We start from the raw sequence: 54,905 nt of genomic DNA on the forward strand, positions 1-54,905 counted from the left end.
ACTTCGAACAGCGAGTCGTAGAGCTGGGTGACGTTCTCCTCTGGCACACCGTCACCGTCGGTGTCTGCCGCGGTGAACGACTGGTTGAAGCTCTCGTTCGTCGCTGCGGTCCGTTCCATGACGGTCAGCACCGACCGGACGTTCACCTCGCCGGTCGCTCCGGCGAACGGGGTGTCGTACTCCCCATCGTCGATGTTCTGCTTCGCCGCGGCGATGGCGTGTAACGTCTCCGGGTCGGTCGCATCACTTCTGAGTAGTATCTGTGCCTGCGAGTCCTCGCGCTGGAAGTTGTCGTTGACGTAGTCCAGATTCTGCTTCGCGCTGTACTCGCCCGGGCGAAGCTGCTCGGGCAGGTCGTACATCCACGCGGGCGGTTCGTCCGCGATGAAGTCCTCCTGTGCGAAGGAGGTGGACACCTGCGTTGCACCGTACGCGCCACCCGCGGAGAGCAGCAGCGCGATGACGATGACCGCGATTGGGGCCTTCTTCGCCAGCGTCGAGCCGACTTTCAGTACTTGGCTGAAGTAGCCGCCGCCAGTCCCGAAGGCGCGCTTCTTGCGGTCGAAGCCGAAGCCTTCCAGAATCTCGTCGGCCTCCACCTTGAGCGCGGGGATGAACGCGCCGAAGATGACGAGCGCGGCGACGATACCCCACGAAGAGACGATACCGAAGTCGGCGATGGCCGACAGCGGACTCGTCAGGTTCGACATGAAGCCGATGACCGTCGTCGCCGTCACCCAGACGAGGGCGATGCCGACGCCAGCCAGTGCGTACTGCATGGAGCCCCGAACGTCGCTCGGGGTGTTGTCGTCCAGGCGCTCTTCGCGGTGGCGCATGAAGATGTGTATCGCGTAGTCGATGGACAGGCCGATGAGTAACACCGGCACCGCGATCATGATCTGGTTGAACGAGATGTCCAGATAGCCCATCGCGCCGAACGTCCACGCCAGCGCGGCACCGATGCCGACTAGCCCGAGCACGATGTCGAGCAGGTCGCGGTAGGCGACGAGGAGCGTGACGAGGACGAACAGGAGCGCGAGCGGGCCGACGATGGCCAGCGAGTCCTCCATCGACTGGTTGATCTCCTGTGAGATGACGCCGAAGCCGAAGACGATGTACTCGTCACCGTCCGAGGAGGCTTCCTGCGCGAGGTCTTGCATCTCCAGTTGCGCTTCGATGCTCCCGTCCGAGACCGATTCCGGCGACTGCATGTCGCTGCTGGTCTCGACCTTCTGCTGGACGACCATCATCCGGGCGTCGGCGGTCGTCGAGCCGGTTTCGTAGCTCGTCGGCATCAGCTGGAGGGCCTGCCCGGCGAAGGGCGACCCACCGTTCTCGCCGTCGCTATCGGAGAGGACGACGGTGAGGACATCTTCTACCTCCGAGGCGTTCATCGACTGGAGCTGTTCTTTCTGCTCGGCGAGCGTCGGCGCGCCACTGGACTGGAGCGACGCACGTTGCTGCTGGAACGCTTCGGAGTCGGCCTGTAGCTGTTCGCCGCGTTCTTGCAGTTCCTGACCCTGCTGCTTTAGTTCCTCTCCCTGCTGTTGGAGGGCCTGGAACTCGGACTGCAAGACACCCTGCGTGCCGAGCTGGTACGCCTGCTCGACCTGGTCCTCGTTCTCGGCGTTGCGAAGCTGCGACGCTGCCTGATTGAACGTATCGAACTTACCCTCCAGCGAGACGGGTGCCTGTCCGGCGACTTCGTCGAACTCGGCACGGACGCTCCGGTTCGGGTTCTCGCGAAGGTCAGTGAGCCCACCGCGGAGGAGTTCGACCGTCTGGTTCAGGTCGGCACTGCGGTTCTCCAATTCAGCCTGTTGCTGCTGGAGTGCCTGCTGGTCCTGTTCGAGTTGCTGCTGTCGCTGCTGGAGTTCCGCGCCGGTCTGTTGCAACTCGGCCGCAGTCTCCTGTTGCATCGCCGTCAGCGCGACGATGTTCGAGACGCCGAAGATGGCGTTCTCCTCGATGAGCGTATCGTTGAGCGTCGAGTTCGCCCGTACCGATTGCTGGTACTCTATCGAGTGAATCAGCGACTGCTTCGTGAGGACGTTGCCGTTCTCGTCCTCGCTTCTGACGATGACTTGAACGAACTGTGTGTCGTTTCCGGTCGTGAAGTTTTCGCCGATGTAGTCCTGCGCCGCCGCTTCAGGCGAATCGCTCTCGAACTGGCTGAGTCCCGAGTCCGAACTGACCTGCGTCGCCCCGGCCCCCAGCGCGGCCGTCAGAATCAGCATGACGACGATGATTACCTTGCTGTGCTCCGTGATGCCGTCCGTGATGCGGTCGAGTGTACTCACGAGGGGACCACCCACTGAGAATCGACCGCGATATTGTGTTCATCTCTCATACGACAGTTGTGTTGTTATGTTTCTACTAACAGAGCAACTTCTCATAAGTCTATTGCAAACGAGAACGCAGAAACGGCGAGAAACGGTGTAAGCGTGTGTCTACTCGGTTGCTCGTTCGGCGATGGTGAGAAAGGCTGTCGGCCGGGTGTAGACGACGCGTGACCGAGATATTTCGACTGGTGCTACTCGATGGTCAGCGACAGCATGTCGTCGGCGAAGCGAACGTCGCCGTCGTAGTGCTCGCCGATGCTCGCCAACATCGACTCGTGTTGGCCCTCGGTATGCGGGTAGAGGTGTGTGAGGTAGACGCGCCCGTATTCGTGACCGGCGAGTGCCTCGCCCAGTTCGCTGGGCGTCGGGTGGTTGTCCACGTCGACGCTGTCAGGGAACGAACAGTCGTGGGCGAAGACGGCCGATTCGTCGGCGAACGACGCCAGTCCGGCGAACGCCTCGCTGTCACCGGAGAAGACGAATCGGTCGTCGAACCGGTATGCGAGACAGGGTTTCGAGTGGCGCGTCTCGTACCCAGTTACGTCGAACCCAGCGACAGTGAACTCGTGCGGGCCGACCTCGCGGACCGTGAGGTCGACGCGTCCGTCGAGGTAGTCGTGCACGTCGAGCAGGCCGTCGACCAGCGCTTTCGTCCCGACGGGCCCGACGACCTCCAGATGGTCCTCGCCCGCCAACCAGCGCGCTTTGAGAAGGGCCATGAGGTCTGAGACGTGGTCGAGGTGATGATGCGTCAGTAACACCGACGAAACGCCCTCGTAGCCCACGTTCGTCTCCGCGAGGCGGTGTAACACGCCGGCCCCGCAGTCGACGAGGAGCGGCCGCTCGTCTTCGAGCAAGATACCGGCCTGATGACGGTTCGCCGTCGGCATCGCGCTCCCGGTCCCGAGGAACGTAACTCGCATATCTGGACTGGCGCGTGCCTGCCGGAAAGCACTGACGCCTCGGCGACGAACCGACGCCCGGCGACAGTCGATTTCGGTCAGCGTGCGACCGTTTCGAGCACTCGTCCGGCGACCGTGTCCACGCGCTGGCGGAGTGGTTCCGGTGCCAGTCCACCGTGGACCGCAGCGGTGTCGACCGCGTCGAGGACGACCCCGAGGTCGGCTTGCAGGTCGTCGAAGCCGGCGAGTTCGTCGAGTACCTCGTCGAGTTCGGCACCCTCCGCGGCGGACTCGACGAGTTGGTCGGACGTTATCGAGCGCTGGAGCCGCCCGGCGAGTGCGCCCGCGTACGACGACAGCACCGCATCTACGTCCGCGTCGAGGTCGACTGGGAACGCCCGTGCGAGTACGATTCGCCCCAGGGCGATAGCGGCGGCATCTCGGACCACTTCGTCCTCGTCGTCGAGACGTGGGACGAGTGCGTCTGCGACCTGCCTGACCGCGTACGGACTCTCGCGCGCGACGTGTGCGAGGACCGACGCAGCGCGACGACGGGACGGTAAGTCGGGCGTGTTGGCCAGACAGACGCCGAGGTCGTCGACCGCGCAGACCACGTCGGTCGGGTACGACTCGGCCAACCGGGCCAGCGCCAGCGTCGCTTGCTGACGCACGTTCGTGGCTTCCGCAGTCACGAACATCGCGATGTCGTCCGCGGTCTGGACGACTGCTTCCGGGTCCTCCGCGGCGACCGTGGCCACGGCTCTGAGAATCGCTTCGGTGCGTTCGAGGTCGGTCCCGAGCATCGCCACACAACTGTCCCAGTCGGCGACGACTGCCCGAACCGGAATCGTCGTCGACGATTCGGCGAACTCGTCCCACTCTGGACTCGGTGACCGGTCCCCCCGATACGGGTCGTCCTGCCCCATACCAGATATGACGGGCTCCGAAAATAAAGCGGTTCGCAAGTCGTTGTCCGATGAAACGCACGCGACCACTCGGACACGACCACTTTCACTCCGCGGGGCAAAGGCACTTCCCGCCGCGGCCCTGAGACCCGCCTGATGAACGGGAGAGAACTGCTCGCCGCGTCCGACGGCTTCACCGGTGACCCCGAATCGGTGCAGTTGGACGACGAAGACGTCCTCGGCCTGCTCGACCCGGCAGTACGGGCGTGGTGGGTCGAGCAGTTCGGCTCCTACGTCGCAGAGAACGAGGGCTTCTTCACCCCGCCACAGAAGGGTGCGATTCCGCACATCCACGCGGACCGAAACGCCCTCATCTGCTCGCCGACCGGGTCCGGCAAGACCCTGGCGAGCTTCACGGCTATCCTCAACGAACTGTTCGCCATCGAGCGCGAGGCCGACGACGGCCTCGACAACGCGGTCTACTGTCTCTACGTCTCTCCCCTCAAGTCGCTCGCGAACGACATCCACCGGAACCTGACCGAACCGCTGGAAGGAATTCGCGACATCGCCGAGGACCGAGGCGAACCGGTCGGCGAGGTCCGTCACGCGATTCGCCACGGCGACACGAACTCCTACCAGCGCCAGAAGATGCTGGAGGAGACGCCACACATCCTCAACACGACGCCCGAGACGCTGGCTATCCTGCTCGACTCGCCGAAGTTCCGCGAGAAGTTGCGAAACGTCCAGTACGTCGTCGTCGACGAAATCCACTCGCTCGCGGCGTCGAAGCGCGGGACGCATCTCTCGGTATCGCTTGAGCGCCTCGAACGACTGGCCGACGGGTCGCCGACGCGAATCGGCTGTTCGGCGACCATCGAACCGCTCTCGGAGGTCGCGGAGTTCCTCGTCGGCTTCGACGCCGAGCGTGAACCGCGGGACTACGAAATCGTCGACACCCGCTTCGCCCGCGAGTTCGACATGCAACTGCGGTGTCCCACGGACGACCTCGTGAACACGCCGAGCCACGTCGTTTCCGACCGTTTCTACGAGGAACTGCACGACCTCGTGCAGGACCACACGAACACCATCGTGTTCACGAACACGCGCTCCGGGGCAGAGCGAGTGCTCCAGCGACTCCGCGACGACTACGACGATTACGACGAGGAGAACTCCGGCTGCCACCACGGGAGCATGTCGAAGGACGTGCGTGAGGGCATCGAGGCGAAACTGAAAGACGGCGACCTCGACGTGGTGACGACCTCGACCAGTCTCGAACTCGGCATCGACATGCCCCACGTCGACCTCGTGGTGCAGGTCGGTTCGCCCAAATCGGTCGCCTCGTTGCTTCAGCGCGTCGGCCGCGCTGGCCACCGCGTCGGCCAGACTGTGACGGGGAGAGTGTTCGCACTCGACCGCGACGAACTGGTCGAGTGCGCGGTGATGCTCAAGAAAGCACAGGAGGGCTTCGTCGACTCGGTCAACATCCCGGTGAACTGCCAAGACGTGGCGGCCCAGCAGGTGTACGGGATGGCCATCGCGGAGGTGCGCCCCGAGGAAGAAATCCTCTCCATCCTCCGCTCGGCGTGGCCCTACCGGAACTACGACGACGGCGACTGGGACGAACTCCTTCGCTACCTCACGGCCGACTACGAGGGGCTCGAAGACCGGAACGTCTACGCGAAGGTCTGGCGCGACGAGAACGACCCGCCCGACGGCGAGTACCACTACGAGGAGTACGACGTGGGCGAGTCGCTGATGGGCAAACGTGGCCGCCTCGCCCGCGTCATCTACATGACCAACATCGGGACCATCCCCGACTCGTTCACCTGCGAGGTGTTCACCCGCGCCGACAACGAGTGGGTCGGCCAACTCGACGAGGGCTACCTCGACACGCTGGAAGCCGGCGATGTGTTCGTCCTCGGCGGGCGAAACTTCGAGTTCCGCTACCGCCGCGGGTCGAAGGTGTACGTCGACCCGACCAGCGCCTCGCCGACGGTCCCGTCGTGGTACTCGGAGCGATTGCCGCTCTCGTACGACCTCGGCCGGGAAATCGCCGAGTTCCAGGGCGAACTCTTGGACCGACACGAGCGAGGCGGCGCGGCCGCGATTCGCCACTGGCTCCGCGAGTTCCCGCTGGACGACGACACCGTTCGGGCAATCGCCCGGATGTACGACGAGCAGGTCCGGTATGCCGGGCCGGAGAGCCTGAGCACGCCGAGCCGACTCGCCATCGAGGAGGAGGTCGACCGTGACGAGTATCGCCGCCAGTACTACGTCCACTCGACGTACGGTCGACGGTTCAACGACGGCTTCTCACGCCTGCTCGCCTACCGGCTCGCACAGGAGACGAACGCGAACGTCACGCTCAGCGTCGCCGACAACGGCTTCGCCCTGTCGATGCCACTGAACCGGAAGGTGAACGTCGTCGGCCTCGTGGAATCGCTCGAACCGGGCGACGTGCGCGACCTCCTTCGAGCGAGTCTGGACGAGACCGAACTCCTCCAACGGTACTTCCGCATCAACGCGACGCGCTCGTTGATGATTCTGAAGAACTACAAGGGCTACGAGAAATCGGCCAAGCAACAGCAGGTTTCCAGCGAGATGTTGCTCGGCTTCGCCCAGGACTTGGACGAGTTCGCGGTCATCGAAGAGACCTACCGTGAGATTCTGGAGGACAAACTCGCGGTCGACGCCATCGTCGACGTGGTTCGCGCCATCGATGCCGGACAAATCGAGATTACGACGAACCGTGTGGAGTCGCCGACGCCGCGGGCGTTCGGCCTGGCGACGCTGATGGCCAGCGACGTGGTGCTGGCCGAAGACGAGAGCGCGGCGCTCCAGACGTTCCACGAGCGCGTCGTCGAGGAGATCGGCGACGACAGTTTGCCGGGGGCCGGGGCGTTAGCAGGGTCCGGAAAAGAAGACTGAACAGTCCCCGAAAGCATTTACTGACGGTTCTGAAAGCGGTTAGAAATGGTTCTTCAAACGGCATTTTCACTCCCGCTCTCCGGTGGTGGCAGCGGCAGCGGTGGCATCACGTTCCTTCCTTTCATCGTCCTCCCGCTCGTGTATCTCGGCCTCCTCGCCTTTCTCGTCGGGTCCGGTTCCTACGTCGAACGACGTGTCGGTTCGCTCACGCCACCACGGGCCGCCGGAATCGCCGCCGTCGCGGCAGGCGTCGTCAGTATGGTACTCGGACTGGAACTGTCCATGCCGTGGGTAGAAGCTGTCGTCGGCTCGCTCGGCCTGTTGTCGTTCTATCCGTTGGGTGTCGCCATTCGTCGTCGAGAGCGATTCTGGACCTGCGTTTCGCTCGTCGCCGTCGCGTCGATTGCCGTCGCGATGACGGTCGTCTTCACGAACACCGCCGACGAGGTGATTCCGGTGGCGTTCGTCGCGGGACTCGCCTGTTTCGCCGTCGGGTTTCGCGTGCCAGTTCTGGCCACCAGCCAACACCCGTCGCAAGAAGTGTAGCGAGGGCAGACAACCAGCCGCGTGGTAGAGCTTCCTCCTACGCTGTACGCTGTCCGGTGTGTTTCCGAATCTCTTCGTCGGTGATGACGTGAATCAACACCTGTTCGTTCGCGTCCTCGGCCTCCCACGTCGTTTCGGCGTCGAGTCCGGTATCGGTCGTGAGGGTGACAGTCGTCTCTTTGCCACTGGGAACGATGTCGCCAGAAGTCCAGAATTCGTCCGCAGGAACCGAGACTTCTGTGCTCGTCTCCCCAGTCTCGAGCGTGAAAGAGAGTGCTGCGTCTGTGACGTTCTGAACGACGATATCTGTGTCACTGTCTGCCCGCAACCAGGGCGGTTTCCCGCCTCCAGATTCGGTCGGTTCGACCGTGTCTCTCTCACTGGTCGTCGATACTGCCGACGAGTTCGTTTGGCAACCACTGACCATGGTTGCGAGTGAAGCGATTAGCGCAGAAAGGGCGGTTCGGCGAGTAGGGGGGCACATCGGTCGGGAGTACCCGTAGCTGTAGTGCCAGATACTTAGCAGTTACTTCGGGGCCGAGGAGTCCGTCGAACCAGTCTCGCGTCGTCGTCACTACATCTGCGTGAGGGTCACCTTGATGACGTCCGAGACTTCGGGGTACTGGTACACGTCGTCGACCTCGGAAATCTTCTTCACCGTGCCCATCTCGTCCTCACCGGTGTTCGGGCCAGACTGTCGCGGTGCCTGGTCGGGACCAGCGCCGGGTTCCTGATTATTCTCGGTACCAGCGTCCCACAATGCGAGCTGGTCGGTCACGTCGCCCGAGATGGGCGTCTCGTCCTCGAACAGCGGCAGGCCGGTCGGCTCGAAGGCGTAGAACAGGTCGTTCGACTGGACGAACATCGTCGCCAGCGAGAGCCGCTCGCCCGCGTGGGCCTCGAACTCGAACGTGTAGCTCTCGCCGGGGAGCAGCGGGGCTGGACCGCTCGCCCCCTCCGGCGTGTCGAACGCACCAGCCTTGTGGACGTGTTCGTTGCTGGTCCACTCGTCTGCGAGCGTGCCGGGTGCGCCGTCCTCTGCGAGCGATTCCAGTCCGGCACTGGCGGCCGATTCGGGAGCGAATGCGGTCGCCATGTCGCCGTGGACGGCGTAGGCACCGGGCGAGAGCGGCACGGCGAGTTCGTCGCCGTCGCCGGTCGTGATGGTCCCTTCGGAGGAGACGTTCTCGATGGTGACGACGAAGGGCGTCGCCATCATGTCGCCGTCTTCGGTCGTCATCTCGTCGCCCTCCGTCATCTCGTCACCCTCGGTCATGTCGCCTTCCGAGGTCATGCCGTCGTCGGTCATCCCGTCTTCGGCGGTCATCTCGTCGTCCATCTCGGTGTCTGCACCGCCCGAGGAGTCGCCGCCGAGACAGCCAGCGAGGCCGACGGCGGCCGAGCCGGCGGTGATGGTCAGAAAGCGACGCCGCGTCGTGGTAGTGGGGTGGTCGGTCATCGGTCGTCACTCGACGGGAGGACGAGGGTATAAAAAGGGATTTTTCAAGGTCAGACTCGACTCTGTTCGGAGAGGGTCGAAACTGCATCTAGAATTGGACTGGGTTTCGCCGCCGATGCTGTCAGAAAATCACCGACCGGGCCGAAGAAATCGACCGGGTTAGACCGCTAATTCTGGTGCCTCGTACTGCCCAGTCAGCCGGGCCGTCACGAACCCGAGCAGGTAGCCGTAGACGAGGTGCGTGACGATGGAGAACCCGAGGAACACGAGCAGGTCGGTGCCGGCGTAGCGCGTGGCGAACGCGGCCACGAACCCGACCCAAAGGATGCACGCGAACACGACGCCCTGCATCGGGAGCGTCTTTCCTGGGAGGTACGCGCCGAGGGTCGTGAACATGAGTGGCCACGCCACCGCCCCCGCGCCGAAGAACAGCGCGAAGCCGAGGAACACACTCGAGCCGCCACCGGCCAGTTCGGCGACCGTGCCGAACACGTCGAGCGTCGACCCGTACACCGCGTTGACGACGAACAGAACGAGCGTCATCGTGGCGGTGCCGACGATACCCCCGGCGATACTGGCCAGCGCAGCACGGAGTTCGTCCTCCGGTTCCCGTCGATTCACGACGTCTTCGGCCATCGTCTCGTCGTCCGCGTCGGAGATGGTGCTAACCATATGGTAAGAGAAGGCATGCCACAGATATTAAACCCCGCCCTCCGACACCCCCACCATCTGGCCGCCCAGATAGCACGACAACGATGCTTGTCGAGTTGGTCGATTTCGTACTTACTGTCCGAAGACGGCCGGTTGCGCGCGCTCGTCGTCCCAGACCCTGGCGAACAGCGCTGGGAGCAAGAGGACACCAGCGACGAGAATCGCGTCGGCGAGCGCACCAGTCACCAGTGTCGCGTCTGCGACGTCGGTGAGCGCCTGCATGCCCACGACGAACGCGACGCCGACAGCGCCGAGGACACCGGCTTCGATGCGACTCGCCGCGAGCGATGTCCCGATGGCCCGGGCACCGACGATGCCACCGAGGGCGTAGCCGAGGACACCCATGGCGTCGGCATGCATACCACTCACGAAGATTGCGGGGACCGCGACGAGGCCAGCGAGCGCGAATCCGACTTCGGGCCGGTCGCGCCAGTAGGTGTGACCGGTCCAAACGACGAAACCACCCACGGCGAACCCAACCAGCACGTCACCCAGATAGTGGACACCAAGTGCGACCCGCGAGAGTCCGACCGCGGCGACGAGGACGCTGACCCCGAGTGCGCGGAGTCTGTCACGGTGCCAGCCGACCTCGACCGCGAGGCCGCCGTAGACGACGGTCGCACTTATCGCGTGTCCGCTCGGGAAGCCGTACCCCTCCGGGTGGAGTAGTTGGTCGGCCGTTGCCGGTCGCGGCAGCGCGAGGCCGTACTTCAGCAGCAGTGTCAGTGCGAACGCGACGAACGCGTAGCCGACCACCGTCGCCGCTGCTTCTCGTCGCCAGAGCCAGTACGACAATGCGAGGACGAGCGTGGCGACCGCCGGGTCACCGAGCGCCGTCACCAGTCCGTACAGGTCCACGTACTCGGGGGGAAACAGCCCCCGAACCACCGCCGTGGCACCCTCCAATCGAATCATACGGTTCCTAACGGAGAGAAAATATATTAATCGTTTCGACCTGTTAGCGTGCTGGATTTCGCTACTGGCGTCGCCCTACCGCTGCGCCCAGTCGACCATCCGGCCGTACACGTCGTCGGTCGCGAGCGTGTCGGCGTCACCGACGAGGACGAGTGCGCGTTTCGCCCGCGTCAGCGCGACGTTCACGCGCCGGTAATCCTCGAAGATGGGGCTGTCGAGGTCGCCCGAGGCGACGAACGAGACGATGATGACTTCCTTCGCAGAACCCTGAAACCGGTCCACGGTGTCGACGGCGACGCCCGAAGGCACGCGTTTGCCGATTTCTGCGACCTGTGCGCGGAACGGCGCGATGACACCGATGTCTGCTGGGTTGAGGCCGGCGTCGAGGTAGCGTTCGATGGTTCCACAGACCTGCTGGGCCTCCACCGCGTCCGTGTGTCGGTTCCCGTCGCCTGGCGTGTCGACCATCACGACCCCATCGCGCAGGTGTTCGGGGAGCGCGTCGGCAGAGAATCCGTCGAGGTCGGTCAGCGAGCGGCCGGCGACCGCTCCCGTCGCGGGCCGGAGCCGGCCATCGTAGAACTCCTGCGAGGAGAACGCCTGAATCCGCTGGGACATCCGGTACTGGCGGTCGAGAAGGACGCCCGCGTCAGGGTATTCCTCGACCAGTCGCTGGAACAGCGACTCGTGGAGGACCGGTTCGTCTGCGCGGACGACCGGCGGCAGTTGCTGGTGGTCGCCGACGAGGACGAACCGCTCGGCGAGGTTGACCGCCGCGAGCGTCCCCGGTTCGGTGAGTTGCCCGGCTTCGTCGACGAGCGCCACGTCGAACGACTGTTCGCGCATCACCGTGCCGCCACAGGTCGCGGTCGTCGCGGCGACGACCGACGCGGACTCGATTTGCTCGACACACTCGTCCGGGTCACCCGACTGCTCCAGTCGCAGGTCGAGCATGTCCTCACGAACGCCCGTTTCGGTCCCGACGCGACAGATGTCTTCGAAGCCCTGGTCGCGAAGTGCTTCGAGCAGGTTGTCGACCGCCCGGTTCGTGAACGAGGAGAGCAGGACACGCTCGCCGCGGTCGACCATGGCCCTGACCGCTTGCGCGATGGTGTACGTCTTGCCGGTCCCCGGCGGGCCGTGGATGAGGGCGCAGTCCTTCGCAGTGACGGCTTTCCGAACCGCTTCGTCCTGTGCCTCGTTGTTGTCGATGAACACATCGTCCGAGTCCTCGAACTCGGGTTCCTGCCGTCCGAACAGCACGTCCTTGCGACGAGTGTCGCCCTTCAGGAGGCAATCGTGGACTGCGGTCAGCATTCGACTGATGCCCATCTCCGACGGGTAGGTGTCCAGTCGGTGCACGTCGACCGGTTCGTCGGCCGTGAGGACCACTTCCTCGTCGCCGAGGTGTTCGACGCGGGCGAGTTCTGCGTGCCCGCGGATAGGGTCGCCGTCGCTCGCCAGCACGTAGTCGCCTTCGCGTATCTTCGAGACGGCAGACGAGTTCCGCGTGGCGTGCAGTTCCCAGCGACCGGCCGGCAGTTCGCGGTTCTCCGCCGGTTCGAGGTCGATGAGTGCTCGGTCTTCGTCTGCGCGCTCTGCTGCCGTCTGCTTGTACAACTTTGCGAACGATTCGTGCGACTTGCGCCGTTCCGCCTCGATTGCTGTGTACAGTTCGTCGAAGTACTCGCGCTCGTCGTCGGGGATGGCGCGGCCGATTTGGCCCGCTTTCGAGGTCTGGTCGAGTCGCCCCGAGACGACCATACAGGTGTCGCTCTCGAAGCAGTACTCACAGTTCGCGTCGGCCTCGTAGCCGGTCGGTACGTCGACACCGAACTCGAGCGCTGCGAGTTCGTTGCGAGTCCTGACGACGAATTTGAGAAAGCCAGCACCGATGGAGAAATCCTTCGCCGGGGAGAAGTCACCCGTGAACTCGTCACGGTCGAGCGCTTTGTTCTTCGTGTACAGCAGGGTGCCGGTGTTGACCGGCACGCCGCGCTCTTGCAAGAGCAGCGCGTACGCGGCAGCCTGAATCTTGTCCTGGAATCGGGGCGAACTCTTCAGATTCTTCCCGGTCTTTAGCTCGACCGGTTGCCCGCGTCGAATCGCGTCGGCACGCCCCTTGAGGCCGAAGGTCTCCGAGATGAGTAACTGTTCGGACCGCCACTCGTCTTCGTCGTCGAGTCGACCCTGTGCCAGCCAGCCCTCGATGGCACGGGCGTTCTGTTCGACTTCACGCTCCACGTCGTCGGCCGAGCGGTCGAGCAGGCCCAGTTCCAGCCCACTCTCGCGGACGCGTTCTGGCACCGACTCGTCGAGCGGGACGCCGCGCAAGAGGTCACCGAACACCTCGTGGACGATGGTCCCTTTGACCACTGGATACGCCAGTGGCACCGGCGAGAGTTTGTTCAGGTAGTACATCCGCGGGCACTGGACCCACTGGCGTACGTCGGTCACGTTGACGAGGAAATCGGGTTCGACGACGACGTAGGAGTCGCCCGTCGTCGAGTAGCGCATCTCACCACGGTACTCGTCTTCCTCTGCGTCGGTGACGAGGAGTTCCATGCCCGGTTCGAGTACCTCCGCGGTCTCGATCCACTTCCCCCACAACGTCACAGTCGTCGGTTCGGCCGTCTCACGGTCGATATCGACCTCGACGAGTTCCGAAGTGCCGTAGCTCGTGTTGACGGTCCGCGCTTCCCCCACATCGGTCACGACGCCGCGAATTGTCACTGTCGGTGCTGGGTCGGCATGGCGTATAAACGCTCGCCATCCCCTGCTGGCGGCCCGAGCGATTCGTGTAGGTGGTTGTACGACCGGCTACTACATTCGGGGGGACTCTCACTGGAAACGAAGTACCTATTTAAGCGCGGGCAGGGAACACACCTATAGGATTACATGAATGTTATCGCGGACTTCGAATTGCAGGCCTCGGAGTTCCCGTTAGCGACGGCACTCGCGTCCCTCGGGAAGTTCGAGGCGATGCTCGACCGGGTTCTCTCGGTCGACACCTCCCTCCTCGCGTACGTGTGGGTGGAGAGTGAGTCCCCGAAACGCGTTCGTTCGGCCCTCGAACAGGTCGAAGATGTGCAGGCGATTCGTGTGCTGGACGAACTCGAACGGGACGTTCTCTGCCGAATGGAAGTACCGAAAGACAGCGACGGCCTGCTCGCCATCGTTCACGATACCGGTGGTGAGTTACTCGAATCGACTGGAAACGAGCAGCAGTGGAAGCTCAGACTCCGTTTTCCGTCGTACACGTCCCTCTCATCCTTCCACGCGAATTGTCTCGCCGCCGACCTCGACCCGCAACTCGTCCGTGTCCACAGCCCCGGAGTTCCGGACGACATCGGGTACGAAATCAGCATCACCGACGCCCAACGAGAGACACTGGTGACCGCACTCGAAGCGGGCTATTTCGACGTGCCCCGTACTATCACGATGGTCGAACTCGCCAGCGAACTCGGCATCTCCGACACAGCAGCCTCACAACGACTCCGCCGTGGGCTCGCGACGCTCGTCGCAGCGACGCTCGCCGAGCGGGCACAGTAACGAAGTCGGCAAATTCGAAGGTAGAGTGACGCTGGTGACGGTCGCCCTCTCACAGGTGACAGTCTGTCTTACTCCGGTGGATTTCGCCCGTCGTCCGTCGCGTCCGGGTTGGAGAGACACTCGTCGATTACCACGAGCAGTACGCGTCTGAACCGTTCGCTGGCGACCGCTGTAGAGACGTCGGCCGCCGCGGCGATTTCGGAGAACGTCACGGTCGACGGGACGTCGAAGTAGCCGACGTCGAGGGCCTGTTCGAGGAGACGGCGCTGTTCCGGTGACAGCGTGTCGAGGTCGACACAACAGCCCCCGGCCGACTCCGGTGACGGGAGCGACGACGGGACGTCGTCGAGTGAGAGTGTCTCCTGGAACCGCTGGACAGTCTCGAGGTCGTCGACACGAACACTGACGACCCACGACTCCGGGCCGGCCTCGGCATCGAGGACGGTCATACCGTGGTCGGACAGCACCGAGAACACCGACTCGAACTCGTCCGTCCACTCGACCCGAACTAGCGTGCGGTCGCTGAGTTCGTCGAGCACAGTGATGGACACCACGTACGGAAGGGCCTCGATGTCGTCGATAATCTCACGGCCTGGTGCTTCGATGACCCAGAGGTAGTCTACTGGAGCGTCAGACGTACCGTGCGGTTGGGCCTCGAAGAGTACGTCGTGCGTTTCGAGTATCTCTCCGAGGAGTACCATGGGCGGGAGTCGGAACGTGAAGATTGTCGTCATCGGTGGGTTACCGACCGTTCGAGTGGACTGACTCGGCGATACGATACGACGAGTGCAGTCGCGTGATGGACGCGAGTCGGTGTTGTGTGAACGATGATGTGGAGTGGACTTCTGTCATCGAATTTGAAAGGTGGAATCTGTGAAGATGGGCCGGCATCGACTGTTGTCCCGGTATTGATATCGAAGGTGTTTATATCTACCTAGGTTTTCTTAAAAAGAATAAATTTTGATATGTTGTCTTTGGATGGTTTCTCAACGATACGTTCATCCCGTATCGTCCGTAATCCACAATCGACAATGCGTATCCGAGATTGGGAGGACATCGTCACCGACGTCGTGGAGTCGAGCGCCGACCCCGAGGGCTGGCGGGCCGTGGCCGGTGACCGAGCGAACGGTCTCGGTGAAGACCTCTATCTCGGCCACCCGAACAGTGGTGTCTACCACCTCAAGACGTACGCACGGAACCCGTACGAGGTCCGCGGCGTCGGCTCTCGAGTCGCCAGACGACTCGACGACGAAATCGGTCGACTGTTCCCGGAACAGCGAGAGGCGAGCCGGTTCGCCGTCCAGTCCCCGCCCGAAGACGAGGACCACGCGACGGACATGGCGAAGCGACTCGAAGAAGTCGTGAAAGCCCACGCCGACGCGCCGACGACGCCGGGCGACCTGTTCGACGACATGATGGACGCACTCGAAAGTCCCGCCTTTGGGCCGATGGAGTACGACCAGTACGACCGTCCCGACCGACTCGACGACCTCGCGACGACGTTCGAGGAGGCCGAGGAACTGCTCGACGCGGAACTCGACGACCTCGTCAGTGAGGACGGGGTCGACCGCGGGTTCATGTGAGACGAGTGGTTCGGTACCGACCACTTGCTCGACGAGAGAGGTGGTTTCAAGCCACCAGGTCTCTTGCGTTCTGGTATGAGTGCTGAGGATACGGTCCGCGATTACTACGAGGCGCTACGCCGGGGTGAACCACTCTATCCGTACTTCTACGAGGACGAGGTGACGTGGAAAGCCGCGATAAGTACCCAGTACGACAGCTACGACACGGTTGCAGAAGCACTCCGTCGACAGACGAAGACGACCGACGAGTGGACCGTCGAGAGCGATGCCCTCTCCGTCACCGAGCGCGGTGACGGCACCTACGCCCTCTTTCACGACGCAGTCCACATGGCGTGGACGGACGTGACCACGGGGCAGCGATGGGGCTTCGATACACGCTGGAGCGGCACGCTCGAATGCATCGACGAGGCCGACCAGGAGTGGCAGTTCGTCCAGTTGCACGTCAGCGCCCCACACGACATCTGAGATGGTTGGATCGTCGATGAGCGACGACGACCGTCGCATCGGAATGAGCAGACTACGATACGGGTTCATCGGGACGGTCGGGCTCTCGGGGGCACTCGTCGCCCTGCAGGCGAAGGCGTCGCTAGCGTACATCGCGGCCGGGTTCGTCGGCGGCGCGCTGGCCGGACTCGTCCTCTGGGTCTACCTCGCTCGGATGTTCAAGCAGGGGAGTTCACGTGGGGACCGAGGCGGTGGCGGTGGAAAACGCGGCGGTCGATTCTAGTCTTCGACTGGGCGGCCGTATTCGTCGACGGGCACCAGCGTCGGTCGGCCGTCGTCGACTACGATGGCGAACTCGGTCACTCGTTGACAGAGCGATTGCGTCGTGGTCTCGTGGTCGTCCCCGACCCGAACGTCGGTCTCGTATACGCCACCCGGTGGAAGCGCCACCTGAAGCGTCTCGTTCTCGCCAGGCGGGACAGTGACGGCCCCCGTGTTACTCACGCCACGGTCGTTCGAGAGGGTGACCTCGACGGTTCGTGCTGCGTCGTCTCGGTTGGTCACGTCGGTAAAGAACGACGACGCCAGTGGGACACACTCGATGTGGATTCGGTGCTGGTCGTCGATACTCGCCCGAATCGTGCCACCCTGTTCGGAGACGTCCCACTCGTCTCGGGCCGCATTCTCGCTCGTCTGGACACGCACCTCGTAGTTCCCGGGACGAGAGAGCAACTCTGAGAGGACCACGCCCTGTGACGAGTTGAGATCGAAGTCGGCGTCGAACACGGTTCCCTCGCCGTCTTCGACGGTGAAGCTGACCCATTTGGGGCCGGACGCGTCGTTCCGCACGATGGCCCGAGACCGCTGGGGTGTCGGGCCGCCTTCCGCCTGCTGTCTGCGGGTTACCTCGCCGTCGCTGACCCGACAGCGCGGGGAACACCGCAGTAGCTCACGGGCACGGACCGAGTCGTCGGGACGGAGTTCGAACTGCACCGAGTGTGTCTCCGGCGTGACCGTCACTGGTAGTGCATGGAACGGCCCATCTCGCACTGCCACCGTCGCGGTGTATTCCCCGGTGGACCGAATCGCCGGACTGGTGAACGTCTCGTACTGCCCGACCGTCTCGGTGCGCCAGGCGATGCTGGTGTCGCCAGTCACCGCTTTGAGTGAGACCACCTCGTCGCGGGCCGTGAAGTTCTCGAACGTGAGTGGGACGTGGACCGACCGGGTTACGTTCCCTCGCCGGGTCGTGGTTTCAGTCGCCGTCGGTTCGACGGAGAACGGCGCACGGGTCTCTCGGTCGCTGGCGAACGAGTTACAGCCAGCGAGACCGCTCACCAGTGCACTCGTGGCAGATGCGAGGAAGACCCGTCGTTTCACGGATCAGCTACGGAGTAAACCGTCTTAGAACTGTTGTCGACGAGCGTTTGACCGTTTCACACGCAATACGGTTCGAGACCCTGGTTGGGGGGGCGAGAACGCGAGGCGAGACCGAACGGTCGTGACCACGTCTCTTCCCCGTGTGAAACGGTCGAGTACTCAGGGATCGACCCGGCGAATCCAGTCGCCCGGTCGGTCGAGTTCCTCGTCGGTCGGAAGGTTCTCTGGTCCCTCCCAGACTGCACCGGCCGCAGCGATGCCGCGGTCGGCGGCGACGGCCTCGAAGAAGTCCTTTCCACGCTCGTACTGCTGGCGTTTGAGACCGAGGCCGAGCAGTCGCTTGATGAGTTTCGTCATCGGGCCACGACCGTTCCGGCGAGCGTCGACCTTCCGGCGGAGGTCTGCGTACTCGTCGTCGAAGGCGTGGTCCATCAACAACTCGGCGTAGCCCTCGACGACGGTCATCGCGGCGTTCATCTCCTGGAACGCCGTGCGGTCGAAGCTCCCGTGTGAGAGGTCCGAGAGACCCTCTTCCATGCGGTCTTCGAGGTAGTCAGAGAGCCACGGTGCGGCACCGAACTCCGCGGCGTGGGTGACTTCGTGGAACGCGATCCAGCGACGGAATCGAGGGAAGTCCACGTCGAGTACGTCGGCGACACGCCGGATGTTCGGGTGGACGAAGTAGAGCGCGTGGTCGGCATCGACGTCCTCACCAGCGAGCAACAGCGGGTCGTACTGACCGAGGACGTTCCGGGCGAGGAAGCCGAGCATGAACGACATCGTCCCGGTGTTGACGGTCCGAGCGACGCCGGGGAACACCGGCCCGTCTTGGTCCTCTAACGGTTTGAGGACGCGTCGGAACGTGTTGATGTTGGCGTCTATCCAGTGGTGTCGGTGCTGAATCTCGATGGTCTGGGGGACGTCGAAGTGGATGCCGGAGACCTCACGGACGCGGTCGCGGGCGTCGCGCACGTCGGTCGCGTAGCCCGTCCGCTCGGCGTCCGTCAGGTCGATAGAGCCCGCTTCGGTCGCACCTTTGGCTGCTTCGGCGACGGCGTGCCAGTCGATGGCACCCTCGCCAGCGGAGGACGACGCGACCGCGCGGACGCTTCGAAAGAGGCTCACGGCCGCGAATTAGGGTCCTGGACCCAAAACCCTTCTGTCTGTTTTATAGTCGCAATCGCGACTGGCCGTACGTCAGTCAACCCGTAGTCGTGCAGTCGTGTGGTCGTCGTTGCTCAGTCGTCGTCGCTTTCGGCGACTTCGTCGACGTCGTCGAGTTCGACCATCTCGGGCTCGAACTCGGCGACCTCTTCCTCGCCGAGGACGCGCCGAAGGACGACGACGGCGAGGACGAGTGCGACGAAGCCCACCAGTGCAAGGAGTTTGTTCGAGCCCTCGCTGTCGTCGTCGCTGCTGGCGTCAGTGTCGAATTCGTCGCTCACGTCGACCTCGGTGTCGTCGGTTTCGGTCTCGCTGGTGTCGGCTTGCTTCCGCCGGCTCGCGAACGAGAGGAGGCCACTCTCAGAGGCCGCTCCCGCTTCTTCTACCGCTTCGGTCATCGACTTCGGACCGAACTGGGTGTCGCCGCTCAAGTGCAACTCGAAGAGTGTCAGCTTATCCATGGTTGTCACTTCGCCCGAGGCCCCCTTAGCGATTGTGCCGTGACTGTGAGGCTCTCGCAAAACCACGGGGTTCAAACCGGGGCCTCTCTGACGGGGTGGTATGAACGAGGACCAATGGGAGTTCCTGACGGAACTACTAGAGACACCGAGTCCGGCCGGCTACGAGACACGCGGACAGCGCGTCTGGGTCGACTACGTCGAACAGTTCGCCGACGAAGTCCGGACCGACGCGTACGGGAACGCGGTGGCAGTGTACGAAGGGGGCGACGACGGACCCGCTATCGCCGTCACCGGCCACGCCGACGAAATCGGCTTCAACGTCCGCCGTATCGACGACAACGGTTTCCTCCACCTCGCCGCGGTCGGTGGTGTGGACCGAACCGTCTCCCGCGGTCAACGAGTGACGGTCCACACCGCGGATGGGCCAGTCACGGGCGTCGTGGGCCAGAACGCAGTGCACATCCGAGACGGTGACGACGAGGCCGTCGACGTGACGAAACAGCCAGTCGACGTGGGTGCAGCAGATGGCGAGGACACTCGCGAAGTCGTCGAAGTCGGTGACCCGGTTACGTTCGCCACGACCGTCGAATCGCTCATGGGAACACGCATCGCGGGCCGCGGGCTCGACAATCGCGTGGGCAACTGGGTGGCCGCCGAGACGCTCCGTCGTGCCGCCGAGGCATCGGTCGAGACGAGCGTGTACGCGATATCGACAGTGCAGGAAGAACTCGGCACCCATGGCGCGAAGATGGTCGGCGACCGACTCGACCTCGACGCCGTAGTCGTGGTCGACGTGACGCACGCTTCAGACTATCCGGGCAGCAAACCGGAGAAAGCGGGCGACGTGGCACTCGGTGATGGCCCAGTCGTCGCTCGGGGCAGCGCGAACCACCCCGTCGTCGCACAGGCGGTTCGGAAGGTGGCCAGCGACTCGGCTATCGACGTACAACTACAGGCCGACCCGCGACACACCGGGACGGACGCGAACGCCTTCTTCGTCGCAAGCGGCGGGGTCCCGACGCTCAACCTCGGCATCCCGAATCGCTACATGCACACGCCGGTCGAGGTCGTCGACACCGAGGACGTCGACGCTGCGGCCGACCTGCTCGCGGCGTTCGCAGGACAGGCCAGCGAGTACGACTCGTTCGCGGTCGACGTCTGAGTCTGCCACGATCGCCGCGACGCGTCCCGACCGGAGATTTCCTCCACACCCAACGCGGCCCGAACCTAACTCGGTACGTTTATGCACGCGTCGCAATCCTGTTGGTGTATGAGCGAACGGAGCAACCGCCCACTGGACGTGCTCGAAGCGTCCGTCGGCGAGGACGTCACCGTCCGACTGAAAGACGGCGACGAGTACGACGGCGAACTCACCGGCTACGACCAGCACATGAACCTCGTTCTCGAACGAGACGACAACACAACCATTATACGCGGCGATAACGTCGTCTCGATTATCCCATGACTGGCGCAGGAACTCCCTCCCAGGGTAAGAAGAACACCACCACACACGTCAAGTGCCGACGCTGTGGTGAAAAGTCGTACCACTCGAAAAAGAAGGTCTGCTCGTCTTGCGGCTTCGGCGACTCCGCCAAGCGTCGTGAGTACGCCTGGCAGTCGAAGGCTGGCGAGTAAGCCGTTCGAATTTTCTCTCTCGTTCACCACCGCAGAGCGACAGCGCCGTCGCTGTCGAGGACACACGCACTGGGCACACGACGCACCGGCTGCACCGGAATCACCGGCGTCGACAGGCTTCGACACCGACAGCGGTGGATGAACACACCGACGCCGACAAACATATGCACAAATGTGTATATATCGTGGGGTTCGGGGCGGGAGTAGGGCACAACCACGGGGATTTTTGTACTCGACCACCCGACTCACGACCATGACAGACGGGCCGGGCACACGCCCACCGATGGAGGGTCCGACGGAGAAATGTGGCGTCGTGGGCGTCGCTCTCGCCGACCGCGCCGCCGCGCGACCGCTGTACTACTCACTCTACGCGCTCCAGCACCGTGGGCAGGAGTCCGCCGGTATCGTCACCCACGACGGGTTCCAACAGCACGACCACGTCTCGATGGGACTGGTCGGCGACGCCTTCTCGCAGTCGGACATCGAGGCGCTCAACGGCGAGTCGGGTATCGGCCACGTCCGCTACCCGACCGCCGGGAGCGTCGACAAGTCCTGTGCCCAGCCGTTCACTGTGTCGTTCAAGTCCGGCTCGCTCGCGCTGAGTCACAACGGCAACCTCGTCAACGCCGACGAAATTCGCGACGAACTCGCGGGGATGGGCCATGCCTTCACCTCCGACGGCGACACGGAGGTCATCGCACACGACCTCGCGCGTAACCTCCTCGAGGCCGACCTCGTCCGCGCCGTCAAGCGAACCATGAGCCGAATCCACGGCTCGTACTCGCTCACCATCATGCACGACGACACCGTCCTCGGCGTGCGTGACCCCGAAGGGAACCGGCCGCTCTGCATCGGCGAACTCGACGACGGGTACGTCATCGCGTCCGAATCGGCGGCTATCGACACGCTGGACGGCGAACTCGTCCGCGACGTGGCCCCGGGCGAACTCGTCGTGCTCCACGAGGACGGCACCGGGTTCGACTCCTACCAGCTCGTCGAGCGCGAGAACACTGCACACTGCTTCTTCGAACACGTCTACTTCGCCCGACCCGACTCCGTCATCGACGAGAAACTCGTCTACGAGGTCCGGCGTGAACTCGGTCGCCACCTCTGGGAAGAGTCCGGCATCGAGACGGACGTGGTCATGCCCGTGCCCGACTCCGGGCGTGCGTTCGCCTCCGGCTACGCCGAGGCCGCACAGGAAGACGGTGCAGAGACCGAGTTCGCGGAGGGCCTGATGAAGAATCGCTACGTCGGCCGGACGTTCATCATGCCGACGCAGGACGAGCGCGAGCGCGCAGTCCGCCTGAAGCTGAACCCCATCAAGTCGACCGTCGAGGGCAAGACGGTCACCATCATCGACGACTCCATCGTCCGCGGGACGACCTCGAACCAACTCGTGAGCCTGCTCAAAGACTGCGGTGCCGAGGAAGTCCACATGCGCATCGGCGCGCCGCCCATCGTCGCGCCCTGCTACATGGGCATCGACATGGCCACGAGAGAGGAACTCATCGCGGCCGGAAAGACCACCGAGGACATCCGCGACGTAATCGACGCCGACTCGCTGGCGTACCTCTCCATCGATGCCGTCGCCGCCGCACTCGACAGTTCCCGCGCCGACCTCTGTCTCGGCTGTGTGACTGGCGAGTACCCCTACGAGATCGAGGGCGAACCGACCGACCGGGAGGTCGAACGCCCCGTCATCGAGGGTGCGGACCTCGTCGCCGACGACTGAACGAGTTCACCTTCTGGCGGTCAGGGCCGCTGCTGTTTCACGACCGCTGCTGCTTCACGACCGCTTCTGTTGTCGATACGCCTGCCCGAGGAGCAGGGCAGCGAACGCGAAGTAGACCACTCCCGGCAGCGTGTACGTAATCGTATCGGTCAACTGCCCGACACCGAGCACGAGCATGACCACGGCGAACACGAGTACCAGCGCCTCCAGCACCCGGCCACCGGTTCGCCGCTCGGAGTCTCCTGTATCCCCTGTCATCGAAGAGATATTCGTTTCCGCCGGGATAAATCGTGCCGCCAGTCACGCCCGCTTTGCGGCTGTCCGACTGCGAGGCCGACTCACTTTTATCGGTACTCGAAAAACGCACGACTATGCCCGGTCCTGCGTTCCTCCACGGCGACGACGTCACACTGAACACGGTCGAAGAGGCAGATATCGACTTCCTGAACGACCACATCAACGACGCCGCGGTTCGCATCGGCCTCGGCAGCGCCGACCCGAAGAACAGCAGCCAGACGCAGGAGTTCTTCGAAGAGAGTGTCTCTTCGGACGAGTCTGTCAATCTGCTCGTCTGCGTCGACGACGAGCCGGTCGGCCAGGTCAGTGCCCACCGGATGGACGAGAAGAACGGGACGACCGAAGTCGGGTGCTGGCTCGCCCCCGAGTTCCATGGTGAGGGCTACGCCGCCGACGCGACACGCCGACTGCTTCGCTACCTGTTCGAGGAGCGCCGGATTCAGACCGTTACCGCCCACGTGTTCGCGTTCAACGAACCGTCGTACCGATTGCTCGAATCGGTCGGCTTCGAGCGGGTCGGGGAGGTGCCGAACCAACTGTTCGTTGACGGCGAACATCACGACGACTTCGTGTACGCGATGACCGTCGACGACTGGCGGGCCGGCGACTGACCGTCTGCAGTGGGCCGTAGCTGTGTGCAGTGGACAGGGCCACTGTCCCCACCCAATCGCTTACGCCCCTACCCACCGAGTTTCAGCCATGCCCGGCCCACCGTTCCTGTCCGGCGACATCGTCGACCTGTGTCCGATAGAGCGCGACGACCTCGAGTTCTTCCGCGACGTGATGAACGACCCCGACGTGCGACCGTTCTTCGGCAGCGTCACGCCGCTCAACATGGCGATGGAGGAAGACTGGTTCGAGAACCGCGTCTGTGCGGGTGACGACGTGAAGTTGCTCGTCTGTGTCGACGGTGAGGCTGTCGGGACCATCTCGCTCAACGACCTCGATTCGCACCACGGCCACGCCGAAGTCGGCTACTTCGTCGCCCCGGACCACCAGCGCGAGGGCTACGGCGCGGACGCCTTGCGGACGGCCACCGACTTCGCGTTCACCCAGCGACGACTCCAGACCGTGTTCGCCCGGGTGTACGCCTTCAACGAGGCCTCTGCAAGACTGCTCGAATCGGTCGGCTACGAGCGATGCGGAACGCTGCCGAACTGGGGCTTCGTCGACGGCGAGTACCACGACGCGAAACTGTTCGCGGCGACGGCGGACGACTGGGAGTAACCTGCCCTAAGCAAGACGTGCGACGTGGCAGCACACCTGCGGAGGACTTACGATGGCCGGCACGCAGACGTTCGCAATGCCAGGCGCAGTGTTCTGTCGCGGCGAGACGGTCGAACTCCGAACCATCGAAGAAGACGACCTCGAATTCCTCCGAGATTCCATCAATCATCCCGACGTTCGGGTCCCAGTCGGGAACCACACACCCCACAATCTCGATTCGCAAGCGGACTGGCTGGAGAACGTCGCCGTGTGCGACGACGAAGTGAACATGCTGGTCTGTGCCGACGGCGAGGCAGTCGGCGTCGTCACCATCGCCGAAATTCAGGAGCGCCACGGCACCGCCGAACTCGGCTACTTCGTTCATCCCGACTTCCACCGACAGGGCTACGGGACCGACGCCGCACGAACGATGGTCGACTACGCGTTCCGCGAGCGCCGGTTTCGGTCGCTGATGGCTCGCGTCTTCGACTTCAACGAGGCGTCGGCGAAGGTGCTCGAAACCATTGGCTTCGAACAAACAGGGACGTGGCCCGACTGGGTGTTCGTCGACGGTGAGTCCCACGACGTGCGCCTCTACACGACCACGGCCGACGACTGGCTGTAACTTTCATTTGTAAAGATCTGTGGTCCGACGTGACCTGCTACCACACCTGAATACGACTTAACTCGGTGAGTTGTGAAACAGCTATCATGCCCGGAGCTACCTTCCTCGAGGGTGACGTGGTGGACCTCTGTACGGTCGAAGAGGAGGACCTCGACTTCGTCGTCGAGGCCATCAACGACCCGACGGTCCGCGTCCCGCTCGGAATCGCGGAACCCCGCAACCGAAAGCAGCATCAGGAGTGGTTCGAAGAAGAAGTCTCGTCCGACGACAGCCTCGTCTTCCTCATCGTCGCCGACGACGAGGCGGTCGGCGTCATCAACGCCAACTGGATGAGCGAACGCCACGGCCACACCGTCCTCGCCTGCTGGCTCTCGGCCGACGCCCACGGCGAGGGCTACGGCACCGACGCGACGGAGACGCTCGTCGACTATCTGTTCGAAGAGCGCCGGATGGCCGCGGTTCGCGCCGAGGCGTTCGCGTTCAACGAGAAGTCGAACGCGCTGCTCCAGTCCATCGGTATGGAACACGTCGGCACGCTGCCGGAGTGGGTCTTCGTCAAAGGTGAGCGCCACGACTCGAACATCTACGTCGTCACGGCGGACGAGTGGTGGTCGTGAGCGACACGACGTTCCTCGTCGGCGACGAGGTAATCCTCCGGCCGCTCGAAGCGGACGACCTCGAGTTCTGTCGCGACTGGGTCAACGACCCACAGGTCAGGACCTCGCTCGGCATCGGCGAACCCATCAACTTGAAACAGGAAGAGGAGTGGTTCGAGAAACAGGTGTGTGACAAAGACTCGTCTGCCATCCATCTCGCAATCGAGGTCGACGACGAACCCGTCGGCGTCATCAACACACACTATATCGACGGCCGACATGGCAACACCATCCTCGGCTGCTGGCTCGCACCCGCGTTCCACGGCCAAGGCTACGGCACCGACGCGACGCGAACGTTCATCGACTACCTGTTCGAAGAACAGCGACTCGGCGCGGTCCGCGCCGAAGCGTTCGAGTTCAACGAGAAGTCCCGCGCACTGCTCGAATCCGTCGGCATGGAGCAGGTCGCCACCATCCCGAAGTGGATCTTCGCCCGTGGCGAACACCACGACACCTGCGTCTACGTCATCACGGCGTCGCAGTGGCGCGAACAGCGGTAGTCGGTCGAAAAACGGGTCTTCTGCCGTTCTGTAGCCTCTCTCCCTGTTTTCGCCTTCAGAACAGCTGGTACAGCATCAGGTAGACCACGAACCCGAGGAAAAAGGACACCAGCCAGAGCGGGGCTGCGATACGGCCGATACTGGGGTGGCGCGTGTCCTTCAGTTCCGCCATCGGGTGCGTCCACGCGAGCAAGAGGACGTAGTACAGCAGCGGGAGACAGACGATGGCCAGCAGCATGTGGATGGCCAGAATCGCGAGATAGACGGTGTGAATCAGTCCCGTCTCCTGGAACTCGTGGGGGCCGAGCAGCGCGACCTTGTACAGGTACAGGACGAGGAAGCCGACGAACAGCACGACGCCAGTGAGCATCAGCTTCCGGTGGTTCTGGTAGTCACCGGCCCTGATGGCGCGCAGCCCAGCGACGATGACGCCGATGGCCACGACGCTGATGACCGCGTTCACGTGCGGAATCGCGTCTAAGACCCACGCGGGCGCGGCCGGGAGCAACGACTTCGGGATGAGTTGGCGCGCCGCGCCGATGACGAGCGCCAGCGACACCACTGTCAACACTGCCGTCACCGCCGGAACGTTCCGCTTGACCGTCTTCTCCATGTCGGGCAGTCGGGAGTGCAGGGAGTTAGTGGTTACTCAGTCGACGTGCTCACTCGACCGGCTCGACGACGAGCGTCATCGTCTCCCCAAGAGACTCGTGTGGGCGACACGCGAACTCGTAGGTTCCCGACACCTCGAACGTGTGGTCCAGTTCGAAGCCCGCATTTTCGACGGTTTCGTGCCCCTCCCAGTCCGAGCCGTCGGGCTGGGCGTCGATAGCGAGATTGTGGTTGTCGGAGTCCCAGCGGAACGTGATGGTCGTTCCCTGTCTCGTGTAGGCGGGTTCCTTCGAACCGGGTTCGAACACGTAGCTTCCGTCGGCACCGACGAGTATCTCAGCTGGGCAGTCCTCTCCGAGTAAACAGGTATCGCCCGGCCCGCTCGTCGTTCCCACGACGATTCGTCCCTTGGCGCCGAGCCCCGAGTGCGGGTCACACTGGAATTCGTACACGCCCTCGGTTTCGAACGTGTGTTCGTACTCGAAGCCCGTGTTCTCTACCGAGGTGTGCCCCTCCCACGTCGCGCCCTCGGGGACGCTCGTGACGTCCAAGTTGTGGTTGTCAGAGCGCCAGACGAACGTGACCGTCTCGCCGGGGTCGATGTGCAGGTCGTTCGGCGCAAACTCGAACTCGCCGCCAGGTGCGACTTCGACGACGTTTCCGTCCTGCGGCGGTTCCTCGGTCGTCGTCTCCTCCGGTTCGCCCGTCTCGGTCACCACGATGGTGCCCGTCATGCCGACGGACTCGTGAGGTGTACAGTAGAATTCGTAGGTCCCGAGCACGTCGAAGGTGTACTCGTGTTCGAAGCCTTCGTCTTCCACCTGCGTGTGGCCGGCCCAGAGGCCCGTTTTCGGCTGGTCGTCGACAGTTACCGAGTGCGAGTCTGATTTCCAGACGAATCTGACAGTCGTTCCTGGCGTGATGTAGAGCGGTTCGTCGGTGCCGGGTTCGAACACCAGTTCGTTTCGGGGGCCGACCTCGACGATGACCGGCGAGTTCTTGTCGGCCGCTGCGTCGTCACCGCTGGTCGTATCTGCGGTCGCGCTCGGTTCGGCCGTGTCCGTCGCCGTCGGCTCGTCATCACTCGTCGCCGGGTCACCACCGGCCGTCCCGGAGTCGAGACAGCCGGCGAGTCCGGCGGTCGCGAAGGCGATACCGGTCGTTTGCAGGACGGTTCGTCGGTCGTAGGGAGGGTTTCGCGTCATCGGGAACCTGACCTCGTTCCCAGAATCGGTCGCTTCCGGTAATAGTTGCCAGACCGATTCTCACTGTCTGGGAATCGACAGTATCGGCCAGCGTGCCCCCGCTGCCATCCACACCGAACACGGCAGGCGACGTACTGTTTCTGGACAGTTCGCTGGTGGGGACGCGCTCTTTACCGAAACTCGGTCCTGCCCAGAACACCCGAAGCGTCTCCTGTCCAGTGCGTTCGAAGAACGTCACGGTGATCTCGTGTTTCCCGGCGGCAAGGTCGATGGTCCCCGACTGCTCCTCGTAACTGTGTACGCCGTCGTTGTCGACGATCACGTCGTCACCGATGGTCAGTCTGCTGCCGTCGTCAGACCCGGTCCAGAACGTGTACTCGCCGTCTTCCGGCACCTCGACGTAGCCGGTGTATCGGTAGGCGAACGTCTCGCCGTCCTGTCCGGCAGCGAAGATGTCGAAGTTGTCCGTCTCGCCGGTGGTCGTCGGCGTCAGCGTGTCGAAGTCCGGCAAGCTGTTCCAGTTCCCCTCGTAGTGTTCGTAGTCGAGGCCCTGCTCGACCGCCCCCGGTGAATCCGGTCCTCGGATGGCTGCCGCCTCGGCGGTCGTGCTCGCTGGGGCCGTTTCACCGTCCGAGCCGACGACGGTCAGCGTCGCCGTCCGAGAGCCCACACTGCCGTAGGTGTGGGTCACGGACGGCCCGCTCGTCGTAGTCGTGTTCCCATCGCCGAAGTCCCACTGGTACCCGGTGATGCTCCCGTCGGCGTCGGTCGACCCGCTCGCGTCGAACGAACAGGTAAGCCCGACACAGGTGGCGTCGACACTGGCAGACAGGAGCGGCTCGTGCGAGAGCCTGCCAGTCGGAATCGGTTCCTTTCCGAAGCTCGGGCCAGCCCACGCCACGTCGAGGACCTCGCCGCCGGTGTGTTCGAACTGTGTAACAGTGATTTCGTGGAGTCCACTTGAGAGCGTCACCGTCCCGGACGCCGATACTGGCGCGTGGAGTCCGCCGTTTTCCACGACGCGATTCCCGTCGACGAACAGTTCGCTGCCGTCGTCAGAGCGAGTCCAGAACGTGTACTGGCCGTCTTCGGGCACCTCGATGTAGCCGGTGAACCGGAACGCGTAGTCGCTCCCGCGCTGGCGGAGCGAGATATCGAACGAATCCGTGCTTCCGACCGTCGTGGGAACGTCGCTGTCGAAGTTCGGCAGGCTGGTGTAACTCGACGATGCTTCGAAGTACTCGTACGCCACCCCTGGCTGCAGTCGAACCGTCGGGTCGGCGGTCCGCGGAACGCGGTACTGTGCGAGGACGAAACTTCGCCGTGCATCCGACGGTTGCCAGACGACGCGCAGCACGTCACCCGCTTCGAAGCCGCCGGGGTAGGTCATCGTCGCCGACGCCGCACTGTTGGTCGAATTGAGTGAGAACGAATTTCCAGCTCCTAGTTCCCCGCCATCACTCCATGTGTAGTTCTGTGCGACGCCGCCGTCGGCCGGTTGGACGACGAGCGTTACGCGTCCGTCGTCGCTGTCGAGCGTCTGACCACCCTGATGGGTCACGACCAGCACGCCGTCTGTCGCGTCGTAGGCTACGTCGAACTCGACTTGGGGCGCTGGCTCGTCGAGTACCGACGTGAGGTCGACGCCGGAGAGTAGTACCGCCCCCGCCGCGACGAACGCGACCGCGACCATCAACACCAGTGCGATTTGCTCGTTGAGGCCACGGTCGTCTCTCATTGGAGAATCGTTTCACGCTAGCCGACATGTGTGTGGTGGCCGTTCGAGTGTTCGGAGCAGTCGCTACTCGACGACGAAAGCAACCGACGCAGTACACCCGCATCACGAGAACAGCAATGCGACTGCTCGTGGGTTGTTGCATCGGAAAGGATTATGCGTGGGTGCTGTCCGTTAGGAGAGCACCCGCATCGTGTTGGGTGGTAGAGTTGGTGACCACCCGTGCGATGCGTGGGACCGGATTTGAACCGGCGGACCTCTACAGGACAGCGCCCTCAACGCTGCGCCGTTGGCCTGGCTTGGCTACCCACGCTCGCTGTGTCTTACTGCATTCCCTCGTTTTGGGGGGATAAATAAAAGGCTGTCTTTTTCAACCGACGATGGGCGGGTGTCGCATGGGGAAGCGCGACAAAGCGGGGTATTCAAATGTCACGCCGAGATAGTGGATGGTATGCCGAAATACTCGACGGGTGGCTCGTCGGGTAGCAGCGACGGCGACACCTGCGAACTCTGCGGTGCGGACAGCAACGACCTCCGGACGGCGAACGTCGCCGGGGCGTCGCTGCAAGTGTGTCGCTCCTGCGCTCCCCACGACGACGCCAAGAAGCAGCAGTCCCGCGGGAACCAGAGTAGCGGTTCGAGCGGCGGTTCGCAGGGACAGGACGAACGGAGTCGCAAACGACGGGCCGTCCAGAACGCAGCCAAGGCCAACGACGTCTGGGACGGCGACTCCTCGCGCTGGGAAGCCGAGGGGACGAACTACGACGACGACCCGCTCCCGTACCTCGTGAAGAACTACGGCCAGAAACTCACCGAGGCGCGCCAGGAGAAAGGCCTTCAGCGCGAGGAACTCGCAGCCGAACTCGGTGTCGACGAAGCAGACATCATCGCCATCGAGCAGGGCCGCGCGACGCAAGCCGGTATCGGCGGTGGCCTCATCTCGGCCATCGAGGACCAACTGGACATCGAACTCGCGGAGTCCTAACTGCGAAGTCGACGGGGAGTAGTCGCCCCACAGTGTTTTTGTCGACTGCGCGTGTCTCCTCGTGGCGATGACGCAACTCGCCGCGACCGAACCGTACTCGACGCGATTCTCCACCGAGGTCGTCGCCATCGACGGCCGGACCGTCCGACTGGCAACGAGTTACTTCTACGCCGAGAGCGGTGGGCAACCGGCAGACAGGGGCACTATCGGCGACGTGTCCGTCGTCGACGTGCAGGAAGTCGACGGCGAGCACGTCCACACGTTGGCCGAGGACCCGTCGTTCCGCGAAGGGCAAGAGGTACTCTGTGACGTGGACTGGACGTATCGGACGTACTGCATGCGAGCACACACGGCGAGTCACGTCCTCTACGGTGCGGGCCGCCGCCTGCTCGACGACCTCGGCTACGGCGGCTTCGGTATCGACGACGAGAAAGTGCGGGTCGATTTCGAGACGACGTCACAAATCGACGACGAGACGCTGGTCGAACTCGAACGACTCGTGAATCAGGTCGTCTGGGAGTCACGGTCGGTCTCGTGGGAGGAGGTCCCACTCGAAACCGTCCGCGAAGACGAGTTCGTCTCGTTCAACACGAAGACGGAAGCGGGCGTCTTCGACGAGAGCGACGAAGTGCGAATCGTGACCATCGGCGAGGGTGAAGTCGTCCCCGGCGAACCGTCGGACGGGCCGTGGGACGTGGCGGCCTGCGGCGGCACACACGTCCGAGACACGCGAGAAATCGGCCCGGTTACGCTGCTTTCTCGGTCGAACCCCGGCGAGGGACTGACCCGCGTCGAGTTCGCGGTCGGTCCCAAAGGCATCGACCATCGTGCAACCGAAAAGGCCGCGCTCTTCGACGCGAGTCGAGCACTGGAGACGAGTCCCGATGCAGTCCCCGCGGCAGCCCAGTCGCTCCGTGAGCAACTGAGCGACTGCGAGGCAGAACTGTCGTCGCTCCGTGGAACACTCGTCGAAGCACGGCTCGCAGCGTTCGAACCGTTCGAGCGTGACGGTGCGACGTGGCTCGCGGGGACCATCGATGGTGTCGGGCCGAACGACGTGCGGGAACAGGTGGAAGCGTCGGCCGGCGAAGCGGCCGACGTGGTAGTCGTCGCAGGTGACGCGGGTGGTACCTTCGTGGTCGTCGCGGCAGGTGCGGGCGACGACGCGGCCTCGGTCGTCGACGCAATAACCGAGGCCCACGGCGGCGGTGGTGGTGGTAGCAGTGGATTCGCGCAGTGTGGCGGTATCACCGCGTCACCGGCTACTGTCGTTGCCGACCTCCGGTCGGAGTAGCATCGGCACGAACAGTTGCAGTCTGGTGGTGAACAAAGCGGTACGTGCGAGATGGGCAGGATGCACGTACCGAGAGGCACCGACAGGCAGCAACAGTGATTTCCACGACTATCGGTAAAAATCCAGTCATTGGGCGCCGAAACCACTGTTCCGTGCTTCTAGCGCTGTTCCGCCCCGAGGATAGTGTTCCGTCTCCTGTGGAAATTGATACTACCTTCCGAGGGACAAACGATATACCCCCTCGGAGAGCACCTGTAGTCATGTTTGGTCCCACGGAACGAGTCACGTTCATTTGGGGGTCGGCCGCTCGCAGGGAGGTACTTGGCGTCCTCGCCGCGTCAGAACGACCGCGACAGGATGTCGTCGAAGCCGCAGATGCCAGTGAGTCTGCGGTGTACGATGCGATGAATCGCCTCAAACGCCGCGGATACGTCTTCGAGCGCGAGGATGGACCGTGGGCACTGACCGGCACTGGACAGGCGTTCACCGACTTGCTGGAGCGGGTGCAGACGGTCGAAGGCGTCGTCGACACCGCCCCCGACTACTGGGCGACACACGACCTCTCTGCCCTGCCCGAGTCGTCACGTCGAGAACTCCACAAACTCGACGGCTCCGAGGTCATCCACTCGCCGGAGACCGACCCCTTCCGCGCGTCACGGTACGTCGAGAGCGCTATCGAACACGCGTCCGAGGTCGCTATCGTCTCCCCGGTCTACGACGACCGGTTCGCGAGTGCCCTCGCCGCCTCGCCGGCCGAGCGCCCACGACTCATCTTGACGCCCGACGTGTTGCGACAGACGGCCGACACGCCGACCGAGGACAGACACGAGACCGACCACATGGACATCAGGGTCGCCGACGCAGCATTCGCCATGGTGGTGACCGGCGACGGTACCTACCTCTCACTGCCACGCCTCGATGGCGGTTACGACCCGCAGACCGAACTCGTCGCTGAATCGTCGGCTGCCGTCGAGTGGGGTCGGGAAGTGTACGACGCGCTCTGGGCCGACGCGACGCCGGTCGAGGAATTGACGATTGCGTGAGACGACGCGCCGCCCGAAGAGTGCTCGACTGAACCGACCGTCGGCATCACGCGAATCAGGCAACTTTTTCCACCGGTGTCCGTATACGGTGGTATGCAACTGACCGCAGAACAGGAGGCGGTCCGGGACGTGGTCCGGGAGTTCGCCGAGGAGGAAGTCAGACCCTACGCGAGCGAGTGCGACGAGGAACAGTCCTTCCCCGAGGAGGTCTGGGACAAACTCGCAGAACTCGACCTCACCGGCCTGACCGTCCCCGAGGAGTACGGCGGCTACGACGCCGACCCGATGACCTACGCCATCGTCAACGAAGAACTGGCGTACGGGATGCTGTCAGTCGCCACCGCCCTCTCGGTCCACGGGCTGGCGACCTCGTGCATCGCCGAGTTCGGCTCCGAGGACATCAAAGAGGCGTGGCTGCCCGAGATGGCCACCGGCCGACCCATCGGCGCGTTCGCGCTCTCCGAGCCGAACGCTGGCTCGAACCCGGCCGAGATGGACACCGAGGCCCGCCGTGAGGGCGACGAGTTCGTCATCAACGGGAAGAAGCAGTGGATCACGAACGGGCAGCGAAGCGACGTCATCATCCTGTTCGCAAAGACCGACCGCGACGACCCCGGCTCCATCACGCAGTTCCTCGTCCCCAAAGACGAGGTCTCGGGTCTCGAAGTCGGCAAGAAGGAGGACAAACTCGGCCTGCGCGCCTCGGATACGACGACGCTCATGTTCGACGACGTGCGCATCCCCGCCGAGTACCAGCTCACCGAGGAAGGTCGCGGGCTCTCCGCCGCGTTCCACATCCTGACCGGTGGCCGCATCGCCATCGCCGCCCAGTCGACCGGACTGGCACAGTCCGCCCTCGACGAGGCACTGCAATACGCCCAGGACCGCGAGCAGTTCGACCAGCCGATTTCGGACTTCCAGACCATCCGGCACAAACTGGCCGACATGCAGACCAGTATCACCGCCTCCCGCCTGCTCACCCGCGAGGCAGCCCGAAAGCGCGCCGAGGGCGACGTGCAGGCCACCTCGTTCGCCGCCTCGCAGGCCAAATACTTCGCCAGCGAAGCCGCGATGGACGTGACGAACGAAGCCGTCCAGATTCACGGCGGCTACGGCTACACGACCGACTTCCCCGTCGAGCGGATGTACCGCGACGCAAAGATTCTCACCATCTACGAGGGCACCTCGGAGATTCAGAAGAAGATTATCGCGCGCAATCTGCTCGACTGAGCCGACGAGCGTTCCCGATTTTGCGGTTTTCGTCGACGACCCGAGCAACCGGTATGGCGCGCGCTGGCAAGTATGCCTGAGCGGAGCGAAGGCTACGAGCAGAAATCGCGCGAGGGACGACGAACGAGCCGACGCGAAGCGTGGCGAGTGAGGAGTCGGATGGGGAGGTTGTGGCGAGGGGCGGGGGCGGTGCGGTCATGTTCCGTCGGCATTCGCGGTACCGTCTCCAGACGAATCCATCCACTCGAAGACTGCAGTCCACCTTGTACAGTCGCTGTAGCAAAAATCCGCACACCATCACGACGATACTCCCACACTTTTATCCCAGATAGTGACGATTCCCGAACGATGCATCCCCCCGAGTCCCGGGTCGTGGTGGACGAACTCCTCGGCGCGTTCGACGCGACGGACGAGCGCCGAAAGCGAGTCGACGTGGCGCTGCAGCCACTGGGCGACGGCGCGCAGGTCACGCGGACGTTCACCGCGGTCGGCGACGACGGTGGGCGATACACCCGGACGCAGGCCGCAGCTGTCGCCCAGTCGGTGACGCTCGAAGGGGCGAAACTCGACGTGCAGACCGGAAACGAGGACGACCAGCAAGACTCCCGAATCGGCTTCGTCCCGGCACTCCGCCGACTACCGGACGACCAACCGGTCGTCGCCGACGCGGTCTCGTTCGAGTGGGCGGGCGACCGATTCGTCCGTGAGGAGGTCTCCCTCCCAGAACGACGAGAGGAACCGCGGTCGTTCTGGCACGCCTGGTACGACGACGACGAGGAATCGCCAGTCCAGCGGGCACTCGCGCCGGCGGTCAGGAGCGTGGGCGAGCGACTGTTCCGGGTCACGACGGCTCGATCGACGAGCGATTCCGACGTGGCGGTCGAAGACAACGACGACGAGCTGCGCGTCACGGCCCCGCGACCGCAGGGTCGCAGTCTCAGTTGCGAAGCGTCGGTTCGCCACGGTGAACTGTTTCTCACGGTGTTTGCAGAGCAGCGGCGATACGACGTCACGGCGTCGGCCACAACGCCAGAACCAGCCGACGAACCCGACTCCCACACCGAAACCCCTGATTTTCACACTGACGACGTGTCGCTGGCGGTCGCGCCGCCGTACCCAATCACGGCCGTGGATGCGACGGCGACGGTCGCACCGGACAGAGTCGTCGTCCGCGTGCCGCGCTGTTCCCCGGACGAACGACGTGATGGCCCGGTCACGGTCCGACAGGCAGAGCGAATTTGACAACGCGACGACGCAATATCCAAGCCACAGGGCACGGAAGGAAGGGCCATGTCCACACTCGACGACGGTCCACCGGGCGACGCGACAGTGTCGCCGGAGGGACTCACGTTTCGGCCGGGGACGGCCATCGGGGAGGTGACGGCGGTGACGCTCGGAATCGACCCGCACGACGACCCGGAGTCTGGCTGCGAGGTAACCAGAACGCTCCACGCCGGCGACGAGACGAACGAGACGCTCGAAGCCAGCTCGACGCTCGACCAACCGGTCACCCTCGCGTGTGCTCGCGTGGCCGTCCACGACCTGACTGGGGCGGCCGGCGTGCGAATCGTTCGGCCCGTCCTTCGCCGGTGTGACCCGGAATCGTTCGACCCCGAGTCTTTCGTGGCCCAAGAGGCGACGTTTCGGCGCGAGGGCGACCGGTTCGTCCACGAAGACCGAGCAGGTGCGCCGTCGCCACCGGACAGTTCGCCGTCGTACAGACTGGAACGACTCAGTGGCGGCGGACTGCTGGCCGGCACGGTGATTCCGGCGGCCGCCTCACTTCGCGAGCGGGCCTTTCTCGCTCGGAAGCGAGTGACCGGCAAGGCGAGGCTCGACGCGACGAGCGAAGCGGTTCGGCTGACCGTGCCACAACCCGAGACGGCGCAGACGCATCACGCCTTCAGCATCGAGAACGGGGCAATCTGTGTGTGGGTGTTGGGCGAGACGGTCGGCGAAAACGGCGTCGACCGCGAAGAGTACGCCACCTGCGTTGGGACACCGTTTCCCATCACGGCGGCAGACGCGAGCCTTCGGCTCAGAGACGGCGAATTCGTCGTGACGGCCCCGCGCTGTGACCGCGGCGAGGGGACAGATGGGTCGCTATCGCTCAGTGGGTGAACTGCACCGCGAAAATCCACAAAACGGACTCGGTCAGTTGTCCGTTCAGTCGTCCGCTTCGACGCTCTCAGACTCGCCGACGACGCCGTCGAGACCGGTCACGTCTCGCCCATCGTCGTCGGTGGCCGTCGACTCGACTGCGCCATCTGAGTCGGTATCTTCGCTGGCGGTTTCGTCTATCTCTGCTTCTTCGCTCTCCGTCATCGCGGCCTCGCCGACTGGCTTGGCCGGGATACCCGTGACCGTCACGCCCGGCGGGACGTCTTCGGTGAGGACCGCACCCGCGCCGACGCGGGCGTCGTCCCCGATGGTGATGTCGCCGAGGAGGGTCGCGTTCGCGCCGATGACGACGCGGTCGCCGACCGTCGGGTGGCGCTTTTCCGGGCGAGGCGAGTTCCCGCCGAGCGTCACGCCGTGGTACATGTGCACGTCGTCGCCGACTTCGGCCGTCTCACCGATGACGACACCCATGCCGTGGTCGATGACGACGCGGCGGCCGAGCGTCGCGCCGGGGTGAATCTCGACGCCGGTCATGAATCGGACGAACTGCGAGAGGACACGCGCCGAGAGATGGTGGCCTCGGTTCCACAGCGCGTGCGAGAGGCGATGTGCCCACGCGGCGTGCAGGCCAGCGTAACAGGTCGCGACTTCCAGCGCGCTGCGGGCGGCCGGGTCGCGGTCGAGGACCGCACGGACGTCTTCGCGGAATCCGCGAAGCATCAGTTGGTCACCTCGGTGGCGCGCGTGGTTCGGACTCGGAAGTCGCCGCCGCCACCGCTCCAGCAGGTCCCGCCACCGTGGCAGCAACAGGCCGACCGAGACGTCGTCTGGTCGAGTGCGCTCCCACTGGCAGTGACGGTACCCGTCATACCCAAAAATGCGCTCGCAACGAGGAAAAAGGGCGCGGTTTCGGTAGTGGAGTCACCGACTGGTACCCACGAAAGCGATACACTCAATCGCTGCCGTGCCGTCTGTTCGCACGTGAACAGCCAGTACGACGGACTGGTGTACGACCTCGACGGGACGCTCGTCCGCCTCGACGTGGACTGGGGACTGGTCCGCGAGGACGTACTCGCCGTGTACGAGCGAGCGGGCCACGACCCCGGCGAGCGTGACCTGTGGGCCCTGTTCGAGGACGCACCAGACTTCGGGCTGACCGACCCCGTCGAGGATGCCATCGCCCGCCACGAGTGCGAGGGTGCGCGTTCGTCACGTCGGCTCCCGCACGCGGACGAACTCGTCTCGGAATCGCGGCCGGTCGCCGTCTGTTCGGTCAACTGTGAGCAGTCGGTCCGCCTCGCGCTCGAAGCCCACGGCCTCGACGACTACGTCCGGGCCGTCGTCGGCCGCGACACGCTCGCGACGTACAAGCCCCATCCAGAGCCGCTGTTGACGGCGATTCGCGGTCTCGGGGCAGGCTTCGAGCCGTCGGCTATCTGTTTCGTCGGTGATACAGAGCGAGATGCGGAGACGGCGGAGCGGGCCGGAACCGGGTTCGAGTGGGTGTGAGCGATTCGGGTTTTCGCCGGTAGGTAGTGAGTTATCTCGGATCGGCCCCTGCTTGATACTTCATGCACGCGAAGATTTCGGTACCAGCGGATGGCGTATGGAACGATACAGACGGTTGGAGGCTTCATCACCGTCGGCGACATCCTCGAAGACGCCTGACTGTTCGACGAACTCTCGAACGTTCTACCTGTCCCATCTAAGACGTCTAAAAAACAGCAAATCTATACTCTCTCGCCCCAGAAACCACCCAAATAATGTCGTTCATATTGGACTATACGTTGAAGGACAACCAACCGAATACAATGAGCGACTTACGGGGAGGAGTTCGAGTACTAATACATGGGGACCGTCTCAACCAGCAGGTCCACGAGGAGTCAATTGAGTGGAGGCCTTGGCATCCGGAGTATGTCGGGGAGCTAGTAAACCTTGATCTCTGGGGATTTATTGAGGCAGCTATTGATCTGGCAAAAAGAGAGGTTCCAATATACTCAGAAAAGCGAATTTTACTCCATAGTTTGAAATTTTGGTTCTCGGTCGAACCACTAAATATTGAGAACATCCGAATCTCGTACAGAAGAAAATGTACGTACGATGACAAACCTACGTCATTTCCAAAGATAGAGTCTGCCCACGGGTATATCCTTTCAGTTGAAGAATTTTGCCAAGAAGTATACCACACAGGTTTGGAGTGCGTAAATGACCTCCATCGGCTAGAAATATCTGGAGAAGCCACACAAATTCATATGATGGAAAATATGTTGGATACGCTCTCATCAGAAATGGAATAATTCCCCAGAACAGCCACAATACAGTAAATTCTTTCTCGGTGTTTCTTCCAGAATGAGTGTTGGGGGTGTGGTGAGAACTTCGAACAGTCTTATTCTGCTGCCGCCGTCGTCTCGTCCCGATATCGCTTCTCGTAGACCAGCACGCAGATGGCGGTCAGGAACCAGATAACCGCCCCAATACGGATGGCGAAGTTCGCTCGCGCGTTCCACGTCACGAGGTCGAACGGGAGCGAGAGCAGGGTGACGACGGGTGCGCCGACGAGGATGGTGACGACGAACGTCGTCTGCATCACCCACGCGTAATCTGTCTCGTCCGCGTCGGCGGTCGATTCGCCGATTTCCGCCGCGTGGGCTGGCGACCGCGCCGCGTTCGCCTCGTCGTCCCCTGCTTCGGTCACGGCAGTTACTCCGGCTTCCAGCACGTAATGATTGCTGATTCGGGCACGACTGGCTGCCCAGTCCGTCGCTCTTCCGGCACTCGTAAGGCACCCGACCAGCAACTAGGCCCCATGCGAACCACGGTGCGCGACGTGCAATCGAAGGCGGGCAACGAGCCGATTACCATGCTAACCGCCTACGACGCGGTGACAGCCGAACTCGTCGACGAGCAGGGAATCGACGTGATTCTCGTCGGCGACAGCGTCGGCAACACGGTCCTCGGGCACGATTCGACCCTCCCGGTGACGGTCGACCAGATGGCGAGTCACACCACCGCGGTCTCACGTGCAGTCGACGACGCGTTGGTCGTCGCCGACATGCCCTTCCTCAGCTACGGGCACGACGAGAAGACGAGCATCGAGAACGCCGGTCGGATGCTCAAGGAGTGCGGCGCACACGCAGTGAAAATCGAGTCCGGCCCGCACACCGTCGAGTTGACCGAGACGATGGTCCAACTCGGTATTCCCGTGATGGCCCACCTCGGCCTGACCCCGCAGCGCGTGAACCAACTCGGCTACGCCCGGCAGGGCACCTCCGAGGAGGCCGCCGCGACGATGCTCGAACTGGCCAAAGAACACGAGGAGGCTGGCGCGTTCTCGCTCGTCCTCGAACACGTCCCGTCGAACGTGGCGGCAATGATTACCGAAGAACTCGACATCCCGACCATCGGCATCGGCGCTGGCCCGGACTGTGACGGACAGGTCCTCGTCGTCGACGACGCCGTCGGGCTCTCGGACTGGACGCCGTCGTTCGTCCACGAGTTCGGCAACGTACGCGAGGAGATACGCGACGCAATCGGTGCCTACCGTGACGCGGTCGAAGCTGGCGAGTTCCCCATGCCGGAACACGGCCACGTCGAAGAAGAACTGGACGGGATCTACTGAGTGGGCATCGGCTGTTTCGTCTGATTTCTTCGGCCGCTACCTTGCTTCTACGTCGTCACAGAACCCAGCAACAGCTTCGTTGAACGCATCTGGCTGTTCGAGCATCGCCAGGTGAGCCGCGTCGTCGAGGACCGTCATCGAGGCCCCTTCGATGTTGTCGACCAGATATTCGTGGTAGTGCGGCGGTGTGAGGTGGTCGTGCTCGCCGACGAGACAGAGCGTCGGCGTGGCGACGCTGCCGAGGTCGCCTCGCACGTCGAAGGTGTGACACGAGCAGAAATCGCGCTCGGTGACGGCCCGGCCACAGGCGCGCATGCCTTCCTTAGACATCTCGACGAGTGCCGGGTCCGGGTCGTGGAACAGTCGGTCCGGTCCGTGGAGGAACTCGATGGCCCGGTCGAAGTCGCTGGCCAACCAGTCCCGAAGGTCGTCGAGGACGGCGAGTTTCGCACCGGTTCCGTTGAGGACCACCCCTGCCGGGTCGTAGTCACGTTCGAGCAGGATGTGTAGCACGACTGCTCCACCCAGCGAGTTGCCGACGAAGAACTCGCTGTCGGTCGCCTCGGCGACTGCCAACACGTCGTCCGCGTACGCCGACAGTGTCTCGAAGCCCCAATCGGCGTCGAAGTCGTCACTCTCGCCGTGACCGCTGAGGTCGAGGGCGACGACTGGCCGCTCGTCACCCAGTCGCGCCTGTGACTTCCAGAGTCCACCCGTCCCACCGCTGCCGTGGACGAACAGCACCGGTGCCCCGTCGCCACCGCGGTCGTATACCTCGTACGCCGTCTCCCGCCCATGATGTGCCACCGTCTGCATATCTCAGGGTTCGGGCGTGTGTGGCATAAAGGCTAAGTCTGTGTGAACCGCAGTTCGACCTAAGACAGCAAAACCCGCCGCAGTCGGGTGATTCTGCTGCCGGAAGATTTTTATACTGAGAGCACTAACCTGTGGTTAGGATTAGCATGCACTTACAAGAATTTGTTTCGGGGAGCGAGTCGTTCGTTCGCCACTACGCCTACGACGGGAAGCACGTCGTCGCCGCAGACCTCGGCTCGATGCTGGGACCGGCAGCGACCGTGGACGTCGTCGGCGACACGGTCATCGTCGTCCCGACCGGCGACAGTGACCAGTTCGAGATAGAAGTGCCCGGCCCCGCGCAAGCGTTTATCAAAAACGGGGTCCTCACCATCGAAGTAGAGGTCGACGAATGAAGCTCACCGTCAAACCACTCAAACAGAAGGACGCCGGTCGTGGCCTCGCGGCCATCGACCGCGCATCGATGCAGGAACTGGAGCTCGAAAACGGTGACCACATCCAGATTTCGGGCAAGGGTGACGCGTCGGCCGTCGCGCGCGTCTGGCCCGGCTACCCAGAGGACCAGGGCCAGCACGTCATCCGAATCGATGGCCGACTCCGCCAGCAGGCGAACGTCGGTATCGACGACCGCGTGTCGGTCGAGAAGGCCGACGTGAAACAGGCCCAGAGCGTCACGGTCGCACTACCCCAGAACCTCCGCATTCGGGGGAACATCGGGCCGCTCGTCCGTGACAAACTGAGCGGACAGGCCGTCAAGAGCGGCCAGACCGTCCCGTTCTCGCTCTCGTTCGGGCCGATGGCTGGCAGCGGCCAGTCCGTCCCGCTGAAGGTCGCTGCGACCAGCCCATCTGGCACGGTCATCATCACCGACTCGACGGAGATACAGATATCCGAGAAGCCTGCAGAGCAGATTGCGGGACCAACTGGCGCGGGCCGCGATGGCGTCCCCAGCATCAGCTACGAGGACATCGGTGGCCTCGACGGCGAACTCGAACAGGTCCGTGAGATGATCGAGTTGCCGATGCGCCACCCGGAACTGTTCAAGCAACTCGGCATCGAGCCGCCGAAGGGTGTGCTCCTGCACGGCCCGCCGGGCACCGGGAAGACGCTCATCGCGAAGGCCGTCGCCAACGAAATCGACGCCCACTTCGCCACCATCTCCGGGCCGGAGATCATGTCGAAGTACTATGGCGAGTCCGAAGAACAGCTCCGCGAGGTGTTCGAGGAGGCCGAGGAGAACCAGCCGGCCATCGTCTTCATCGACGAAATCGACTCCATCGCGAGCAAGCGCGGGGAAGCCTCCGGTGACGTGGAACGCCGCGTCGTCGCACAGCTCCTCTCGCTGATGGACGGCCTCGAAGAACGCGGACAGGTCACGGTCATCGCCGCGACCAACCGCGTCGACGCCTTAGACCCGGCACTCCGCCGTGGTGGCCGGTTCGACCGCGAAATCGAGATCGGCGTCCCGGACAAGGACGGCCGCCTCGAAATCATGCAGGTCCACACGCGGGCCATGCCGCTGTCGGACAGCGTGGACTTGGACCAGTACGCCGAGAACACCCACGGGTTCGTCGGGGCCGACATCGAGTCGCTGGCCAAGGAAGCCGCGATGAACGCCCTCCGGCGTATCCGTCCCGAACTCGACCTCGAACAGGACGAAATCGACGCGGAAGTGCTGGAGGGCCTGAAGGTCACCGAGTCCGACTTCAAGGACGCGATGAAATCGGTGAAGCCGTCGGCCATGCGTGAGGTGTTCGTCGAAGTCCCCGACGTGACGTGGAACGACGTCGGTGGCCTCAACGACACGAAAGAACGCCTCCGCGAGACCATCCAGTGGCCGCTCGACTACCCCGATATCTTCCGCGAGATGGACCTCGAAGCGGCCCGCGGCGTGCTGATGTACGGCCCGCCGGGCACGGGGAAGACGCTGCTGGCGAAAGCAGTCGCCAACGAAGCGAACAGCAACTTCATCTCCATCAAGGGGCCGGAGCTGCTCAACAAGTTCGTCGGCGAGTCCGAGAAGGGTGTCCGTGAGGTGTTCGACAAGGCGCGCTCGAACGCCCCGACGGTCATCTTCTTCGACGAAATCGACTCCATCGCCACGGAACGGGGTCGCCACTCCGGTGACTCCGGCGTCGGCGAGCGAGTCGTCTCGCAACTGCTGACCGAACTCGACGGCCTCGAAGACTTAGAAGACGTGGTCGTCATCGCGACGACGAACCGGCCGGACCTCATCGACTCGGCGCTCCTGCGCCCCGGTCGACTGGACCGCCACGTCCACGTCCCGGTGCCGGACGAAGACGGCCGTGCGAAAATCTTCGAAGTCCACACGCGGAACAAGCCGCTGGCCGACGACGTGGACCTCGAGTGGCTGGCGAAGAAGACCGAAGGCTACGTCGGCGCGGACGTGCAGGCCGTCTGCCGCGAGGCGTCGCTCGCCGCCACCCGCGAGTTCATCAACTCGGTGAAGCCCGAGGAGATGAACGAATCGGTCGGCAACGTCCGCATCACCAAGGACCACTTCAAGCACGCACTGGACGAGGTCCAGCCGAGCGTGACCGAGGAGACGAAACAGCGCTACGACGAAATCGAACAGCGCTTCGGCCGCGAAGCCCCGGAGATCGACGACCGCGACATGGGTCGGACGTTCCAGTAAGCGGGCGTCTGCCTGCACGGCACCACAGCGATATTTTCGCGAAAACCCTGTTTTGACAGTCCCGTGAGTGGCGACCGTCGCCGTCTCGCGTCCTCATCCCGACACGGCCCGGCGCAGGTACCGATACGCCGGGAACGTCCACTCCTCGAACCGGTCCGCGACGCCAGTTTCGCTGGTGTAGACGAGGACCGGTACGTCGGAGTCGGTCGCGCTGGCCATCACGCGGTCTGGCGTGCTGCCGAACACCCAGCGACGGAGCCGTCTGGTCCGTGAGGCGCCGACGAGCAACGCGGCGTCGTGTTCTTCGGCGATGACCACGAGCGAGGTGGCTACGTCGGAGGACGTGACCTCGTGGTGGTGGACGTTCGCGTCGTCGTCGAAGGCAGCCAGTGTCTCGGCTGCGCCCTCTTTCGTCCCGTCGTCCGATGGCTGGACGGTGACGACGTGGACCTCGGTCCCCTGTGCTGCGAGGGCGGCGGCCGTCGGCAGCATCGCCTCGTGGTGTGGGCCACTCCCGGCACCGACGACCAGCGTCTCGAACGTCGGTTCGGCGAGGTTCCCGTTCATGAACAGGGTGTCACACGGGGCGTCGTACTCGACGGTCTCGGCGATGTGTGGGTTGTCCTCCGGGTAGCCCATCAGGATACGGTCGACGCTGCCCTCGCGTGCAGTCGTCACGATGTCGAACCCGAGGTCGCGCGAGACGTGACCCTCGACCGAGTAGGAGACGTCGAGGCCAGCGTCGTCGAGTGTCTCGACGAGTCGGTCGACGCGTTTCGCGGCCACTTCGTCGACAGCGTCGGTCGGCGTCTGTTCGGGCACCTTCGTCACGGTCAGGAACCGGACGTGTGGCTGTGCGCCGGTGTCCGCGAGTCGACCGAGGCGTGCCGCGACGCGGCCGAAGCGCGGAGCGTTGTGGAAGCGGGCGAGCGGGACGAGGACGGTGAACCGGTCTGCTGCACCCTCGCCGTCGACGACCGCAGACGTGTCGGGTGCGTCGGTCGTCTCGGAGGATGCGGACGACGTCACGGTCGTCTCGACTTCCGTCACGAGGTCGTCCACGTCATCGCGGCCACCCCACGCGAGGAACAGCGCCACGACAGCGACCTCGACGACGAGACCGGCAACGAGGCCGAGCGCGGCCGGCATGACCCCGACCGTGGTCCCAGCGACGTCGAGGACGAACTGCGCGCCCTCAGGTGCAGACCCGAAGGTCATGCCCTTGACTGCGAGGAAGCCGACGAGCGCGATGTTCGCGACCGCACCGACGATGGGCAGTACCGACCCGAAGGGGACCTCGAACGGGCGTTCTTTCTCTGGAGAGCGACGACGAGAGTACAGCAGTGCGACGTTCACCACGGCGAGCGGGGCGAGCAGGTTGAGCGTCGCGAAGTTGGTCAAGCCGGCGAGGCCGACGTGGAGGATGCCACCCTCGCCGAGGACCAGCATGAACACCCCGATGAGGGCGACGATGGCCCCCGTGACCGCGGCGACCGCGTACAAGGGTGTCTCGTACTCTGGGTCGACGCGGGAGAGCTTCCGCGGGCCGTGGCCGCGTCTGCCCATCAGGTAGCCGATACCGCTCCCCGCGAGGATGCTCGCGTTCGACGCGGAGACCATCGAGAACACCGCCCCGGCGACGATGACCCACTGGCCGATGGGACCGAGGAACGCCTTGGCGACGGTGCCCATCGCAGTCTCACCCTGCGTGAGCGCCTGCTGTGCGCCCTGTGGCGTGTTCACCAGCGCGACGATGACGAGTGCGTAGAGGACCGTCACCGTGACCATACTCGCGGCGATGGCCTTCGGGACGTTCTTGCGCGGTTCGATTATCTCCCCCGCACTGGCAGCGATAGCGGAGAACCCGAAGAACGTGATGAACGCCGTCCCGGCGGTCGAGACGATGGTCACCGGCTTCGACTGGAAGCTCCCAGTGAACTCACCGAAGGCGGGAATCACGCCGGCGAATTGGAGCGCACCGCCGACGAACACGAGTAAGACGACGACTTTCAGAGCCGTTACGGCGACTTGAAACGTCCCACTTTCCTCGGTCCCGCCAGCGTTCAGTGCCCCGAGGGCGACCGCGGTGAGGATGCCCACGAGGCCGTGTGGGAGGCCGAGCCCGGGCAAGATGAACTTGCGGACCCAGTGGTCCATCGTGGCCAGATAGAACGCCGTCGTCCCGGTGTAGCCGAGAAAGAGCGAGGCACCGACGGCGAAGGCGAGTCGGTCGCTGTCGAACGTTTCGGCGGTGAACAGATAGCCACCACCGTTCTGTGCGTAGATGGACGCGAATTCGGAGTACGACGCCGCCGTGATACCGGCGACGAGTGCCGCGAGAACGAACGCGATGACGGCGCTCGACCCGACGTCGTGGACCGCCTGCCCAGACAACGAGAAGATGCCAGCCGCGATCATCGTCCCGAGACCCATCGCGAAGGCAGTCCAGAAGCCGAGTGATCGTGTGCGCTCTACCATACTCGTCGGTTCAGGACCGACACGGGAGAATCAACAGGCGAAGTGAATTGGTCTACAGACCCGTCGAAAATCCCGAATTCGACAGAATAGCTGCGGCAGCCGAGGTCTGTCAGCCGTCAGTCGAGGTCTGCCAGAATCGTCTCTGCGTGTTCCTCGGGGTCGACGCCTTCGTACGAGAGTTCGATGGTGCCGTCCTCACCGACGACGTACGTGTTGCGGAACACACCGTCGAAGGTGTTCCCGAACATCCGCTTCTCGCCGTAGGACTCGTACAGCGTCGACACTTCGCCGTTCTCGTCCGAGAGCAGCGTGATGGGCAGGTCGTGGTCGTCCTCGAACGTCGTGAGGTCGTCGACCGGGTCGTCGCTCACGCCGAGGACCGCGATGTCACGCTCCTCGTAGGCGTCCCAGTTGTCGCGGAACGAGCACGCCTGGGTCGTACAGCCCGGGGTGTTCGCACGGGGGTAAAAGTAGAGGACGACTCGCTGGCCCTCGTAATCCGAGAGCGAGACCGTCTCGCCGTGTTGGTCGAGCAGTTCGAAGTCGGGTGCATCCGCGCCGATGTCGAGCATAGACGGCGGGAGGGAAGCCGCGATAAAGGGGATTTCGTTTCTACGTCGACTCAGCCGGTTCGACCGAATCACCCGCCCGGATGGTCCCCGACTCAACGACGGTCGCACGCAGGCCGCCGCGGTGGACCAGCGACGACGCGACACCCTCGCCGGTGAGCGATTCGAGGTACGAACACGGTTCGCACAACTCGACGCCACGACAGACCGCGTCGCCGACGCGGAACTCGCGGTCGACGAGGTGGTTCAGCGCGATTCCGCGCGTCGTCACGTTCCGGCGGTGTTCGCCCGCGTCGAGGGTCGTCCCGTAGTCGCGTTCCGCGCCTTCGATAGCCTCGGCCTCGATGAGCGTGATTCCTCGTGGTGTTCCGTCCGAGAACGTCCCAGATTCGTCGAAGTAGCGGTCGCCGCGGAGTCCCTTCTCGGCGACGGCCTCGACGGAGTCGACTGCTTCGACCGGGTCGCCGGACTCGGCTGCGAGGTGGATGGCGTCTACTGTGCCAGTCATGTCTCGACCTTCGCACAGGGAGACCAAGAAAGAATCTACTACTGTGACTGACGGCCCTGCCTGTCGGCCGTCGGCCGAACTCACTCGGCGATGTACCAGAATTCGGCGTAGACTGGGACGGTCATCTCCCGCACCTGCTCACCGAGTCGATACGTCACCCGGACCGTTCGCGGTGTGGCGTCGCACAAGTCGTCGAAATCGAACTCGACGTCGTCAGTCCAGGTGCCATCGGCCAGGACCGACCCGGCGCAGACGCTCACCACCGCGTCCGGGCCGTCCGGTGACCGCCGGGCGGTGGAGATGCCACCGGTCGCAACACTCGTCGCTAATACCTCGTTCACGTGCTCGGCAGCAGCACCGCCAGCGGCGTCCAGACACCGAGTTCGGCTCCACTGCTCGAACGGTTCCGTCACGAATCGAGCGTTGGCAGGGTCGTCGGCGGGCCCCATCCAGTGCGCGACGTACCGAACGGCGTCCTCCTCGTCGTCGTACGTGACGTGTTCGTCGTCCTCCACAGCGAGGGTAGATATCTCGGTGTCAGACCGACCTCTGGTCGGTCCCGGACTATCCATACACCGCAATAACTGGTCAGCAGAAATAGCAGTTTGGCCGGTGCTGACATCGGTATCGGTCGAGGCGACGACGCGGCAGAACAGCTACTCCAGTTTCTCGGCCGCGTCACGCTCGACCAGCGGGTCGGCGTTCGCCGAGGGGAGCGTCACCACGTCGTCGGAGGCGAGTTTGTACTCGCGCTCGTCGACGCCGAAGATGTCGCCCACGTCCTGTGTGATGCGGACCGTCGTTCGGTCGACTTCGGGCGGCTCCTCGCGTGCCGGCTCGCCGGGCGCGTCGTCGGTCGCCGGGCCGGAATCGGCCGCTGGTGTCGGCTCCGACCCGCCCACAGCGTCGTCAGGCGAGGCCCCCATCACGTCGGCGGCTGAGACGCCGTCGGTCGCCGAGTCCGTCGGTGCGTCGTCAGCGATTGCGCGCGCCTCTGCGGCAGTCACGGCCGGGTCGTCGCGGTCGTCGGGAGTGGCCGCAGCGTCGGCGTCTGCAGTGTCCACCGTCGCCGACTCACTTTGGTCGACTGCTGGGTCTGGGTCGAAATCGGGCGGTGCCCCGGTCTGCGCCTCCGCGCGGGATGGTGCGGGGTCCGCAGCCGGTTCATTTCCGTCCGCGCCAGCAGCAGCGACGTCGCCGCCGGGGGTACCCGTCGCTTCGCCAGCCACCACGTCGAGCATGTGCGCCTTGTTCGCCTCGATGCGGCCGACGAGGTCGTCGTACAGTTCTCGCTCTTCGGTCGTCAGGCCCTCGACCTGGTCCGGGTTGGCCATGTCCGCCGCGGCCAGACTCGCCTGCTTGACGAGTTTTCCGAGCCGTCGCTCGTACAGCGATTCGGCCGTCCCTTTGGCCGTCTCGATTTCGTCGGTGAGTCGCTGGATGTCCGAGGACGCGAACGGGTCGGACACTTCGTCGGCGAGTTCCTCGCGCTCGGTCTTGCGCTCCTCGACGTAGTCGGCGACCTCCTGATAGAACGAGTCGCGTAGCTGCTGGAGACCACCTTTCTGCCGTTCCGTGTCCAACGCGGAGCGTAGTTCGCCGAGATTCATTCTTTTTCCTTCCGTGCGTGTCCGCGGGCCATCAAGAATACGCCCACGTACTCTGGTACTGTCTGTGCACCGGGGTCACATGTAAATCTACCGCCACCCAGTTCGACCGCCGTCGGTTCCTCGACGGCGACCGTGATTTCGTTGCCGATGAACGTCCGTGGCACCGCGTCGTGCAGCGGGTCGAAATCGTCGACTTCGTCCCGCGGGATGCGCCCGACTTCGAGGCCGGTCCCACCGTGGAGACTCCCGGGAAGACGGATGAGCCGATTGATGTCCGTGGTCACCGGTTCGTCGATTGGCGCAGTTTGTTCGCGGAACGTCTGCTCGGCGAGCGAGCGAGCCAACGTCGGGAACGCGCCGTGCACGTCGACGTTGCCCGCGTGAATCTCTTCGGGCTTCGAACGTGCGACGCGGAGAATCGCCTCGGCGCGGCCCGCGCCCACGCCGTCAATCTCCTGTAGCTTTTCGAGCGCGGCTTCGTCGTCCAGTTCGAGCAGTTCGTCGACGTACGCCGAAACCATCTCGGCGACGCGCGCGCTCCAGCCGCCGGTCGTATCGAGAGTGCGCTTGTCGGCAGGGTTCTTCATGCCGATGCCGGCGACCGATTCGTGCTGGAGGAGTGTGTCGAAGTCGACCTCGTTGGCGAGGACGTAGTCGACGATTTCTCGGCGGTGGTGCCGGTCCAGTTCCTTCACGCCCTCGTCTCTGACGTGGACGTGGTAGCCGCGTCCACCTGAGAAGACGACCGTCAGGTCCTCGAACCCGAAGTCCTCTTCGAGCAGGTCCAGCAGGTCCAGTAGCGCCTCCTTACAGGTTTCGAGCATCGACGCGTAGGAGTCGCCGTCTGGGTCGACGCCCGGCAGGTGGTCGGCGTCTAAGTCGAACACGAGGTCCGACGACCGCCAGCCCTTCTTCGACATCGAGCCTGCGCCGGGGTCGTCGTACCGCCCGGCCGAGAAGTAGACGTGTTGTGGACACGTGTCCGTGAGGAACGTCTCGAGGTCACCGATGTCCAGCCACGAGCTGTGCCGGACCATCGTCGTCCCACCCGAGTCCCACGGGATGTAGCCCCACTCGCGCTCGTTCGGCTCCGGCGGCGGCGTCACCGTCGTCTGGCGATAGTGGTCGCCGAAGCGACCGCGGAGATACCTACGGGTGCGCGAGTCCATTGCTCTCGGTGGTTCGGGAAGGGTCGGTAAGAACCTAGCGGAGTCAGGTCGGTCAGGGAGCGTGTGCCGTGGACCTAGCGCCGCATGAACTCGGAGAGACGGGCCGTGAGGCTCACGTCGTCGCCGAGTTTGAGGTAGTACGCGTCGCCGCCGTCTTCGTAGTAGTTGTCGATACGACGCTTGATGTCGAAACCGAGGTGTTCGTAGAATCGCAGTGCGTTTTCGTTCGTCGTGCGCGCGTGGCATGTGACGGTCCGGTGTTCTTCGGCGACCTGCGCGACGAGGCGCTTGCCGAGTGCTTCGCCGCGGTGGACCGGGTCGACTGCAAGGAAGAGGATGTAACCGTCACGCCGGACGGCTGTGAAACCGATGACTTTCGTCTCGATGCCTTCTTCGACGTAGAGGTGGACCTTCGAGCGGCGATAGGCGTCGGTGAAGAAACCTTTGCGCTGCTTGAGGACGCCATCTCGATGGCGTATCTTCTCTTTGAGGTCCCAGGCGGCCTCGACGTACTCGTCGCTCCCCGGACCGACGACGCGCGTGTCGATGTTGACGCTCACTATCGTGAAAGTCGTGGTCACACCGATATAATTCCACCGGCAGTTGGGGGACAGATCGTCCGGTTTGGTTGCACGTTTTCCTATAGACCAGTCCATGCTCACACACTATGTTCGCAGGTGACGACGATTCGGGGGAGGAGTTCGAACGGACGAGGAAGGCGGGACGGACACTCATCGACGTAATTCGGGACGCCTTCGTCGCTGGATTGGCGGTCGTAGTCCCTATCATCGTCACGTTCGCAGTGCTCAACATCTTGGCTGGATACGTGTTCTCGACGCTCTCGGGCGTCGTCAAGTTCATCCAAGAGTACAACCTCGTCCTCTCAGAGACGCGGCCACTCATCGAACTGACACCAGCGCAGGGGGAGGCTGCACTGCAAATCCTCACCGTCGTCTTCTTGCTCATCGTCATCCCGGTCCTCGGCTTCCTCACCAAGTTCCGCTACGGCGAAAAGGCGATTCAGTACGTCCACGACATCATCGGGACCATCCCCGGCATCGGGTCGGTGTACGAGAGCTTCCGCGAGATGTCCGAAGTCATCGTCGAGAGCGACCAGCAGAACTTCCGTGACGTGAAACTCGTCGAGTTCCCCCACGACGGATCGTACACGCTCGGCTTCCTCACCGCAACGACCCCGCCCGAACTGAAAGAGGCGGCCGGTGACGACGACCTCGTCACCCTGTTCCTCCCGCTCGCGCCGAACCCGGTCATGGGCGGCCACCTCGTCCACATCCCGGAAGACCGGGTGATGGACGTGGACATGACCATCGAGGAGGGGATTCGGACCGTCGTCACGACCGGTGTGGCGTCCGGAAGCGCCGATGGCCAGCAAATCGAGACTGGCACCGACAGCGCCGTCCAGTACGGGCAGAAGGCGACCTTCGAGGAATCCACGAGCCGCGTCGACCTCGGCGTCGAGAGCGAGGAACCAGCGGCAGCAGAGTCACCCGACGACAAAGACTGACTCGGTTCCGGTCGCAAGTTGGCGGGAACCGACAGACCGACCACGGCCGACCGCCGAATGGTGGTATGAGCTACGAACTCCGCGACCACACCGCCGACGTGGCCGTCGCGGCCGAGGGCGCGACCCTGGGCGAGACGTTCGCCGCCGTCGCCGACGGACTGACGGCCGCGATGTGCGACGAGTGGCCCGACAATGGCGAACAGTTCTCCTTCTCCCTCGACGCCGAGAACCGCGAAGCCCTCCTCTTCGACTACCTCGACCAGCTAATCTACGAGCGCGACGTTCGCCTCGTTCTCCCGGTCGACAACGAAGCGACCGTCGCGGAAACCGACGACGGCTGGCACGTCGACGCCAGCGCGCGGGGCGTCCCACTCGCCGACGTGAGCGCCCGCGACGTGAAGGCAGTCACGTACTCCGACATGACCGTCGAGGAGACCGACGACGGCTGGCACGCGTACGTCGTCCTCGACGTGTGACTCGACGGTGACGACGCGGCAGGACGAAGCCGCGACTGCAGGACCATCAACGAAATCCTTTCCGGGCCTGCCCGCGCATCTCACGACATGGACACCTACGACGCCGGCGACGTCACGCTCCACAAGGTTCGTGACTTCGTCTGGGAAATTCCACAGGAGGGCGATATGCGCGTTCCGGCGCGCGTGCTCGCCAGCGAGACACTCCTCGACGAGATTAGCGAGGACAAGACGCTCGAACAACTGAAAAACTCGACACAGCTTCCGGGCATCACGAAGTACGCCATCTGCATGCCCGACGGGCACCAGGGCTACGGTTTCCCGGTCGGCGGCGTCGGGGCGATGGATACCGAAGACGGCTGTATCTCGCCCGGCGCGATAGGGTACGACATCAACTGCGGCGTCAGGATGATGAAGACGAACCTGACGTACGACGACCTCCAGGGCCGCGAAGAGGAACTCGTCGACGCGCTGTTCGCAAACGTTCCGTCGGGCCTCGGCGGTGGCGGCGTGTTCGAAGGAAACATCGACGATATCGAGAACATTCTGGAGAACGGGATGGAGTGGGCGCTGGCCAACGACTGGGCGGTCCCCGAAGACCTCGAACATTGCGAAGACGAGGGCAAGCGACCCGACGCCGACCCGAGCAAAATCTCGCAGAAGGCGAAAGACCGCGGCAAGAATCAGGTCGGTTCACTCGGCTCTGGCAACCACTTCCTCGAAGTCCAGCGTGTCACCGACGTGTACCGCGACGACGTGGCCGAAGAGTTCGGCCTCGAAGAAGACCAAATCGTCGTCCTCATCCACTGTGGTTCGCGCGGTCTCGGCCACCAGACCTGCACCGACTACCTCCGAAAAATCGAGAAGACCCACGCTGGCCTACTGAACCAGTTGCCCGACAAGGAACTCGCCGCGGCCCCTGCTGGCTCGCAACTCGCCGAGGACTACTACGGGGCGATGTGCGCCGCCATCAACTTCGCGTGGGTGAACCGCCAACTCATCATGCACCGAACGCGGCAGGTGTTCGAAAAAGTCTTCGACCGCGACTGGGAATTCATGGAGATGGACCTGCTGTACGACGTGGCACACAACATCGGGAAGAAGGAGGTCCACGATGTTGACGGGGAAGAGAAAGAGCTGTACGTCCACCGGAAGGGCGCGACGCGAGCCTTCCCGGCCGGGCGACCCGAACTCCCACCGGCCTACTACGACGTCGGCCAGCCCATCATCATCCCCGGCAGCATGGGCGCGGGCAGCTACGTCCTCCGCGGCGGCGAGAACTCGCTACAGGAGACGTTCGGTTCGACGGCCCACGGCGCAGGTCGCCTGATGAGTCGCACACAGGCGAAGCAGGACTACTGGGGCGGCGACGTGCAGGAAGAACTCCGTGAACAGCAGCACATCTACGTCAAAGCGCAATCCGGCGCAACGATCGCCGAGGAAGCACCGGGCGTGTACAAAGACATCGACGAGGTCGTGCGCGTGAGCGACGCACTCGGCATCGGCGACAAGGTGGCGCGAACGTTCCCGGTGTGCAACATCAAAGGCTGAGTCGTCACGACCCGCTGTGAGGGTTTACGTAGGAGGTCGCGGCCAGACGGTGCGTGGTCTGAACACCGACGCAGTCTGGCCGAGGCGGGTGTGTGGCACACCGACTGCGATTTCGAGAACAGTGCCGCCTGTTCGCCAACGCCAACGAGCAACGGCACTACTTGAGCCGATACGGATTGTCGTCGTCCTCGTCACCGTCTTCTTTCGGGAACATCTTTCGAGCGCTGAGTGTGACGCTCGCCTCCGGCGTGTCGTCGTCTTCCCACGGACTCTCGTACACCGAGAGTTCCGTCTCCGTCACGTCCCAGCCGTGTTCTTCGAGAAGTCGCACCAGTTCGCGCTGGTGTTCGAGAATCTCGTCGTCCATCATCGCCCACGAAGCGACGGCCAGCTAAAAGTCCACGGTCTATCCGCACCTCAGGCGTTGAAGTCGAACCGCGGCCGGTCGATGTCTGGCTCTCGATGCGGGACTTCCTCCCCGTTCTCGAACTTCACGAAGTTGAGATAGAACGTCTGTCCGCAGCCGTCCTTGTCCGGGTCGGCGTCGCCGAGACAGACGAACTCCACGCCGTCTGCGTTCTCGTAGTCGCCGGTCGTGCTCTCGTACGACCAGCCGTCGAGTGGTTCTCTCGTGACGCACTTGTCGGCCAGATAGGCGTCACGTTCGAGACCCGTCAGTGCCTCGCAGTACGGACAGTAGTACGTAACCGCGACCATGTCGGTCGTAGGGAGTGGAGCGACTTATACAAAATCGAGGAGAATACCTACGCCTTTAGGCGCAGGATGAATCCGACAATACCCTACACAACCCATAGTCAATAGCAAGGCCGTATATTCCACGCCAACCGACACTATTATGAAAACGGCGTTCATAACCTGTTATGAAGCCAGAATATGGGCCGAACCATCCGAACTTTCGAGGCGATAATTACGAACCTGCAACAGGTTCGTGACGACCTCGACCAACTCGGATGGGCCGCCTCAAAACTCTGGAACGTCGGTCGCTACTACGCACAAGAACAGTGGGATAAAACGGGCGAGATTCCCGATGACGGGAAACTCAAAGCCGAACTCAAGGGTCATGAACGCTACACGGACTTGCATTCTCAATCCAGTCAGCGCGTTCTCGAAGAACTCGCTGAAGCGTTCAACGGCTGGTTCGGTAAGCGTCGGAACGGCGACGGCCGTGCCCGACCGCCCGGCTACCGCAAACATGGAGACTCCCACCCGCGTTCAACCGTGTCGTTCAAAGCGGCGGGCTTCAAGCACGACGCACAGTTCACTCGTGTCCGCCTTTCGAAGGGACGCAACCTGAAAGAACACCGTTCCGACTTCATCCTCTGCGAGTACCAGACTCGCCCGGATGTTGACCTGACCGAGTGGGACATTCAACAGGTTCGCGCCGTCTACAAGCGCGACGAGTGGCGACTTCAATTCGTCTGCCGAACCGTCATCGACCCGGAACTGCCGGGTGACGAGGTAGCCGGTGTTGACCTCGGGATTTGCAACTTCGCCGCCGTCTCGTTCGGCGGTGAATCTGTGTTGTATCCCGGTGGCGCACTCAAAGAAGACGAATACTACTTCACGAAGAAGAAAGCCAAGTGCGACGATTCCTCGTCCCGTGAGGCTACCCGTCTTGACCGCAAGCGAACGGGTCGCCGGACGCACTTCTTGCACGCACTCTCGAAAGCAATCGTAGAGGAGTGCGTCGAACGAAGTGTTGGTACTCTTCTCGTTGGCGACCTCGGTGGCATCCGAGA

58 protein-coding genes, 1 tRNA gene and 1 pseudogene (2 of these 60 running past the window's edge) are annotated in these 54,905 nt (G+C 63.6%); 30 read left to right on the forward strand and 30 right to left on the reverse strand.

Annotated elements, in window-relative coordinates:
* The 3 genes from ACSC1P_RS03270 to ACSC1P_RS03280 form a co-directional block, all read right to left on the reverse strand.
* Positions 1-2,300 carry the 5' portion of an MMPL family transporter gene (locus ACSC1P_RS03270; RefSeq protein WP_435358698.1) on the reverse strand. 1,516 nt of this gene lie to the left of the window's left edge, so the window shows 2,300 of its 3,816 coding nt (coding positions 1-2,300); it begins with the start codon at positions 2,298-2,300; its stop codon lies beyond the left edge, outside the window.
* 233 nt (positions 2,301-2,533) lie between these two features.
* Positions 2,534-3,265: an MBL fold metallo-hydrolase gene (locus ACSC1P_RS03275; RefSeq protein ID WP_435358699.1), complete on the reverse strand. Its 732-nt coding sequence runs from the start codon at positions 3,263-3,265 to the stop codon at positions 2,534-2,536.
* A gap of 77 nt (positions 3,266-3,342) precedes the next feature.
* Entirely contained in the window at positions 3,343-4,170 is an 828-nt protein-coding gene (locus ACSC1P_RS03280; protein ID WP_435358700.1) for a HEAT repeat domain-containing protein, read from the reverse strand.
* Between the two features lie 135 nt (positions 4,171-4,305).
* Here ACSC1P_RS03280 and ACSC1P_RS03285 point away from each other — a divergent pair, with 135 nt between their 5' ends.
* Together ACSC1P_RS03285 and ACSC1P_RS03290 are read left to right on the forward strand one after the other, a co-directional pair.
* Positions 4,306-7,077, forward strand: coding sequence for an ATP-dependent helicase (locus ACSC1P_RS03285; protein WP_435358701.1), 2,772 nt, complete (start codon positions 4,306-4,308; stop codon positions 7,075-7,077).
* Between the two features lie 45 nt (positions 7,078-7,122).
* A complete protein-coding gene (locus ACSC1P_RS03290) occupies positions 7,123-7,623 on the forward strand; it encodes a hypothetical protein (RefSeq protein WP_435358702.1) in 501 nt (166 codons plus the stop codon).
* A gap of 37 nt (positions 7,624-7,660) precedes the next feature.
* Here the strand turns inward: ACSC1P_RS03290 and ACSC1P_RS03295 are convergent, their stop codons facing one another.
* From ACSC1P_RS03295 to ACSC1P_RS03315, 5 genes are all read right to left on the reverse strand, one after another.
* Positions 7,661-8,050 carry a hypothetical protein gene (locus ACSC1P_RS03295; RefSeq protein ID WP_435358703.1) on the reverse strand — a complete coding sequence of 130 codons (390 nt, stop codon included), beginning with the start codon at positions 8,048-8,050 and terminating at the stop codon, positions 7,661-7,663.
* A 147-nt stretch (positions 8,051-8,197) separates the two neighbouring features.
* Positions 8,198-9,082 carry a spondin domain-containing protein gene (locus ACSC1P_RS03300; protein WP_435358704.1) on the reverse strand — a complete coding sequence of 295 codons (885 nt, stop codon included), beginning with the start codon at positions 9,080-9,082 and terminating at the stop codon, positions 8,198-8,200.
* 159 nt (positions 9,083-9,241) lie between these two features.
* A complete protein-coding gene (locus ACSC1P_RS03305) occupies positions 9,242-9,754 on the reverse strand; it encodes a DUF6789 family protein (RefSeq protein WP_435358705.1) in 513 nt (170 codons plus the stop codon).
* Positions 9,755-9,865: 111 nt separating this feature from the next.
* Positions 9,866-10,708 (reverse strand): phosphatase PAP2 family protein, encoded by an 843-nt coding sequence (locus ACSC1P_RS03310; protein ID WP_435358706.1) that lies wholly within the window; start codon positions 10,706-10,708, stop codon positions 9,866-9,868.
* Positions 10,709-10,783: 75 nt separating this feature from the next.
* Positions 10,784-13,441, reverse strand: coding sequence for an AAA domain-containing protein (locus tag ACSC1P_RS03315; RefSeq protein ID WP_435358707.1), 2,658 nt, complete (start codon positions 13,439-13,441; stop codon positions 10,784-10,786).
* A 165-nt stretch (positions 13,442-13,606) separates the two neighbouring features.
* Here ACSC1P_RS03315 and ACSC1P_RS03320 point away from each other — a divergent pair, with 165 nt between their 5' ends.
* Positions 13,607-14,260, forward strand: coding sequence for a helix-turn-helix domain-containing protein (locus tag ACSC1P_RS03320; protein ID WP_435358708.1), 654 nt, complete (start codon positions 13,607-13,609; stop codon positions 14,258-14,260).
* 68 nt (positions 14,261-14,328) lie between these two features.
* Here the strand turns inward: ACSC1P_RS03320 and ACSC1P_RS03325 are convergent, their stop codons facing one another.
* A complete protein-coding gene (locus tag ACSC1P_RS03325; RefSeq protein WP_435358709.1) occupies positions 14,329-14,961 on the reverse strand; it encodes a helix-turn-helix domain-containing protein in 633 nt (210 codons plus the stop codon).
* A gap of 330 nt (positions 14,962-15,291) precedes the next feature.
* Here ACSC1P_RS03325 and ACSC1P_RS03330 point away from each other — a divergent pair, with 330 nt between their 5' ends.
* The 3 genes from ACSC1P_RS03330 (at position 15,292) to ACSC1P_RS03340 (ending at position 16,570) form a co-directional block, all read left to right on the forward strand.
* The gene (locus ACSC1P_RS03330; protein WP_435358710.1) at positions 15,292-15,843 is read left to right on the forward strand and encodes a hypothetical protein; all 552 of its coding nucleotides are present in this window, start codon (positions 15,292-15,294) and stop codon (positions 15,841-15,843) included.
* Positions 15,844-15,918: 75 nt separating this feature from the next.
* Entirely contained in the window at positions 15,919-16,308 is a 390-nt protein-coding gene (locus ACSC1P_RS03335) for a nuclear transport factor 2 family protein (protein ID WP_435358711.1), read from the forward strand.
* A gap of 16 nt (positions 16,309-16,324) precedes the next feature.
* Positions 16,325-16,570 (forward strand): DUF8527 family protein, encoded by a 246-nt coding sequence (locus ACSC1P_RS03340; RefSeq protein ID WP_435358712.1) that lies wholly within the window; start codon positions 16,325-16,327, stop codon positions 16,568-16,570.
* On the opposite strand, the gene ACSC1P_RS03345 is transcribed toward ACSC1P_RS03340, so the two are convergent.
* The 3 genes from ACSC1P_RS03345 to ACSC1P_RS03355 form a co-directional block, all read right to left on the reverse strand.
* Positions 16,567-17,667, reverse strand: coding sequence for an Ig-like domain-containing protein (locus ACSC1P_RS03345; RefSeq protein ID WP_435358713.1), 1,101 nt, complete (start codon positions 17,665-17,667; stop codon positions 16,567-16,569). The genes ACSC1P_RS03340 and ACSC1P_RS03345 overlap by 4 nt on opposite strands.
* Before the next feature lie 159 nt (positions 17,668-17,826).
* Positions 17,827-18,792: a zinc-dependent metalloprotease gene (locus tag ACSC1P_RS03350; RefSeq protein ID WP_435358714.1), complete on the reverse strand. Its 966-nt coding sequence runs from the start codon at positions 18,790-18,792 to the stop codon at positions 17,827-17,829.
* Positions 18,793-18,905: 113 nt separating this feature from the next.
* A complete protein-coding gene (locus ACSC1P_RS03355) occupies positions 18,906-19,292 on the reverse strand; it encodes a hypothetical protein (protein WP_435358715.1) in 387 nt (128 codons plus the stop codon).
* A 100-nt stretch (positions 19,293-19,392) separates the two neighbouring features.
* Here ACSC1P_RS03355 and ACSC1P_RS03360 point away from each other — a divergent pair, with 100 nt between their 5' ends.
* The 4 genes from ACSC1P_RS03360 to purF all read left to right on the forward strand — a co-directional run bounded on the left by ACSC1P_RS03360 (position 19,393) and on the right by purF (position 22,662).
* Positions 19,393-20,454, forward strand: coding sequence for a M20/M25/M40 family metallo-hydrolase (locus ACSC1P_RS03360; protein ID WP_435358716.1), 1,062 nt, complete (start codon positions 19,393-19,395; stop codon positions 20,452-20,454).
* A 108-nt stretch (positions 20,455-20,562) separates the two neighbouring features.
* Positions 20,563-20,757, forward strand: coding sequence for an LSM domain-containing protein (locus ACSC1P_RS03365; protein WP_435358717.1), 195 nt, complete (start codon positions 20,563-20,565; stop codon positions 20,755-20,757).
* Positions 20,754-20,927 carry a 50S ribosomal protein L37e gene (locus ACSC1P_RS03370; protein ID WP_261651709.1) on the forward strand — a complete coding sequence of 58 codons (174 nt, stop codon included), beginning with the start codon at positions 20,754-20,756 and terminating at the stop codon, positions 20,925-20,927. Before ACSC1P_RS03365 ends, ACSC1P_RS03370 begins: the two co-directional genes overlap by 4 nt.
* A gap of 253 nt (positions 20,928-21,180) precedes the next feature.
* Entirely contained in the window at positions 21,181-22,662 is a 1,482-nt protein-coding gene (gene purF / locus ACSC1P_RS03375; protein WP_435358718.1) for an amidophosphoribosyltransferase, read from the forward strand.
* Positions 22,663-22,716: 54 nt separating this feature from the next.
* On the opposite strand, the gene ACSC1P_RS03380 is transcribed toward purF, so the two are convergent.
* Positions 22,717-22,920 carry a hypothetical protein gene (locus ACSC1P_RS03380; RefSeq protein ID WP_435358719.1) on the reverse strand — a complete coding sequence of 68 codons (204 nt, stop codon included), beginning with the start codon at positions 22,918-22,920 and terminating at the stop codon, positions 22,717-22,719.
* A gap of 113 nt (positions 22,921-23,033) precedes the next feature.
* Here ACSC1P_RS03380 and ACSC1P_RS03385 point away from each other — a divergent pair, with 113 nt between their 5' ends.
* From ACSC1P_RS03385 to ACSC1P_RS03405, 5 genes are all read left to right on the forward strand, one after another.
* A complete protein-coding gene (locus ACSC1P_RS03385) occupies positions 23,034-23,570 on the forward strand; it encodes a GNAT family N-acetyltransferase (RefSeq protein ID WP_435358720.1) in 537 nt (178 codons plus the stop codon).
* An 88-nt stretch (positions 23,571-23,658) separates the two neighbouring features.
* Positions 23,659-24,186: a GNAT family N-acetyltransferase gene (locus tag ACSC1P_RS03390; protein WP_435358721.1), complete on the forward strand. Its 528-nt coding sequence runs from the start codon at positions 23,659-23,661 to the stop codon at positions 24,184-24,186.
* A gap of 52 nt (positions 24,187-24,238) precedes the next feature.
* Positions 24,239-24,790 carry a GNAT family N-acetyltransferase gene (locus tag ACSC1P_RS03395; protein ID WP_435358722.1) on the forward strand — a complete coding sequence of 184 codons (552 nt, stop codon included), beginning with the start codon at positions 24,239-24,241 and terminating at the stop codon, positions 24,788-24,790.
* A gap of 86 nt (positions 24,791-24,876) precedes the next feature.
* A complete protein-coding gene (locus tag ACSC1P_RS03400; protein WP_435358723.1) occupies positions 24,877-25,407 on the forward strand; it encodes a GNAT family N-acetyltransferase in 531 nt (176 codons plus the stop codon).
* The gene (locus ACSC1P_RS03405; protein ID WP_435358724.1) at positions 25,404-25,946 is read left to right on the forward strand and encodes a GNAT family N-acetyltransferase; all 543 of its coding nucleotides are present in this window, start codon (positions 25,404-25,406) and stop codon (positions 25,944-25,946) included. The genes ACSC1P_RS03400 and ACSC1P_RS03405 overlap by 4 nt, the downstream gene beginning before the upstream one ends.
* A 55-nt stretch (positions 25,947-26,001) precedes the next feature.
* On the opposite strand, the gene ACSC1P_RS03410 is transcribed toward ACSC1P_RS03405, so the two are convergent.
* The 4 genes from ACSC1P_RS03410 to ACSC1P_RS03425 all read right to left on the reverse strand — a co-directional run bounded on the left by ACSC1P_RS03410 (position 26,002) and on the right by ACSC1P_RS03425 (position 29,811).
* Complete coding sequence (locus ACSC1P_RS03410) at positions 26,002-26,559, reverse strand: DUF420 domain-containing protein (protein ID WP_435358725.1); 558 nt, start codon at positions 26,557-26,559, stop codon at positions 26,002-26,004.
* Positions 26,560-26,608: 49 nt separating this feature from the next.
* A complete protein-coding gene (locus ACSC1P_RS03415) occupies positions 26,609-27,763 on the reverse strand; it encodes a plastocyanin/azurin family copper-binding protein (protein WP_435358726.1) in 1,155 nt (384 codons plus the stop codon).
* Positions 27,654-29,501: a PA14 domain-containing protein gene (locus ACSC1P_RS03420; protein ID WP_435358727.1), complete on the reverse strand. Its 1,848-nt coding sequence runs from the start codon at positions 29,499-29,501 to the stop codon at positions 27,654-27,656. Before ACSC1P_RS03420 ends, ACSC1P_RS03415 begins: the two co-directional genes overlap by 110 nt.
* Before the next feature lie 225 nt (positions 29,502-29,726).
* Positions 29,727-29,811: transfer RNA gene (locus tag ACSC1P_RS03425), tRNA-Leu, on the reverse strand.
* A gap of 138 nt (positions 29,812-29,949) precedes the next feature.
* On the opposite strand from ACSC1P_RS03425, the gene ACSC1P_RS03430 reads away from it, so the two are divergent.
* The 6 genes from ACSC1P_RS03430 to ACSC1P_RS03455 all read left to right on the forward strand — a co-directional run bounded on the left by ACSC1P_RS03430 (position 29,950) and on the right by ACSC1P_RS03455 (position 36,171).
* Positions 29,950-30,483 (forward strand): helix-turn-helix domain-containing protein, encoded by a 534-nt coding sequence (locus ACSC1P_RS03430; RefSeq protein ID WP_435358728.1) that lies wholly within the window; start codon positions 29,950-29,952, stop codon positions 30,481-30,483.
* 67 nt (positions 30,484-30,550) lie between these two features.
* Positions 30,551-31,777 (forward strand): alanyl-tRNA editing protein, encoded by a 1,227-nt coding sequence (locus ACSC1P_RS03435; protein ID WP_435358729.1) that lies wholly within the window; start codon positions 30,551-30,553, stop codon positions 31,775-31,777.
* Positions 31,778-32,037: 260 nt separating this feature from the next.
* On the forward strand, positions 32,038-32,820 hold the full coding sequence (locus ACSC1P_RS03440) for a helix-turn-helix transcriptional regulator (RefSeq protein ID WP_435358730.1): 783 nt from the start codon (positions 32,038-32,040) through the stop codon (positions 32,818-32,820).
* A gap of 93 nt (positions 32,821-32,913) precedes the next feature.
* Positions 32,914-34,050, forward strand: coding sequence for an acyl-CoA dehydrogenase family protein (locus ACSC1P_RS03445; protein ID WP_435358731.1), 1,137 nt, complete (start codon positions 32,914-32,916; stop codon positions 34,048-34,050).
* Between the two features lie 348 nt (positions 34,051-34,398).
* Complete coding sequence (locus ACSC1P_RS03450; RefSeq protein ID WP_435358732.1) at positions 34,399-35,292, forward strand: hypothetical protein; 894 nt, start codon at positions 34,399-34,401, stop codon at positions 35,290-35,292.
* A 48-nt stretch (positions 35,293-35,340) separates the two neighbouring features.
* Positions 35,341-36,171 (forward strand): hypothetical protein, encoded by an 831-nt coding sequence (locus ACSC1P_RS03455; protein WP_435358733.1) that lies wholly within the window; start codon positions 35,341-35,343, stop codon positions 36,169-36,171.
* A 210-nt stretch (positions 36,172-36,381) separates the two neighbouring features.
* On the opposite strand, the pseudogene cysE reads toward ACSC1P_RS03455, so the two are convergent.
* Both cysE and ACSC1P_RS03465 read right to left on the reverse strand, forming a co-directional pair.
* Positions 36,382-36,891: pseudogene (gene cysE, locus ACSC1P_RS03460) on the reverse strand (serine O-acetyltransferase); the annotation flags it as partial.
* On the reverse strand, positions 36,891-37,040 hold the full coding sequence (locus tag ACSC1P_RS03465) for a hypothetical protein (protein ID WP_435358734.1): 150 nt from the start codon (positions 37,038-37,040) through the stop codon (positions 36,891-36,893). The pseudogene cysE and the gene ACSC1P_RS03465, both read right to left, overlap by 1 nt.
* A gap of 112 nt (positions 37,041-37,152) precedes the next feature.
* Here ACSC1P_RS03465 and ACSC1P_RS03470 point away from each other — a divergent pair, with 112 nt between their 5' ends.
* Together ACSC1P_RS03470 and ACSC1P_RS03475 are read left to right on the forward strand one after the other, a co-directional pair.
* Positions 37,153-37,680 carry an HAD family hydrolase gene (locus ACSC1P_RS03470; protein WP_435358735.1) on the forward strand — a complete coding sequence of 176 codons (528 nt, stop codon included), beginning with the start codon at positions 37,153-37,155 and terminating at the stop codon, positions 37,678-37,680.
* A gap of 302 nt (positions 37,681-37,982) precedes the next feature.
* A complete protein-coding gene (locus ACSC1P_RS03475) occupies positions 37,983-38,468 on the forward strand; it encodes a hypothetical protein (protein WP_435358736.1) in 486 nt (161 codons plus the stop codon).
* A gap of 89 nt (positions 38,469-38,557) precedes the next feature.
* On the opposite strand, the gene ACSC1P_RS03480 is transcribed toward ACSC1P_RS03475, so the two are convergent.
* Positions 38,558-38,866: a DUF5822 domain-containing protein gene (locus tag ACSC1P_RS03480; RefSeq protein WP_435358737.1), complete on the reverse strand. Its 309-nt coding sequence runs from the start codon at positions 38,864-38,866 to the stop codon at positions 38,558-38,560.
* A gap of 111 nt (positions 38,867-38,977) precedes the next feature.
* Here ACSC1P_RS03480 and panB point away from each other — a divergent pair, with 111 nt between their 5' ends.
* Positions 38,978-39,790: a 3-methyl-2-oxobutanoate hydroxymethyltransferase gene (gene panB, locus ACSC1P_RS03485; RefSeq protein ID WP_435358738.1), complete on the forward strand. Its 813-nt coding sequence runs from the start codon at positions 38,978-38,980 to the stop codon at positions 39,788-39,790.
* Positions 39,791-39,826: 36 nt separating this feature from the next.
* Here panB and ACSC1P_RS03490 read toward each other — a convergent pair whose 3' ends face one another.
* A complete protein-coding gene (locus tag ACSC1P_RS03490) occupies positions 39,827-40,606 on the reverse strand; it encodes an alpha/beta fold hydrolase (protein WP_435358739.1) in 780 nt (259 codons plus the stop codon).
* 146 nt (positions 40,607-40,752) lie between these two features.
* Between ACSC1P_RS03490 and ACSC1P_RS03495 the strand changes: the two genes are divergently transcribed.
* A complete protein-coding gene (locus tag ACSC1P_RS03495) occupies positions 40,753-41,001 on the forward strand; it encodes a DUF7127 family protein (protein WP_435358740.1) in 249 nt (82 codons plus the stop codon).
* Complete coding sequence (locus tag ACSC1P_RS03500) at positions 40,998-43,262, forward strand: CDC48 family AAA ATPase (protein ID WP_435358741.1); 2,265 nt, start codon at positions 40,998-41,000, stop codon at positions 43,260-43,262. Before ACSC1P_RS03495 ends, ACSC1P_RS03500 begins: the two co-directional genes overlap by 4 nt.
* A gap of 93 nt (positions 43,263-43,355) precedes the next feature.
* On the opposite strand, the gene ACSC1P_RS03505 is transcribed toward ACSC1P_RS03500, so the two are convergent.
* From ACSC1P_RS03505 to ACSC1P_RS03535, 7 genes are all read right to left on the reverse strand, one after another.
* Entirely contained in the window at positions 43,356-45,740 is a 2,385-nt protein-coding gene (locus ACSC1P_RS03505) for an amino acid permease (RefSeq protein ID WP_435358742.1), read from the reverse strand.
* Positions 45,741-45,856: 116 nt separating this feature from the next.
* Positions 45,857-46,312, reverse strand: a complete 456-nt coding sequence (gene bcp / locus ACSC1P_RS03510) for a thioredoxin-dependent thiol peroxidase (RefSeq protein WP_435358743.1) — start codon at positions 46,310-46,312, stop codon at positions 45,857-45,859.
* Positions 46,313-46,352: 40 nt separating this feature from the next.
* Entirely contained in the window at positions 46,353-46,817 is a 465-nt protein-coding gene (locus tag ACSC1P_RS03515) for an MOSC domain-containing protein (RefSeq protein ID WP_435358744.1), read from the reverse strand.
* A gap of 80 nt (positions 46,818-46,897) precedes the next feature.
* Positions 46,898-47,389, reverse strand: coding sequence for a hypothetical protein (locus tag ACSC1P_RS03520; RefSeq protein ID WP_435358745.1), 492 nt, complete (start codon positions 47,387-47,389; stop codon positions 46,898-46,900).
* A gap of 84 nt (positions 47,390-47,473) precedes the next feature.
* Positions 47,474-48,427 (reverse strand): DNA replication complex subunit Gins51, encoded by a 954-nt coding sequence (locus tag ACSC1P_RS03525; protein WP_435358746.1) that lies wholly within the window; start codon positions 48,425-48,427, stop codon positions 47,474-47,476.
* Positions 48,424-49,596 (reverse strand): DNA primase small subunit PriS, encoded by a 1,173-nt coding sequence (gene priS, locus ACSC1P_RS03530; RefSeq protein ID WP_435358747.1) that lies wholly within the window; start codon positions 49,594-49,596, stop codon positions 48,424-48,426. The genes ACSC1P_RS03525 and priS overlap by 4 nt, the downstream gene beginning before the upstream one ends.
* Before the next feature lie 74 nt (positions 49,597-49,670).
* Positions 49,671-50,156 (reverse strand): GNAT family N-acetyltransferase, encoded by a 486-nt coding sequence (locus ACSC1P_RS03535; RefSeq protein ID WP_435358748.1) that lies wholly within the window; start codon positions 50,154-50,156, stop codon positions 49,671-49,673.
* A gap of 107 nt (positions 50,157-50,263) precedes the next feature.
* Here ACSC1P_RS03535 and ACSC1P_RS03540 point away from each other — a divergent pair, with 107 nt between their 5' ends.
* The 3 genes from ACSC1P_RS03540 (at position 50,264) to ACSC1P_RS03550 (ending at position 53,145) form a co-directional block, all read left to right on the forward strand.
* A complete protein-coding gene (locus tag ACSC1P_RS03540; protein ID WP_435358749.1) occupies positions 50,264-51,121 on the forward strand; it encodes a DUF502 domain-containing protein in 858 nt (285 codons plus the stop codon).
* A gap of 65 nt (positions 51,122-51,186) precedes the next feature.
* On the forward strand, positions 51,187-51,597 hold the full coding sequence (locus ACSC1P_RS03545) for an archease (protein WP_435358750.1): 411 nt from the start codon (positions 51,187-51,189) through the stop codon (positions 51,595-51,597).
* Positions 51,598-51,684: 87 nt separating this feature from the next.
* Positions 51,685-53,145 (forward strand): RtcB family protein, encoded by a 1,461-nt coding sequence (locus ACSC1P_RS03550; protein WP_435358751.1) that lies wholly within the window; start codon positions 51,685-51,687, stop codon positions 53,143-53,145.
* A gap of 157 nt (positions 53,146-53,302) precedes the next feature.
* Here ACSC1P_RS03550 and ACSC1P_RS03555 read toward each other — a convergent pair whose 3' ends face one another.
* Positions 53,303-53,512, reverse strand: a complete 210-nt coding sequence (locus tag ACSC1P_RS03555; protein ID WP_435358752.1) for a hypothetical protein — start codon at positions 53,510-53,512, stop codon at positions 53,303-53,305.
* 50 nt (positions 53,513-53,562) lie between these two features.
* Positions 53,563-53,862 carry a DUF7969 family protein gene (locus ACSC1P_RS03560; protein ID WP_435358753.1) on the reverse strand — a complete coding sequence of 100 codons (300 nt, stop codon included), beginning with the start codon at positions 53,860-53,862 and terminating at the stop codon, positions 53,563-53,565.
* A 177-nt stretch (positions 53,863-54,039) separates the two neighbouring features.
* Between ACSC1P_RS03560 and ACSC1P_RS03565 the strand changes: the two genes are divergently transcribed.
* Positions 54,040-54,905: the 5' portion of an RNA-guided endonuclease InsQ/TnpB family protein gene (locus tag ACSC1P_RS03565; protein ID WP_435358754.1), read on the forward strand. Its footprint extends 409 nt past the window's final position; only the first 866 of its 1,275 coding nucleotides appear in the window; its start codon is at positions 54,040-54,042; its stop codon lies off the right edge, out of view.

Origin of the sequence: Haloarchaeobius caseinilyticus (assembly GCF_051207395.1) — an archaeon.
Lineage (GTDB): Archaea > Halobacteriota > Halobacteria > Halobacteriales > Natrialbaceae > Haloarchaeobius.

Excerpts from the sequence above, each read along its gene's own strand:
- ACSC1P_RS03540 (WP_435358749.1), top strand. The coding sequence starts at position 50,264 with ATGTTCGCAGGTGACGACGATTCGGGGGAGGAGTTCGAACGGACGAGG.
- ACSC1P_RS03415 (WP_435358726.1), bottom strand. The coding sequence starts at position 27,763 with ATGACGCGAAACCCTCCCTACGACCGACGAACCGTCCTGCAAACGACC.
- ACSC1P_RS03300 (WP_435358704.1), bottom strand. The coding sequence starts at position 9,082 with ATGACCGACCACCCCACTACCACGACGCGGCGTCGCTTTCTGACCATC.
- ACSC1P_RS03295 (WP_435358703.1), bottom strand. The coding sequence starts at position 8,050 with ATGGTCAGTGGTTGCCAAACGAACTCGTCGGCAGTATCGACGACCAGT.
- ACSC1P_RS03390 (WP_435358721.1), top strand. The coding sequence starts at position 23,659 with ATGCCCGGCCCACCGTTCCTGTCCGGCGACATCGTCGACCTGTGTCCG.
- ACSC1P_RS03385 (WP_435358720.1), top strand. The coding sequence starts at position 23,034 with ATGCCCGGTCCTGCGTTCCTCCACGGCGACGACGTCACACTGAACACG.
- ACSC1P_RS03555 (WP_435358752.1), bottom strand. The coding sequence starts at position 53,512 with ATGGACGACGAGATTCTCGAACACCAGCGCGAACTGGTGCGACTTCTC.
- ACSC1P_RS03340 (WP_435358712.1), top strand. The coding sequence starts at position 16,325 with ATGAGCGACGACGACCGTCGCATCGGAATGAGCAGACTACGATACGGG.
- ACSC1P_RS03410 (WP_435358725.1), bottom strand. The coding sequence starts at position 26,559 with ATGGAGAAGACGGTCAAGCGGAACGTTCCGGCGGTGACGGCAGTGTTG.
- purF (WP_435358718.1), top strand. The coding sequence starts at position 21,181 with ATGACAGACGGGCCGGGCACACGCCCACCGATGGAGGGTCCGACGGAG.
- ACSC1P_RS03515 (WP_435358744.1), bottom strand. The coding sequence starts at position 46,817 with ATGACTGGCACAGTAGACGCCATCCACCTCGCAGCCGAGTCCGGCGAC.
- ACSC1P_RS03275 (WP_435358699.1), bottom strand. The coding sequence starts at position 3,265 with ATGCGAGTTACGTTCCTCGGGACCGGGAGCGCGATGCCGACGGCGAAC.
- ACSC1P_RS03450 (WP_435358732.1), top strand. The coding sequence starts at position 34,399 with ATGCATCCCCCCGAGTCCCGGGTCGTGGTGGACGAACTCCTCGGCGCG.
- bcp (WP_435358743.1), bottom strand. The coding sequence starts at position 46,312 with ATGCTCGACATCGGCGCGGATGCACCCGACTTCGAACTGCTCGACCAA.
- ACSC1P_RS03305 (WP_435358705.1), bottom strand. The coding sequence starts at position 9,754 with ATGGTTAGCACCATCTCCGACGCGGACGACGAGACGATGGCCGAAGAC.
- ACSC1P_RS03550 (WP_435358751.1), top strand. The coding sequence starts at position 51,685 with ATGGACACCTACGACGCCGGCGACGTCACGCTCCACAAGGTTCGTGAC.
- ACSC1P_RS03560 (WP_435358753.1), bottom strand. The coding sequence starts at position 53,862 with ATGGTCGCGGTTACGTACTACTGTCCGTACTGCGAGGCACTGACGGGT.
- ACSC1P_RS03365 (WP_435358717.1), top strand. The coding sequence starts at position 20,563 with ATGAGCGAACGGAGCAACCGCCCACTGGACGTGCTCGAAGCGTCCGTC.
- ACSC1P_RS03310 (WP_435358706.1), bottom strand. The coding sequence starts at position 10,708 with ATGATTCGATTGGAGGGTGCCACGGCGGTGGTTCGGGGGCTGTTTCCC.
- ACSC1P_RS03355 (WP_435358715.1), bottom strand. The coding sequence starts at position 19,292 with ATGGATAAGCTGACACTCTTCGAGTTGCACTTGAGCGGCGACACCCAG.
- ACSC1P_RS03400 (WP_435358723.1), top strand. The coding sequence starts at position 24,877 with ATGCCCGGAGCTACCTTCCTCGAGGGTGACGTGGTGGACCTCTGTACG.
- ACSC1P_RS03380 (WP_435358719.1), bottom strand. The coding sequence starts at position 22,920 with ATGACAGGGGATACAGGAGACTCCGAGCGGCGAACCGGTGGCCGGGTG.
- ACSC1P_RS03280 (WP_435358700.1), bottom strand. The coding sequence starts at position 4,170 with ATGGGGCAGGACGACCCGTATCGGGGGGACCGGTCACCGAGTCCAGAG.
- ACSC1P_RS03395 (WP_435358722.1), top strand. The coding sequence starts at position 24,239 with ATGGCCGGCACGCAGACGTTCGCAATGCCAGGCGCAGTGTTCTGTCGC.
- ACSC1P_RS03490 (WP_435358739.1), bottom strand. The coding sequence starts at position 40,606 with ATGCAGACGGTGGCACATCATGGGCGGGAGACGGCGTACGAGGTATAC.
- ACSC1P_RS03465 (WP_435358734.1), bottom strand. The coding sequence starts at position 37,040 with ATGACGGGTACCGTCACTGCCAGTGGGAGCGCACTCGACCAGACGACG.
- ACSC1P_RS03500 (WP_435358741.1), top strand. The coding sequence starts at position 40,998 with ATGAAGCTCACCGTCAAACCACTCAAACAGAAGGACGCCGGTCGTGGC.
- ACSC1P_RS03525 (WP_435358746.1), bottom strand. The coding sequence starts at position 48,427 with ATGAATCTCGGCGAACTACGCTCCGCGTTGGACACGGAACGGCAGAAA.
- ACSC1P_RS03475 (WP_435358736.1), top strand. The coding sequence starts at position 37,983 with ATGAGCGACTTACGGGGAGGAGTTCGAGTACTAATACATGGGGACCGT.
- ACSC1P_RS03335 (WP_435358711.1), top strand. The coding sequence starts at position 15,919 with ATGAGTGCTGAGGATACGGTCCGCGATTACTACGAGGCGCTACGCCGG.
- ACSC1P_RS03320 (WP_435358708.1), top strand. The coding sequence starts at position 13,607 with ATGAATGTTATCGCGGACTTCGAATTGCAGGCCTCGGAGTTCCCGTTA.
- ACSC1P_RS03420 (WP_435358727.1), bottom strand. The coding sequence starts at position 29,501 with ATGAGAGACGACCGTGGCCTCAACGAGCAAATCGCACTGGTGTTGATG.
- ACSC1P_RS03445 (WP_435358731.1), top strand. The coding sequence starts at position 32,914 with ATGCAACTGACCGCAGAACAGGAGGCGGTCCGGGACGTGGTCCGGGAG.
- ACSC1P_RS03285 (WP_435358701.1), top strand. The coding sequence starts at position 4,306 with ATGAACGGGAGAGAACTGCTCGCCGCGTCCGACGGCTTCACCGGTGAC.
- ACSC1P_RS03360 (WP_435358716.1), top strand. The coding sequence starts at position 19,393 with ATGAACGAGGACCAATGGGAGTTCCTGACGGAACTACTAGAGACACCG.
- priS (WP_435358747.1), bottom strand. The coding sequence starts at position 49,596 with ATGGACTCGCGCACCCGTAGGTATCTCCGCGGTCGCTTCGGCGACCAC.
- ACSC1P_RS03290 (WP_435358702.1), top strand. The coding sequence starts at position 7,123 with ATGGTTCTTCAAACGGCATTTTCACTCCCGCTCTCCGGTGGTGGCAGC.
- ACSC1P_RS03440 (WP_435358730.1), top strand. The coding sequence starts at position 32,038 with ATGTTTGGTCCCACGGAACGAGTCACGTTCATTTGGGGGTCGGCCGCT.
- ACSC1P_RS03330 (WP_435358710.1), top strand. The coding sequence starts at position 15,292 with ATGCGTATCCGAGATTGGGAGGACATCGTCACCGACGTCGTGGAGTCG.
- ACSC1P_RS03505 (WP_435358742.1), bottom strand. The coding sequence starts at position 45,740 with ATGGTAGAGCGCACACGATCACTCGGCTTCTGGACTGCCTTCGCGATG.
- ACSC1P_RS03545 (WP_435358750.1), top strand. The coding sequence starts at position 51,187 with ATGAGCTACGAACTCCGCGACCACACCGCCGACGTGGCCGTCGCGGCC.
- ACSC1P_RS03430 (WP_435358728.1), top strand. The coding sequence starts at position 29,950 with ATGCCGAAATACTCGACGGGTGGCTCGTCGGGTAGCAGCGACGGCGAC.
- panB (WP_435358738.1), top strand. The coding sequence starts at position 38,978 with ATGCGAACCACGGTGCGCGACGTGCAATCGAAGGCGGGCAACGAGCCG.
- ACSC1P_RS03325 (WP_435358709.1), bottom strand. The coding sequence starts at position 14,961 with ATGGTACTCCTCGGAGAGATACTCGAAACGCACGACGTACTCTTCGAG.
- ACSC1P_RS03370 (WP_261651709.1), top strand. The coding sequence starts at position 20,754 with ATGACTGGCGCAGGAACTCCCTCCCAGGGTAAGAAGAACACCACCACA.
- ACSC1P_RS03520 (WP_435358745.1), bottom strand. The coding sequence starts at position 47,389 with ATGGATAGTCCGGGACCGACCAGAGGTCGGTCTGACACCGAGATATCT.
- ACSC1P_RS03435 (WP_435358729.1), top strand. The coding sequence starts at position 30,551 with ATGACGCAACTCGCCGCGACCGAACCGTACTCGACGCGATTCTCCACC.
- ACSC1P_RS03455 (WP_435358733.1), top strand. The coding sequence starts at position 35,341 with ATGTCCACACTCGACGACGGTCCACCGGGCGACGCGACAGTGTCGCCG.
- ACSC1P_RS03495 (WP_435358740.1), top strand. The coding sequence starts at position 40,753 with ATGCACTTACAAGAATTTGTTTCGGGGAGCGAGTCGTTCGTTCGCCAC.